31 protein-coding genes are annotated in these 45,457 nt (G+C 51.8%); 26 read left to right on the top strand and 5 right to left on the bottom strand.

The window, feature by feature from the left end; all coding sequences use genetic code 11:
- The first annotated feature begins 260 nt into the window (after positions 1-260).
- On the top strand, positions 261-2,420 hold the full coding sequence (locus LAT75_RS05350; RefSeq protein WP_291481600.1) for a glycosyltransferase: 2,160 nt from the start codon (positions 261-263) through the stop codon (positions 2,418-2,420).
- Between the two features lie 39 nt (positions 2,421-2,459).
- Here LAT75_RS05350 and tgt read toward each other — a convergent pair whose 3' ends face one another.
- Positions 2,460-3,587 (bottom strand): tRNA guanosine(34) transglycosylase Tgt, encoded by a 1,128-nt coding sequence (gene tgt, locus LAT75_RS05345; RefSeq protein ID WP_291481599.1) that lies wholly within the window; start codon positions 3,585-3,587, stop codon positions 2,460-2,462.
- Positions 3,588-3,758: 171 nt separating this feature from the next.
- Between tgt and LAT75_RS05340 the strand changes: the two genes are divergently transcribed.
- From LAT75_RS05340 to LAT75_RS05285, 12 genes are all read left to right on the top strand, one after another.
- Positions 3,759-4,022: a hypothetical protein gene (locus LAT75_RS05340; RefSeq protein ID WP_291481598.1), complete on the top strand. Its 264-nt coding sequence runs from the start codon at positions 3,759-3,761 to the stop codon at positions 4,020-4,022.
- A complete protein-coding gene (locus tag LAT75_RS05335; RefSeq protein WP_291481597.1) occupies positions 4,023-5,441 on the top strand; it encodes a sugar transferase in 1,419 nt (472 codons plus the stop codon). It begins immediately after the preceding gene.
- 1 nt (position 5,442) lies between these two features.
- Positions 5,443-6,174 (top strand): polyprenol monophosphomannose synthase, encoded by a 732-nt coding sequence (locus LAT75_RS05330; protein ID WP_291481596.1) that lies wholly within the window; start codon positions 5,443-5,445, stop codon positions 6,172-6,174.
- A gap of 88 nt (positions 6,175-6,262) precedes the next feature.
- Positions 6,263-7,222, top strand: coding sequence for an acetyl-CoA carboxylase carboxyltransferase subunit alpha (locus LAT75_RS05325; RefSeq protein WP_291481595.1), 960 nt, complete (start codon positions 6,263-6,265; stop codon positions 7,220-7,222).
- Positions 7,223-7,228: 6 nt separating this feature from the next.
- Entirely contained in the window at positions 7,229-7,690 is a 462-nt protein-coding gene (locus LAT75_RS05320) for a thioesterase family protein (RefSeq protein WP_291481594.1), read from the top strand.
- 1 nt (position 7,691) lies between these two features.
- Positions 7,692-8,531, top strand: coding sequence for a carboxylating nicotinate-nucleotide diphosphorylase (gene nadC / locus LAT75_RS05315; protein ID WP_291481593.1), 840 nt, complete (start codon positions 7,692-7,694; stop codon positions 8,529-8,531).
- 29 nt (positions 8,532-8,560) lie between these two features.
- Positions 8,561-9,010, top strand: a complete 450-nt coding sequence (locus LAT75_RS05310; protein WP_291481592.1) for a DUF2085 domain-containing protein — start codon at positions 8,561-8,563, stop codon at positions 9,008-9,010.
- Positions 9,011-9,023: 13 nt separating this feature from the next.
- Complete coding sequence (locus LAT75_RS05305) at positions 9,024-9,551, top strand: hypothetical protein (protein ID WP_291481591.1); 528 nt, start codon at positions 9,024-9,026, stop codon at positions 9,549-9,551.
- Positions 9,552-10,511: a type II CAAX endopeptidase family protein gene (locus tag LAT75_RS05300; RefSeq protein ID WP_291481590.1), complete on the top strand. Its 960-nt coding sequence runs from the start codon at positions 9,552-9,554 to the stop codon at positions 10,509-10,511.
- Complete coding sequence (locus tag LAT75_RS05295) at positions 10,498-10,779, top strand: DUF2007 domain-containing protein (RefSeq protein ID WP_291481589.1); 282 nt, start codon at positions 10,498-10,500, stop codon at positions 10,777-10,779. The genes LAT75_RS05300 and LAT75_RS05295 overlap by 14 nt, the downstream gene beginning before the upstream one ends.
- 53 nt (positions 10,780-10,832) lie before the next feature.
- Positions 10,833-11,654, top strand: coding sequence for a phosphatidate cytidylyltransferase (locus LAT75_RS05290; protein WP_291481588.1), 822 nt, complete (start codon positions 10,833-10,835; stop codon positions 11,652-11,654).
- 13 nt (positions 11,655-11,667) lie between these two features.
- Positions 11,668-12,564 carry a TIGR01777 family oxidoreductase gene (locus LAT75_RS05285; protein ID WP_291481587.1) on the top strand — a complete coding sequence of 299 codons (897 nt, stop codon included), beginning with the start codon at positions 11,668-11,670 and terminating at the stop codon, positions 12,562-12,564.
- Between the two features lie 111 nt (positions 12,565-12,675).
- Here LAT75_RS05285 and LAT75_RS05280 read toward each other — a convergent pair whose 3' ends face one another.
- A complete protein-coding gene (locus tag LAT75_RS05280) occupies positions 12,676-15,258 on the bottom strand; it encodes a hypothetical protein (protein ID WP_291481586.1) in 2,583 nt (860 codons plus the stop codon).
- A 310-nt stretch (positions 15,259-15,568) separates the two neighbouring features.
- On the opposite strand from LAT75_RS05280, the gene LAT75_RS05275 reads away from it, so the two are divergent.
- The 10 genes from LAT75_RS05275 (at position 15,569) to LAT75_RS05230 (ending at position 29,881) form a co-directional block, all read left to right on the top strand.
- Complete coding sequence (locus LAT75_RS05275) at positions 15,569-17,695, top strand: BatA domain-containing protein (protein WP_291481585.1); 2,127 nt, start codon at positions 15,569-15,571, stop codon at positions 17,693-17,695.
- 37 nt (positions 17,696-17,732) lie between these two features.
- Positions 17,733-18,290, top strand: coding sequence for a hypothetical protein (locus LAT75_RS05270; protein WP_291481584.1), 558 nt, complete (start codon positions 17,733-17,735; stop codon positions 18,288-18,290).
- 46 nt (positions 18,291-18,336) lie between these two features.
- On the top strand, positions 18,337-19,635 hold the full coding sequence (gene hflX, locus LAT75_RS05265) for a GTPase HflX (protein ID WP_291481583.1): 1,299 nt from the start codon (positions 18,337-18,339) through the stop codon (positions 19,633-19,635).
- 42 nt (positions 19,636-19,677) lie between these two features.
- A complete protein-coding gene (locus LAT75_RS05260) occupies positions 19,678-20,346 on the top strand; it encodes a CBS domain-containing protein (RefSeq protein WP_291481582.1) in 669 nt (222 codons plus the stop codon).
- A 170-nt stretch (positions 20,347-20,516) separates the two neighbouring features.
- Positions 20,517-23,507: a tetratricopeptide repeat protein gene (locus LAT75_RS05255; protein ID WP_291481581.1), complete on the top strand. Its 2,991-nt coding sequence runs from the start codon at positions 20,517-20,519 to the stop codon at positions 23,505-23,507.
- 11 nt (positions 23,508-23,518) lie between these two features.
- On the top strand, positions 23,519-24,337 hold the full coding sequence (locus LAT75_RS05250) for a class I SAM-dependent methyltransferase (protein ID WP_291481580.1): 819 nt from the start codon (positions 23,519-23,521) through the stop codon (positions 24,335-24,337).
- 162 nt (positions 24,338-24,499) lie between these two features.
- Entirely contained in the window at positions 24,500-25,807 is a 1,308-nt protein-coding gene (gene aroA / locus LAT75_RS05245) for a 3-phosphoshikimate 1-carboxyvinyltransferase (protein ID WP_291481579.1), read from the top strand.
- Positions 25,808-26,079: 272 nt separating this feature from the next.
- On the top strand, positions 26,080-26,511 hold the full coding sequence (locus LAT75_RS05240) for an Hsp20/alpha crystallin family protein (RefSeq protein WP_291481578.1): 432 nt from the start codon (positions 26,080-26,082) through the stop codon (positions 26,509-26,511).
- A 31-nt stretch (positions 26,512-26,542) separates the two neighbouring features.
- The gene (dnaK, locus tag LAT75_RS05235) at positions 26,543-28,465 is read left to right on the top strand and encodes a molecular chaperone DnaK (RefSeq protein WP_291481577.1); all 1,923 of its coding nucleotides are present in this window, start codon (positions 26,543-26,545) and stop codon (positions 28,463-28,465) included.
- Between the two features lie 192 nt (positions 28,466-28,657).
- Complete coding sequence (locus tag LAT75_RS05230) at positions 28,658-29,881, top strand: acetate kinase (protein WP_291481576.1); 1,224 nt, start codon at positions 28,658-28,660, stop codon at positions 29,879-29,881.
- Positions 29,882-29,931: 50 nt separating this feature from the next.
- On the opposite strand, the gene LAT75_RS05225 is transcribed toward LAT75_RS05230, so the two are convergent.
- Positions 29,932-30,768, bottom strand: coding sequence for an RNA methyltransferase (locus LAT75_RS05225; RefSeq protein WP_291481575.1), 837 nt, complete (start codon positions 30,766-30,768; stop codon positions 29,932-29,934).
- 262 nt (positions 30,769-31,030) lie between these two features.
- Between LAT75_RS05225 and LAT75_RS05220 the strand changes: the two genes are divergently transcribed.
- Positions 31,031-32,998, top strand: coding sequence for a hypothetical protein (locus tag LAT75_RS05220; RefSeq protein WP_291481574.1), 1,968 nt, complete (start codon positions 31,031-31,033; stop codon positions 32,996-32,998).
- 664 nt (positions 32,999-33,662) lie between these two features.
- Positions 33,663-39,611 carry a S8 family serine peptidase gene (locus LAT75_RS05215; RefSeq protein ID WP_291481573.1) on the top strand — a complete coding sequence of 1,983 codons (5,949 nt, stop codon included), beginning with the start codon at positions 33,663-33,665 and terminating at the stop codon, positions 39,609-39,611.
- 526 nt (positions 39,612-40,137) lie between these two features.
- Here LAT75_RS05215 and LAT75_RS05210 read toward each other — a convergent pair.
- On the bottom strand, positions 40,138-41,628 hold the full coding sequence (locus LAT75_RS05210; protein ID WP_291481572.1) for an MFS transporter: 1,491 nt from the start codon (positions 41,626-41,628) through the stop codon (positions 40,138-40,140).
- Positions 41,629-41,966: 338 nt separating this feature from the next.
- Here LAT75_RS05210 and LAT75_RS05205 point away from each other — a divergent pair, with 338 nt between their 5' ends.
- Positions 41,967-44,897 carry an outer membrane beta-barrel protein gene (locus LAT75_RS05205; RefSeq protein WP_291481571.1) on the top strand — a complete coding sequence of 977 codons (2,931 nt, stop codon included), beginning with the start codon at positions 41,967-41,969 and terminating at the stop codon, positions 44,895-44,897.
- Positions 44,898-44,995: 98 nt separating this feature from the next.
- Here LAT75_RS05205 and LAT75_RS05200 read toward each other — a convergent pair.
- A partial coding sequence (locus LAT75_RS05200; protein WP_291481570.1) for a J domain-containing protein occupies positions 44,996-45,457 on the bottom strand: 462 nt, incomplete at its 5' end.

The following is a 45,457-nucleotide window of genomic DNA, read 5'->3' as shown; positions in this document are numbered from 1 at the left end:
TAAGCTCCCCAGCGCCAATGGTACTGCATCCGCGGAAGAGTAGGTCGCCGCCTCATCATCCTTTCTCTATACAACAAAAAGCTCTGTCCCTAATATCCGGTACAGAGCTTTTTTTGTGAAAAGAAGTTATCATCACTCAGAATAATCCTGTATTCCTTCTTAACAAACGATACCTCGTTGGTAATTTGTTATCGCTTCCTTGTATCTTAAAGCCGCTCACACCTGAAACATGGTATATTAAGCACATACTGTTTTAATTTATGAATGCGCAGGATACTGCATCACCCGGTCTTGATTCTGTTGATATTTCTGTTGTCGTTGTTAACTACAATGTCAAAGAATATCTGTCAAATCTGCTGCATTCAGTTTATAAAGCACAGCATCAGTTCAGTCTGGAAATATTTGTTGTAGATAATTTCAGCAGCGATGGTTCAGTTGAATTTCTCAGAGAACGTTTTCCGCAGGTCGCTTATATCGAAAACCGGGAAAATAAGGGTTTTGGAAAAGCAAACAATCAGGCAATCAGGCAGGCCAAAGGCAAATACACCCTTTTAGTAAATCCGGATGTGCTGATTGGCGAAGATACGCTTCAGGTGCTTTATGATTTTATGGAATCCAGCCCTGAAACCGGAGCGAGCGGCTGTAAAATTCTGAATCCTGACGGTACATTTGCCCCGGAATCAAGGCGCTCCATCCCTACGCCTATGAACGCCATGTACAAAGTGCTTGGGCTTTCAAAGATATTCCCCAATCATCCGAGATTTGCATCCTATTACATGGGCGGGCGTGATGAGAATGAAGCTTCAGACATCGAAGTGTTGTCAGGGTCGTTTATGTTTTTTCGCACGGATGTACTGCAAAAGCTTGACGGTTTTGATGAACGCTTTTTTATGTACGGCGAAGACATTGATCTGTGCTACCGCACGATTAAAGAAGGCTACAGTATCCGTTATATCCCTGAAACGAGCATCATCCATTATAAAGGGGAAAGCACGAAGAAGGAGAATCTCCGGTATATTATCACCTTCAATAAAGTGCTGTATCAGTTTTTTGAAAAACACTACAGCTACGGCTATAGTATTTTTTTCAAATATTTCATCCTGATTGGGGTCATCTTCAAATCAGCAGCTTCCTATATTTTTTCGCTGTTCAACCGCACCTTAAGACCGGTGGCGGATCTGCTGACCCTGAATCTCGTTATGGTGGGGTTCTTCCTGTATCGGTATGATATCGCCCCGGTTGAAATCTTAGACGCTTACAAACCTGTCTTTCTGAGTGTAAACCTGCTTCATTCTTTGGTTTACCTGGGGTTTGCCAAATACTACGGACTCTACAGCCGCAACCAGCACTCCTGGAGTCATGTGATTAAAGCGCTGCTCTTTTCTTTGTTCACGGTAGCGAGCATCACCTTTTTCTTTCGGGATATTGCCTTTTCCAGGCTCATATTGCTTGCTACTACTTTGGTGTTGCTGTTATTACTTCCATCGTTCAGGCTGCTTGCCGCTCGCTTTTTTTATAAGGGTTCATCAGCCAAAGACCGTTTGCAGGCGGTGCGGGTGCTTGTTGCAGGAATGGGTGAACACACGGAGTCGGCCATCAGGAAAATCCGGGCTGAGGTGGACTGGAACTACAATATTATCGGGCTTGTAACCCAGCGTCAGGATGAGCCGCTTCAAACCATAGAAGATGTGCCTGTGCTCGGGCATATTTCGCAGCTACCCGAAATGGTAAAAAATTACCGTGCCGATCAGGTGATTTTCATGCTGGAAAAAATCACCCATCTGGATGTGCTGCGATCCCTGAGCCTGCTGCGCGATTCAGCGGTTGTGTGTAAGGTTGTGCCGGGTTCTCTTGATTACATCATCGGTAAATCAAATGTGGAGTATTTTGATGATGTTCCGGTGGTTGATCTCGAGCTGCCTTCCCTGAATGCATGGAACCGGCTGATCAAACGTGTCTTTGATTTTTCGCTTTCTGCGTTATTTCTGGCAGTTATGGCGCCTGTCTGGGTTTTTCTCAGGGTTCAGGCTTCCCTCAGCAAAACATCTCAGGAAACCGTCAATCTGTTTATCGATTCCTCTACTTCACAAAATGTCCGTTTTTTTACGCCCTATGAGAATAACCGGCTGCTCAATACCATTGAATTTATGCGGAAGGTTTTTTCCGGTGAGTTCAGTTTGGTTGGGGCTCCGATTCTGAGGGAGAGGCAGGGCAGTTTTGTGTATTATAAGCCCGGACTTACCGGCCTCAGGCAGCTGAATGAAGACCGCCTTTTCCGCGATGACGAAAAGCAGCGTCAGGAGCTGCATTATCTGCAAAGCTATTCAATATGGAAGGATTTTGAGATCCTGTTCAAATATCTCACAGGGAAGCACAAACATTTCAGTGCCTATCTGTCGGGCAGTTCCGAAGGATCCTGAATGAATAAGTTCACTCAGGATCCTTCAGGCCGGGATCATTTATAAGCGCGTTGTTACACGTTCGATCATGGGTTTGTACCAGCTGTGAAAGGTTCCGGCAGCAAGCTGTTCCCTGATTTCTGCCATCAGCCAGAGGTAGAAGGTCAGGTTTTGGAGGGATGCAAGGGTCATGCCTAAAATCTCGTTGCAGCGAACCAAATGATGCAGATAGGCCATGGTGTACTTGCTGCTGAAGTCTGTCGGGAAGCTCTCATCCAAAACCTCGTGATGGTTTTTCCATTTTGCGTTGCGCAGGTTCACAATGCCGTTGCGGGTAAAAACGGTGCCGTTTCGGGCGTTGCGGGTAGGCATCACACAGTCAAACATGTCAACCCCACGGGCAACACCGTGAATAAGATCAGCCGGGGTACCTACGCCCATCAGGTAGCGGGCTTTTTCGGCGGGAAGAAAGTCTGTGATGTGATCCGTCATTTCATACATCAGTTCGTTGGGTTCGCCTACGCTGAGGCCGCCGATGGCATTTCCGTCAAAATCCAGTTCAGCGATGGCTTCAGCTGATGCCTGCCGCAGATCTTTATAGGTGCTGCCCTGCGCGATGCCAAATAAAAACTGCCGGTGACCGTACAGGGGCTCGCTCTCGTCGAAGGCTTTTTTGCAGCGCGCCGCCCAGCGGTGTGTGAGTTTCATGGAGTTGAGGGCGTACTCGTAAGTTGACGGATAGGGGGGGCACTCATCAAGCACCATCATAATATCCGAGCCCAGAACGCGCTCGGTTTCAACCACACTTTCCGGGGTGAACTGATGCTTTGAACCATCAAGGTGGCTTTTGAAGGTAACCCCTCTTTCCTCAAGTTTGCGGTTGCCGGAGAGTGAAAACACCTGATAGCCGCCCGAATCGGTAAGGATGGGTCTGTCCCATTTCATGAACTGATGCAGGCCGCCGGCTTCACGCATGATGCTGTTGCCGGGCCGCAGGTAGAGGTGATAGGTGTTGCCCAGAATAATCTGCGCCTTCACCTGATCAACAAGCTGCTGCTGCTCCACCGCTTTTACGGTTGCAAGCGTGCCGACCGGCATGAAAATGGGCGTCTCGATAATACCGTGATCGGTAGTAAGCCGGCCGAGCCGGGCTTTTGTTTTTGAGTCGTTGCTTAGAAGTTGAAACACTTTACTCTGTAATTCCTTATTTTCAGCGGTTCAAAAAAGGTCTAAGTTAAGCAAGATTCTGCGGAATGGCGGTCTGTTTTTCCATGAAGCCTAAATTTAGCCAAGCCGGAATTAAGGTTACCTGATCTTAATTCAGCGTTGCAGAGCATAATCCTGAAGTGATCTTTTTTGATGTTTTACCGTTTCACTACTCATTCCATAAAAACAACTATTCAGCTGGTGTACGAAAACACGCAATATCTGAATCAGATTGAGGTTAGCACCGAAGTGTTTCCGGCACGGTCGCAGCTGCTTTCTGCCTGCCTGTTGGGAGCAGGCACGGCTGAGGTCCTGTTTTCGGGTATTCAACCGCGCTGTGGCAGTTTCTCTGATTCCATGATCTGCCGTGAATCGGGTAACCGGCCAACATCACACATTAATAAATCGGATTGCTGATTGGAACGCCGTAAAGACGTACTGATAACCCTGCTTGGGGATGCTATTGCCGTTGCCCTGGCCTGGTTCTGTTTTTATTACCTTCGCTTTGAGCTTCAGTGGTTTGGTGAAAATCAGACCGTTGCTCCGGCACTGGTCATTTTGCCGGGTTTGATCATTACCCTGTATTGGATCGCCATGTTTGCGTTTTTTGGACTCTACAAACGCCTTTATCTGGCATCCCGGTTTGATGAAATTCTCAGGGTAGCCAAAATCAGCATCATCGGAATCCTCGTTTTCTTTTTCCTGCTGTTTACGGACGACCTCAACTGGAACCCTCAGAACATCTCACAGGCAAAAAACCTGACGCTGGTGTACTGGCTGCTCATTTTCGGGCTGGTATCCGTAAACCGGCTGCTTGTGCGCACCATTCAGAAGTATGCGGTTTCGAAGGGGTACGGGCTGCATAAGGCCGTCATTATTGGCGTAGGTGAAACGGCCAAAGAAGTGTATGCCGATATTATGCGCCATAAAACAACCGGGCTTGATGTGGCCGGTTTTATTGATGCTTCCCGCCAAACTAAAGACGAAGACATCAAAATTGACCGCAGCCTGCTGCTGGGTAAAGTGCAGCAGCTCAACAAAATCATCAGTGAGCATCAGATTGAAGACGTTATCGTGGCCGTTGAGCCCGTAAACCGGGATAAACTGATAACCATACTCGACCTGATTGATAAGCCCAGCATTTCCGTGAAGCTCATCCCCGATTTTTATCAGATTATAAGCGGGATGAACAAGACGAATCAGATTTTTGGCCTGCCGCTTATTGAAGTGATGCCCGACCCCATGCCTGCGTGGGAGAAGTCGGTGAAGCGCCTGATGGATATCGTGCTTTCAGTCGTAATTCTGGTTATCAGTGCGCCCGTCATGATGGTTGTTGCCCTGCTGATCCGCTTTACCGATCCCGGGCCGGTAATTTTTGCGCAGGAGCGGGTCGGTCTTTTCGGGCGTCCGTTTGTGATGTATAAATTCCGGAGCATGTTTGTAAATGCCGAAGCCAAAACCGGTCCGACCTGGGCAACGGAAAACGACCCCCGCATTACGCCGGTTGGCTACTGGCTGCGCAAACTCCGCCTCGATGAGCTGCCGCAGCTTTGGAATGTACTCAAGGGGGATATGTCCCTCGTAGGTCCGCGGCCCGAGCGCGAGCATTTCGTGAAGCAGTTCAAGGCGCAGATTCCGCTTTATGCGCGCCGGCTTCGGGTACGGCCCGGCATTACCGGGTGGGCACAGGTGAAGTGGAAGTACGATGAAACTTTTGATGATGTGAAGGAAAAGACCAAGTACGACTTGTTTTATGTGGAGAATATTTCTCTCAAGATGGACATCAAAATCCTCATAAATACCATCGCAACCATGCTTGCCGGGAAGGGACAGTGAGATGAGCACTTCCGACACCATAGTCGTAATTCCGACTTACGAAGAGGCCGAAAATGTGAGCCGGCTTATCCCCCGCATGATGAAGCTGCCGCGGGCGGTGCATCTTTTATTTGTGGATGACAACTCCCCCGACGACACCCGCCGCATTATCCGGGAAGAAGCAGCCAAATACCCCGGGCGTATTCACCTGCTTGAGCGGGAGTACAAGCAGGGGCTGGGCTCGGCTTATGTGGCCGGCTTTCAGTTTGCGCTGGCCCGTAACTATAGCTTTATCTGTGAGATGGATGCCGACCTCTCCCACGATCCAGACGATGTGCCCCGCCTGGTTGAAGCCGTCGAAAGCGGACTGGGGGATGTCGTTATCGGTTCCCGCTATCACAACGGCATCAGCATCATCAACTGGCCGCTGAGCCGGCTCATTTTGTCGTACTCGGCCAACGTGTACGCCCGCTGGGTTACGGGGCTGCCCGTGCAGGATACCACAGCAGGCTTCAAATGCTTCCATCGCTGCGTTCTCGAAGCCATTTCGCTCGAGCGCATCAAATCAAACGGCTACTCTTTTCAGATTGAGCTGCACTACCGCGCCTGGAAAGCCGGATTTAAAGTGAGCGAACTTTCCATTATATTTCGTGACCGTGCCTTCGGGCAGTCAAAAATTTCCAAATCTATAATTTTTGAGGCTGTCTGGATGGTTTGGGCGCTCAAACTCCGCCATCTCATTAACAGGCTCTGAAGCGGCCCTTTCAGCACGAACCGTTTATACCGTGAAGAAAAGCCATTGCGCAACCATGCAACTATCTTCCCTTAAAACAGAATTTTTTATGAATTACCTTGATTTTGAAAAACCCATTGCTGACCTCGAAAAGAAAATCGAAGAGCTGAACGCCATCCGCATTCCGGAAAACGACGTGCTTCGTCCGGAAATCGAACGGTTGCAGCAGCGGGTTCATGAGCTGCGCGTTTCTATTTTTTCGAACCTCACACCCTGGCAAAAGGTGCAGCTCGCGCGCCATCCCGAGCGGCCCTACACGCTGGATTACATCTATAAAATTTGTGAGCATTTCACCGAACTTCACGGCGACCGCAAAATGAGCGACGACAAAGCCGTAGTTGGCGGTTTCGCAACTATCGACGGGATTTCGGTGATGATTATCGGTCAGCAGAAAGGCCGGGATACCAAAAGCCGGCAGTACCGCAATTTCGGGATGTCGAACCCGGAAGGCTACCGCAAGGCGCTCCGGCTGATGAAACTGGCCGAGAAATTCGACATTCCCGTAATCACCCTGCTCGATACGCCCGGCGCATTCCCCGGGCTTGAGGCAGAGGAGCGGGGGCAGGCTGAGGCTATTGCCGAAAACCTGCGTGAAATGGCCGTGCTTAAAGTGCCTATCGTTACAGTTGTAATTGGTGAAGGCGCAAGCGGCGGGGCACTGGGCATCGGTATGGGCAATGAAGTGTACATGATGGAAAACACCTGGTACTCGGTAATTTCGCCGGAGTCATGCTCTTCCATCCTCTGGAAGACCTGGGAATACAAAGAGCAGGCCGCTGAAGCCCTCAAGCTCACGGCAACAGACCTGATGAATCTCAAAATTATTGACGGCATTATTCCCGAGCCGGTTGGCGGCGCACACCGCGACTACGACGGAGCCGCTGCGGCACTTAAAAAGCAGTTGCTCGAAAGCCTTCGCCGCCTCAAAAAAATGTCAGCTCAGGAGCTTGTGGATCAGCGGATCGACAAGTACTCCAACATGGGCGTTGTTGATGAAACCGGAGCATAGCACCGCATGAAGTCAGATCCGTTTACAGAAAAAAAAGAACCTCTGTATGTTTATGAGCTGAAACTGCGCAGCCGCTATGCCGAAACCGACAAAATGGGCTATGTGTACCATGGCCGGTTTTTGGAGTACTTCGAGCAGGCCCGCACCGAAATGATCCGTGAGGCGGGCATTTCGTATCTCAATCTGGAAGAGATGGGGGTGATGCTGCCCGTAGCGCATGTTTCAATCGATTACAAAAGGCCGGTTTTTTATGACGAGCTTATCACCATCCGCGTGCTGATTTTCGAAGAACCATCAACACGGCTCAATACCTGGTACGAAGTTGTTGGTGAAGACGGCAAAACGCGGCTTACCGCCCATGTGGTGCTCGTGTTTGTAAGTGAGGAAAACCGCCGCCCGTGTCCGCCACCGGCCGCTTTCACTGAAGGGATGCTGTCGCTCATGCAAGAATACGCCAAACAGCACTGACATGAATGCACTTGTAGAAGCCATCGTTGACCTTGCCCTCCGCGAAGATATCGGAAAGGGCGATGTTACGACTCAGGCCGTATTTACGGGCAATGAGCAGGCGGAGGCTTATTTTGTTGCCAAAGAAGGGGGCGTGCTTGCCGGCAACGAGCTGGCCGCATTTATCGCCGGTCGCGTTGATCCGGCTATACAGTTCCGCATCCTTGTGGAAGACGGCACGGAAGTAAACCGCGGAGACTTGCTCGCTGAAATTAAAGGTCCGGCGGGCTCTGTGCTCACCGCTGAACGCACCTGCCTTAACTTCATGCAGCGGATGAGCGGCATTGCCACCAAAACCCGCCGTTTTGCCGCTGCCCTTGAAGGCACCCAAACCCGGCTGCTCGATACCCGCAAAACCATGCCGGGGCAGCGCTGGCTCGATAAATGGGCCGTGCGCTTAGGCGGCGGCACCAATCACCGTTTCTGCCTTGATGATATGTACCTCATTAAGGAGAACCATATCACCGTGGCAGGCGGTGTACGGGAGGCGCTCGAAGCCTGTGCGCGGCATCGTGCGCACAACGGCGGCAGCCAGAAAATTGAAATCGAAGTAGTGGAGCAATCCCAGATTGAAACGGCACTTGCAACGGGGCTTGCAGACATCATCCTGCTCGACAACATGAACCTCGAAGAACTCCGGGATGCAGTGAAACTCATCAGCGGCGCGGCCCAAACAGAGGCCTCCGGAAACATGACGCTCGAACGCCTGCCGGCTGTTGCAGCAACCGGGGTCGATTTCATCTCGGTCGGCAGCATCACACATTCCGTGCACGCCCTCGATATTTCCCTGCTTTTCGAATAAATCTGCCGGCGACAATCGCTGAACTGCCTATGCCAAGCCTCAATCAGACGCAAAGCCTGCTACTGCTGCTCTTCGCATCCGGTTTTTTATTGCTTACGGCAACCGGCTTTGTGTTTGCCGATGCCGGCTGGCTTCATCAGCTGAGCCATGAGGCCTTCCGAAACCTTTGCCATCAGCAGGCTGATCGAAGCTTTGCTATCGACGGAAAGATTACTGCCGTCTGCACAAGATGTCTCGGAATTTATGCCGGCTTTTTTTCTGCAGCGCTGATGGGTACATTGGCACCTAAAACGTTTCGCATCACCCTTAAAGCCTCGCTTCTGGTTGCCGGCCTTGCTTTTTTTCTGAACACAGCCGATGTAACCGGTAACTTTTTAGGATGGTGGACGAATACCGGCCCGAGCCGATTTGCAGCCGGTCTGTTTGCCGGAGCAAGCCTCATCCTCATAATTTTTACTGCGGTTAAACCGAAATCTTAGTTTAATTTTTTATATGGAAATACGTGAACCCAATCCTTTTTTTGAATCTGCGGCCCTGAATGGTGCAGGCCTTGCCCTTGCGGCTTCACTCGTTTTGTACGGATCGATGCTGATTCTGCCCGGCTTTAGCGGCATCATCTTCGGCTGCCTGGGGTGCTGCGGCCTGCTGTTTGCACCGGGTCTGGTAACCGTGCGGCAGCACATCGCTGCTTATGGTGAAAATATCGAGCTGGGCCGCGGTTCCGTAATCGGATTTACAGCCGGGCTTGTTTTCGGTATCGTATTCAATTTTATGGAAGTAGTCTGGGGCTTCTTCGGCATCAACACAGCGGCTCTGTTTCTGGATACAATTACCGCATTTATTGAAGAACACGGCGATCCTGAGGCGCTTGACAACATCGAAGAAATGCGCAGACAGCAGGAAGAATCCGGATTCTCTGTTTTTGGCCTGCTGTTTAGTGTGGTGATAATGGGCACGGTAAACCTGATCAGCGGTATGGCCGGTACCGCCATTTTTAAGAAAAAAGAAGGAGCTCTCTAAATGGAGCCATCAAAGGAAACCAAGCCGGAGTTTAATCCCTACATCGTACAGGTGCGTCAGCCCTGGTTTAAGCGCAACGGCTTCCCGGACTGGCTGGTTGCTTTCATGTGGATTTTTGTTGCCTTTCTGATCTTTCAGGTGGTTGGCGGTGTTGTTGCAATTGTGGGTATCGTACTTACGCAGGGCCTTGATGGCTTTGATATGGAAGCCCTCGGCGAAAACATGGGGCTGCTGATAGCCGGAAACTCGGCGGGACAGGTGGTGGGGCTGCTGCTTGCAACGCTGCTCGTCGCCCGGCTTTCCTTTTCCAAATCGAAATACCGCGATGCCATGCGGCTCAAAATGCCTGCCAATGCCGGTTTCACCTTCCTGGTTGCAACCCTGCTGGTAGTGGCCGTTCAGCCGTTCATCTGGTTTCTGGGATGGGCCAATCAGCTGGTACCGCTGCCTGATTTCATCGTTCAGATGGAAGACGCGCAGGTGCAGATGATTGAAGGGCTGCTTACCGGGTCATTCGCGCTCTGGTTTTTGGTGCTCAATATTGGTCTGGTACCGGCGGTTTGTGAAGAGGTGATGTTCCGCTCCTACCTGCACCGCCTGTTCGAAAACGCCTACGGCATCCTGGGTGCACTTCTGGTAACCGGCCTCGTTTTCGGACTCTTCCACCTCAGGCTTTCACAGCTCATCCCTCTTACATTTATCGGGATCATGCTGGGCTGGATGACCGTTAAAAGCGGCTCCGTTTACCCGGCTATGCTCATGCACTTCATCCACAATTCGGGTACGGTAACAGCAGTTCACAGCAACCCTGAACTGCTGGAAGTTGCCGAAGCGAGTATGCTTCCACCCCTGTGGCTCGTTGCTTCAAGTTTGATTCTTACCGTTTATTTGGTTTATTTGTATGGTAAGCGATCAGAATTTTCCATCTTTCAAAAGGAGCAACCCTATGTTCGGCAATGATCCAAAACCATCAGAGATTAAAGACTGGACCTGTGTTTTTGATACCAACCAGGAGTTTGAAGCAGAAATGATGAAAAACTTCCTCGACGACAGGGGTTTTGAGGCGCAGATTCTTTCCAAAAAAGATTCTGCGTATTCTGTAAATCACTCACAGCTTTCACTGCTGTATGTATATGTGCCTGACGATAAAGCTGATGATGCCCGTGCCGCAATCCGTGAATTTGAAGACGGTGAACTCATTGATGAATTTCCCGACGGGGAAGATTAATCAGCATTGTTTTTCTTCATAACTTTAGGTGTAACTGAAACAGGGGGTTAGGCTTGTCTGAGTTAACAAAACGAATAATACTGGCTTTGGTGGCTGCCCCCTTGTTTATGGGCGTTGTTTGGCTGGGCGGCTGGTCTTTTAAAGCCATGATGATTGCCATCGCCATTATTATTCAATGGGAAATGGCAGGCATGTTCAACGAGGGCGGCACCCGGCCAAGCAGGCCGTTTATGTACGCTATAGGTCTGTGGGTGATGCTCATTCCGTATGTGCCCAATGCGTATCTGGCAGGTCTTGCCCTCTTTTTACTGCTTATTCTTTCCGAAATTGTAAGAGGCCCTGACCGTTCATACAGTTCATTGGTTCACACCATTTTTTGCGGGCTTTATGCGCCCTTAGGCATTATGACCCTGCTTCTCTTGCGGGACCGCATCTTTCCGGAAGAGCCTGTGGCTGGGTTTGTAATTACAGCCTCTGTCGTGATGATGGTTTGGGGAAATGATGTTTTTGCATACTTTACCGGCAAGAATTTTGGCAAACACCTGCTGGCACCTAAAATAAGCCCTAAAAAGACCTGGGAAGGGTTCGCCGGAGGTTTTGTCGGTGCTTTGGCCGGTGTAGCATTCGTATTTGCACTGGCAAAACCGGAGTTTATTTCTTTTGTTTTAATGATTCCTGCCGTAATTCTGGTTTCGGTTTTCGGGCCGGTTGGGGATCTTGCTGCAAGTAAGCTCAAAAGGATGTACGATACCAAAGATTCCTCCAATATTTTACCCGGGCACGGGGGATTTTTTGACCGTTTTGATGCGTTACTGTTAGCGGCGCCAGCCGTTTTTTTCTATCTGGAAATACTTCGTATTTCCGGCATCATCTGAATCGGGGTAAACAATGCATATTTCTATAACCGGCGGTACCGGTCTCGTAGGTACAGCCTTAGTCAGTTTTTTGCTGGAACAGGGGCATGAGGTTACCATTTTCACCCGGAATCCTGGCAAACACAGCAAAAATCATCAAAAAGCGCATCTTGCTTCTTATGAAAATCTGCCCGCTGTAATCGAAGAGTCTGACGCGGTGGTAAATCTGGCAGGTGAAAACTTATTTGACCAGCGTTGGAATGAAGTCGTGAAATCCCGCATCCTCAAAAGCCGCGTTAAAACAACGCGCGCTGTTGTATGTGCGATTGGTGAGGCCTCAAGAAAACCGCAGGTTCTGATTTCGGCCTCAGCTGTAGGCTACTATGGCTCAAGAGGCGATACCGTGCTCGACGAAAGCAGTTCTGCCGGAGACGACTTCCTTGCCCGCGTTTGCCTTCAGTGGGAGGAAGAGGCTGATGAAGTACGAAAACATGGCGTACGGCTTGCCATACCAAGAATCGGAATTGTACTCGATAAATCTGGCGGTGCGCTGGAGAAAATGAAACAGCCTTTCAGCATGTTTATAGGCGGTCCTCTTGGTAACGGAAGTCAGTTTTTCCCGTGGGTCCATGTTGAGGATGTGTGTCGTGCCATTTATTTCGCCATTTCAGACGAACAGCTGCACGGGGCATTTAACTTATCAGCCCCGGATCCCATTACCATGAAAGAATTCGCCCAGCAGCTTGGCAGTGTGATGGGCCGGCCTTCATTGTTCCCCGTTCCGGAATTTGCCCTCCGGCTTGTAGTAGGCGATGCTGCCGAAGCACTGGTCGCAAGCCAGCGTACTGTACCCCGAAAGCTGCACGACGCCGGTTTCCAGTTTACTTACCCCAACGTGTATAAAGCCTTAAACCAGCTTTTGGAGTCCTGATATCAGTGCTGTTTATATAAAAAAAAGGGGGTGACGGATTTATGACCGTCACCCCTTTTTTTATCGCGAAATAGATCTGCTGCCAGATATGAGCAGCTTTTTTTTGAAGCTTTAGTTACGTATAGCCCAGCTGCTTACGCCATTGCTTGTACCTGCGATGATGTTAGTGAGGCCGTCTGAGCCAAGTCTCGCTGTTGAAGGGTGCCTCACAGAAGTAGCAGGCAGCCCCTGATAAGCAGCCCCGGTTTCGATGGTCCACGCAAACATGCGGCCAAACTGGGCAGTAACAATAATTTCAGGGCGGCCGTCACGGTTCAGGTCTTCAATAGTTACTGGTGAGGAGGTATCAATAGGCCGGCCTACCGATCGGTTGAAGCGAAGCCTCCCCTGAAGATCATAGAGGAAAACAGAGCTCCCGCTCTGAATGCTAATAAGCTGCTGCATCTCTGTTTGCGGATTTGAGGATGAGCTCTGATTGCCGCCGTTTTCTTCGGGAGTTTCCAGTACAGGCACCCGAAGGTTACGGATAATTCCGGCACTCACATTACCTGATGCAACTTCAATGGATCGTACCTGATACACGGCATCTGAAGGGGTACTGCTGCCGTCGCCGGGCTGACTCAGCTCAGCCAGGAATGATTCTCCTTTCGAGATAGCGTATAACCGCCCGTTTTGTCCGCCGGTAAACAGCTGGTTCTGATGCAGTACCGGTGAACCATAGAGGGGGGCATCTGTAAAAACCGGGAATCCTTCCCGCAGGTTGCCGTCCTGATTCCAGGCAAAAACAGCATTTCCGGCCTGTGCAATGAGGGCGTGACGCCCGTCCAGCTGGGCAAAAACAGGCTGATGCCCGATAGTAGTGTTGGTGGTTTGCGGCCAGCCGCTGATGTTAATGCCGCGCCCGCTGAGCACGTGCAGCTTGCGGTCGCGTGTAGCAACGACGGCTTCAGGAAGCCCGCTCCGGCTGATGTCTTCAATCAGCAGAGGGCTCGTAATTTCCTCTTCCAGCTCGAAAGGGAAGTTGGGGAGCAGCTGCCCGCGGTTGTTCCATCCGTATATTTTGTTACCGGCAGCAATGAGCACTGCGGTCTGATTGTTAGCGTACCAGTCGTAGAGTACAGGAGAGCCTATCGGGCGGTCATCGTTGGTAGATGCTGTAAAGATCTCGGTGCCGTCTGCGGCAAGAGCTACAACACGGTTGGCTGTAGTGGCAAAAACAATGTCGTTACGACTGCTCTGCTGCAGTTTTCCAACGGTTACAGGTCCGGTAAGTTCACCCCGGGTAACAGGGAAGAACCAGCGGTCCACAAACGGCAGAGATTGCCGCTCAACCTGCTGCAGGCGCGTTTCGAGTCGTATTTCATCCCGTTCCTGAACTACGGAGAGGCTGAGCAGGTCGAAGTAATTCAGGTAGGTAAGCGCGTTCGAAACCGGATCGGTATAGGGCTCAATAAAGGAGCGGAAATTGCTGTTATCGGCGTAAAAATAAGCACTCATCCGCTCGGGGTGATCCCTTTTCCGGCTCAGGTAGTCATCATCAAAAAACAAAACCCTGCGGCGGTTAATGTCGGTAGAAATGCGCTGAATTAGCCCGGTTCGTGGTGCCAGAACGATCACATCATTCAGAATTCCGACCGAAAACGCCTCATAAGGAGTGAGAGGGCCGCCAAGCAGCTGTGCCAGTTTGCGGCTTCGGAAGGAGTAAAAGTTTCCGGCCCGCACACCCAGACCGTCGGTTACGAGGCGGTCGAATTCATTGCGCAGCGAACTGCGGTCGCTGATCAGGCGCAGCCAGGCCGTTTCTTCAAGAGGAGAAAAGCCCAGGGTATAAAATCCTGCAAATGCAGCCTGCTCCCCGAGGGTGGAAGAAATGGCGGAAACGAGCTGCGGGCGGGCAGTAAGATGGCGGTCGAGATCAGTATCGTCAGTTTGCTCAGCTGATTCACTGAAACGACCGATACGTTCTGCCTGAAACATGCCGAAAACGGCAGCATCACGCGGTATGTAGCGGTCCATACGCAGGGTGACAGGCGGGGTGGCCAGGGTTTGTACAAACGCAGAACGGGGCGTGCTAAGCGGTATGCGCGACGTCAGCTCAATAGTTAGCCTGCCACCGCCGGAGTTTTGTACACGTAGGGCGGCGGGCTGCAGCCCCTGAAATCCGCCTTCAATAAGCGGCCTGAAAATGGGCCGCCCGAGTTGCATGGCAAAAGCATCCGATGCGGGAAAGTTCACATACACGGATGCCGACTGAGCCGGAGGCTGCCCGCCGTCGAAAACCATTGCTGACAGCCTGCCTGTGTAGCTTTTTACAGATTCCTCCAGTGCCCGGCTGTTGGGTGATACAATAATGGTGCTGCCGAGTTGTGATAAAAACCAGACATCACCGTTGGCAAGAAACAGACGGTACACGCGGGTACCGTTGAAACGGTAGCTGTTTTGGGTGAATGGCCTGCTGAAGTAAGAGGCCAGGTTCGGGCCCGATATGCCGCCCTGCATCAGCCATACCGGTGCCTGCGAACTTGCTGCAGCCGGACTCAGAATGAGTGCCTTAACCTGCAGCGCTGCGCCGGCAGCGGCGTTGAGTTCATCGAAACTGGTGAGATTTGGCAGCGCAGTTTCCCTCAGAAAACCTGCTGCATCACCGTTCAGCGCATCCTGAGGGCTGGTATTTTCATCAAAAACATAAACCATCACAGCAGTTTCCGGAACCGCAGCTGACCAATGCTGATCAGAAAGCCTGCCGCACGAATTTAGTACAGTTAACAGAATTACGAGCAAAAAAAGGAATGGAACGGGTGATGAGACCGGTGGATTAACCAACATGTTAAAAGGATGAATTAATTTTGATAATGAAGCGGATGAAATTTGGCTGTTCGTTGTTTTTAGTATCTTCAAAACGTGTTCCCGTTCGTTCTGTTCTGTAATTACAGGGTTGAACCCTGCCTGGTTTTCAGGGTTTTTCCGGTTTCTCTGGTTGCTGCCTAAATTAATATTTTTCTGCATGAGTTTTCTTACCCCTCTTTATTTACTTGGCCTGCTGGCAATTGCCATACCGCTTATTCTGCACCTGATAAATTTCCGGAAACCGAAGAAGCAGGTTTTTTCGACGCTTGTTTTTTTTAAGCGGCTGCAGAAAAGCTCAATTAAACAGCTTAAGCTCAAGAAACGCATTTTACTGGCTATTCGTATCGCGGCCATTATGCTTCTTGCAGCTGCCCTTGCCCGCCCTATGCTCTCACCCGGATCTGTGCTGAGTTTCAGCAGCGGTTCTGTGCTGTACCTCATTTTGCTTGAAAACGGCCCGGGAATGACACAAATTGACGAGCGGGGCCCGCTCATGGAAACGGCAGCAGCAGCAGCAGGCCGCCTGATTGACGCTGCATCAGCTGAAGACCGCTTTCTCATCTACAATACCCACGGCGAGCTGCTCATGGCTGAAGAAATGAGTCAGGCGCAGGCACGCCGGCTGCTGGAACAGCTCGAACCGGTGAATGCCGGCAATTTTACGGGTCAGCGCCTGGAGCAGCTCATCCGGCGGGCCGGCATTACCGACCGTGAAAACCGAAGTGCCTATTACATCGGCCGGGGGGCAGACGATCTGGCCACGCAGCTTCAGGAGCTGAGCATTGAGCCGCAGTTCAGTCTTAATCTGATGCCCTTTAACACTATTCTCACCGGTGAGCAGCCCGCCGCCAATGCGGGCATTACGGGCATTAGCAGCCGCAGTCAGATTGCCGCAGGCGGGCGCCCGCTTACTATTGATGTGGAAGTTACTAATTACGCAGAACGGCCTGTTATCAACTATTTTTTATCGCTTGAAAGCATGGGGGAAATCGCCGGGCAGTATCAGATCAACCTCGAGCCCATGCAAACGGGTATGTGGTCGTTTGAGGTTATCCCGCCCGAATCGGGTTCCTTTTCGGGCCGGGCCGTTTTGGAAGGCGATCCGATCGGCTTCGATAACACCCGCTACTTTGCTTTCGAACTGCCGAAAACCCGTTCCGTTCTCATTGTTAACGAGTCCCGGCCGGGAAGTCAGGCAGTATCCTGGCTGAAGCCTGTTTTCGAAGCAGCACAGCGTACTGCTGGCCGTGTTGAGGTGCAGCGTACGGGCTGGGACGGCTTCACACAGGCCATGCAGAATACACCTGATGCCATCATGCTTGAAGGAGTATCAGATATCCCCGAGTTTACCTGGCCTGATCTGCTCACCTTTGTACAGCAGGGGGGCGGGCTCATCATTTTTCCGGGTGAAGCGGGCAGTCCGGAGCGCATCAACCGTTTTCTGGAACGTGTAAATGCAGGTCGTTTCACCGGCATTTTGGGAGACCCGGGCCGTTTTCGCAGCGTAGCACAGCTCGGTATGATTGTAAGGGGACACCCTGTACTCGATGATATTTTTGACGTCACCGATGAAGAAGATGTGCGTATTGAGCTTCCCAATATATTCCATTACTGGCGCTATAGCGTAGCCGGAGGGAGTGCGGCTCAGCAAATACTGCGCACAAGTTTAGGCGATCCGCTTTTGGTGCAGCACAATCTGGGAGAAGGAAGGCTGTTCGTATCGGCAATAAACACAAGCCCCGAATGGTCAGCTTTTTCGGTGAATCCGCTTTTTGCACCGTTTTTTTACCGGCTCGGGCTGTATGCCGCTTCAGGTGAGCGGGGCGGGCTTAATACCTTCCGGCTTGGAGAAACTTTTGAATGGCACACCCGAAGTGAGTTTAATCAGGCTTCCATCACCATAGGAGATCAGGTACTTGTGCCTGAAATTGCAACGCAGGGCAGAGGGGTACGCCTGATAGCCGAAACAGACAGCTGGAAGCCGGGGATTGCGCGCATAGCGTCCGGAAACGACACGCTTGAGGTAGCAGTAAACCAGCGTACAACAGAGTCAGACCTCAGAACGTTAGGCAGGGAAGCTGTTAACAGTTTGTTTTCGGCACACTTTCCGAATGTTCGTGTAACTGAACTCAGAAGCGGCGATACAAACCTTGCCGGACAAATCGGAACTGCCAGAACAGGCCGCGAAATTTGGAATTGGTTTGTTTTAATAGGATTTATTTTATTACTATCAGAAAGTCTGGTAACGAAAAAGTTTTCGGGAGAACCCTCCGATGCCGTTTAGCGAATATTCAGCTCAGCTGTATTTTTTACTCACATCCGTGCTGATTTTTTTCAGCATAGCTTCTTTTTTTCTGTCTGCGTTTACACTCAGCAATGCATGGCGGCTCAGAAACGTGCGCCTGAGCTGGAATACCGGCCGTTTTTTCGGATTCCCTCTCTTTGCCACGCTTTTTATGTGCCTTTCTCTGGCGCTGGGTGCTATTGCATGGTATAATGGCATGAGCGATCATTACTTTGTGGCAGGCCTGTACACCTTTCTGGCATTTAACTGGATGGTAGCAAGCTATTTTATGTCAAGAAGGTACATTACCGATCACGGAATTATGAAAAATATCAATGATCCGTCTCAGACGGTTGCCTGGCATGAAGTACACGATTTTGCTGAGAATGAAGTACAGGATGGCATGGCTTTTGTGTTCATCTATAAACGAACATCAGAATACTTCGAGCTTGCTCAGTTTAACCGGCTTGAAGTTACGGTACCTGCTGAAAAAGCCGGTGAGCTGCGGAAAATTCTGAATCATAAGCTGGGCCGCCGGTTCAGATACACCCTCACTGATGAAAGTATTCTCAATAAAATCAACATCAAACCCTGATCTGTTCCGGGCCCGGGTTTAGCCAAACATTCTTAATACCACTTATTTGAGCTTTACAGAAGACCAAAAAAAAGGCAGTCAACCTGAAAAAGTTCTGATTGCCGGGCTTTACGGAGCCCACGTGCCGCAGCAAAAAGCCGAAGAATATCTTGAAGAACTGCAAATGCTCGTTAACACAGCAGGGGGAGATGTTGTGCATAAAGTGCTGCAAAACCGGGATAAGCCGGATGTTGGTACCTATGTAGGCCGGGGCAAGCTTCAGGAAATCGCATCTGTTGCGAACGAAAAGCAGGCCAATATGATCATTTTTGATGATGATCTTTCCCCTACCCAAGCCCGGAATATCGAAAGGGAAACCAAGCTCAAAATTCTCGACCGAAGCGGGCTTATTCTCGATATTTTTGCTTCGCGGGCACAAACTGCGGCGGCCAAAACACAGGTAGAACTGGCACAGCTTCAGTACATCCTGCCAAGGCTTACCCGGTTCTGGACACACCTTTCCAGGCAATCAGGCGGAATCGGTACCAAAGGCCCCGGCGAAACACAGATTGAAACTGACCGCCGGATTATCGGCAAGCGGATTTCCGTACTCAAAGAAAAGCTCGGGAAACTCGATCAGCAGCGTAAAACGCAGCGAAAAGGCCGTGAAAGTATTATGCGCATTGCGCTGGTAGGCTATACAAACGTGGGAAAATCATCGCTGCTGAATGCCCTTACAAATACCTCCGTGCTGGCAGAAAACAAGCTGTTTGCCACCCTCGATTCTACCGTCAGGCGGTTTGAAACCGGCAGTACTGCTGTGCTGCTCTCCGATACTGTAGGCTTCATCCGGAAGCTTCCCCACCACCTTGTGGATAGTTTCAAATCAACTCTTGATGAAATCAGAGAGGCGGATGTGTTGCTTCACGTAATGGACGCTTCCTCGCCCTCCGTACTTGAGTACAAAGCTGTAGTAGATGAAACCCTTAAGGGCATAGAAAGCGACCATAAACCGACCCTGCTCGTATTCAATAAAACCGATGCGGTTAAAGATGCAGAGGTTCTGGCTGGTTTGCGCAGGGAATACCCGGATGCCGTTTTTATCTCTGCGAGTCGCGGAATCGGGCTTTCTGATCTGCAGCAAATCATCGAACAGCAGGCTTTGACTGACTATGTGAAAGCAGAGATGAACATCTCCCTTCAAAATTTTAAGGCCATCAGTTTTATTTTTGATGCTGCAGAAGTGTTTTTTAAGAAGTATCATGATGAGTACATTGAAATCAGCTTCCGCATCCGAAAGGACAAACTTGCAAGGCTTGAAGAAATGCTGGAACCGAACGATTTGATTTCTCCCGAGTTTGTATAGTTGAACCGCTTCTTTTAAGGCTCATTTTTTATTTCCGGTATTATGTTTATCCATGAAATTTTAAATCCCCTGTACGAACCGCTCAGGGCTTCCAACTCCGTGGAAGACGGCCTCATGGCCATGGGGGTACAGCACTGCGACGTGCTGCCCGTAGTGGATTACACCACCGGAAAACTGCTCGGAACCGTTGAGCGTGCAGATATCCTGAGCGAGAAAGACCGCCATCAAACCATTTTTCCGAAAATCAGACGCAAACCCTGCACGCTTTATCCCAATACGCACATCTCGGATGCCTGCCGGCAGATGTCTGAAGCCAATAGCCGGGCGGCCGTAGTGTCTGATGATCAGGAGTCATATCTGGGGTTTGTGCTCCGAAACGAGATTGACGCTGCACTTATCAGGCTGCTTAACCCTGATTTTAAAGGGGCAACCATTATGGTTGAAATGGAACCGGCTGATTATTGCCTCACCGACCTTGTGCGCCTTACAGAGCTTGAAGGAGGGAAAATTCTGAGCATTGGCGTTGAGCCCGCTGCTTCCGGAACGGATCGATTCAGGGTTTCCATAAAGCTGAATACCGATGATATTGATCCCATTTTAAGAGTGCTGAACCGCTATGGATTCATCATCACCTCCAAATCAAAAGAAACTGAAACCGATGATGACCTGCACGACCGGGCGGATCAGTTTATGAGGTTTCTCAGCATTTAAGGTCTTCACAGAAGTAGCCTTCGTTTTTTTACCTGCCCGCATATGAGGCAACGCCTGCAAACGTTTAGCTGAAGGGCGAAGCAAGTTAGTTGTACCGCTGTTTTGCAAAGCCGCTGCAACAAACGTTATATTTGCCCATTCACCTCATTCAACCTTTAGTAAGGCAGATTTTGGATTCTCTGAATCGCGTTTTTTTGGTCACTTTATTGGGCTGTGCCGTATTCTTTGCTCCGGTTTGGGTAAGTGCACAGCATCATCAGCTTCCTGCTCAGGAAGCACTCTCAACAGGCATCACCCTCTACGAAAACGGTCAGTTTGAGCAGGCTATTTCCTTTTTTGACCGCTTCATAGCTCATCCTGATACCGATCAGCAGTTCAAAACGGCCCGATATTACACGGCCCTGGCTCAGGCGGCGCTCGATCCTGACCGCACGCTGCTTTTTTTCGACAGTTTTATAACAGACTTTCCTAACAGTGCCGAAGCGGGGAACCTGTACGCTGACCTCGGACACCGGAATTTTCAGGACGGAAGTTTTCGGCAGGCTTCGGTTTTTTATGAGCGCGCACTCGCTCTGAACCTGCCCGCTCCTTTTGAACGGCAGGTGCTCTACTGGAATGCGCAGACCCACGTTGAGCTCTCTGACTTTGAGCGTGCGCACTATTTCCTTGAGCAAATCCACACAAAGCATCAGAATACAGAAAGTGCCGCGGAGGCTCTGTTCACCCGCGGCCGGCTGTATCTCGACAGCGAAGAATATGAGCTTGCTGCCGAAATGTTCGAACTGCTTAGGCGCGGTTATCCGCTTGCTGCTGTTACCGAAGGTGTTGGAACGGCACTTGGTGAAGCCTATTACCGGCAGGGGCGTTTCGAAGAAGCCGTAAACTCCTTGCGTACTGCCTACCCGAGGTTAAACCGCGAGCAGCAGTCAAAAGCAGCTATGATTATGGCTGAAAGCTTCAGCTATCTGGGTGATCTTGAAAGCGCTTCAACCTGGTACCGTACGTACATACGCCTGAATGAAGGGGGGGATGTGCGCCTTGCTCATTACGGGCTGGGCTGGGTATTTCACCGGCAGCAGGTTTTTCACTGGGCAGCAGATTCTTTCAACCGGGCCGTTTCAACTGCTGACGACGACCTTTCCCGGCGTGCTCTTTACTATAAGGCCGTTAACCACAAACTCAGCGGCCGGTACGATCTGGCTGTCCAAACCTTTGAAACCTTCGCAAACCGCTTCAGCACAGGGCCCTGGGTTGAGCAGGCTTATTTCGAGTGGGCACTCATCCTTGCAGAAATTGGAGATCATGTGTCTGCCATTGAGCGCTTGCTGTATGTAGTGCGTAACCTGCAGCCGCTTCAAAAACCAGGCGAGGTTTACAGCCTGCTCGGTGAAGCCTACTTTGCCAACGCCGAATACCGCCGCGCAATCGAAGCCTTTCAGCAGGCTGAAGCGGCAGGTACCGTAACCCCGGAAGTGCAGCTTCAGGCAAGGTTTCAGAGGGGGTGGGTGCTGTTCCGCAACCGCGCCTGGGATGAAGCACAGCCTGTTTTTGAAAGCGTCTTTCAGGCTACCCCAACTTCCGACCTCGGCAGCGAAGCATTGTTCTGGAGCGCCGACAGCTATTTCAATATGGAAGAGTTCGGCCCCGCAGCGATTCGCTTTGCCCGTTACATCAGGGAGTTCCCCAACGGTGAATTTGCCGCCGCCGCCCGCTACTCTCTGGGCTGGAGTTATTTTATGATGGGTGATTTTGAGCAGGCCATTCCGCCCCTGATGGCTTTTCTGGATAATTTTAGTCAGCCCGATATTGCCGTTTTCCCATACGATATTGATGCTCAGCTCCGGATTGCTGACGCCAAGTTTGCCCTCCGCCGCTTTGATGATGCCATCGCATTTTATGAAAGATCACTCGCATTCGATCGAAGTGCCGATTATGCGACGTATCAGATTGCAACAAGCTTCTACCGGGATGAGCGCACTTTCGAAGCCGTGCGCACCTTTCGGGAACTCATCGAAGATTTCCCGCAAAGTCCGTTCCGTGAGCAGGCGCAGTACAGTATAGGCTACATCTACCTGCTTTCCGGAAACTACACACAGGCCGCTGAGGAATTCGGGCATGTGATACGCCGCTTTCCTCGCTCCCAATGGGCACCGCGGGCACAGTTCAATATTGGAAATGCTTACTTTAACGCGCAGGAATTTGAGCAGGCTATTGCAGCCTATCAGCGGGTTCTTGAGCGTTTCCCCCAAAGCGATCTGATTATTGAAGCGGTAAACGGCATTCAGTTTGCGCAACAGTCAGCCGGTATGCCTGATACGAGCAACGATATTCTGGAAGCATTTCTGGCCGGAAATCCGCAGGCAGGCACTGCTGATCAGCTGCGCTTCCGGCAGGCGCTTTCATTACTGGAAACGGCTGACTACGAAGAAGCCATCACCTCTTTCCGTCAGTACATCCGCATTACCAACAACGAGCGGCGTATACCCGAGGCGCTTCTCCGCATAGCCGAAGCGCACCGGGCTTTGGGACAGACCGAAAAGGCTAAGGAAGCCTACCGGACCATCACCGACGAGTACACCAATGCCCGTGAAAGTGATGTAGCCCTGCTCGAGCTTGGAAACCTCTACCTGGAAGGCGGGGAATTCAACAGTGCGCGCCAGACTTTCAGCATGCTGCTGGAGGGAAGCAGAAGAATGCAGTTTGAAGCCAACGTAGGCCTTGGCAAGGCTGCACTCGGCCTTGGGCAGGTATCGGAGGCGCAGGCCCGTTTTGAAGCCGCATCGCGGCTCAGCGGCAATCAGGCACTGGTTAAACTTGGTCTTGGCAGGGTAGCCTATGCGCAGCAGGATTTCCGCAAGGCAGCCGAAATTTTTAAAGAGGTATCTGACAGCAATACGGGGGAAGCCGGTGCGGAAGCACAGTTCAGGCATGCGCTCTCGTTGCAGCGGCAGAACCTGCACACCGATGCCCTGCGGGAATTCGGGAATGTGCGCATCTTCTTTGGCGCCTACACCAGCTGGGTAGCTGAAGCCATGCTCGGTGCCATCACCTCAAACCTGGCAGTTGGAAACAGAACCGAAGCCGAACAGATCGGCCGAATCATCCGGGAAGAGTACCCCGGAAGCAGCTATGCACAGCGCGCACAAACCCTGCTGCGCTGAGCGGCGTCTGAGTGAATACTTTACCCGACCCGGATTCACACTCGGCATTAAAACCCGATGTAGCTGCACATAACCGCATGGTCTGGGATCGGTATGTGGCTGAACAGAACCGCTGGACTGTGCCCGTTAGCGGTGAGCAAATAAGGCAAGCCCGTACAGACCTTCCGAAGGTGCTGCTCACGCCGGTTAAGTTTGCGCCGCACAACTGGTTTCCGGAACTGAATGGTTGCCGTGTTCTGGGGCTTGCCGCCGCCGGCGGACAGCAGGGGCCGCTGCTTGCGGCCGCGGGCGCAGCAGTCACCATTTTTGATAATTCCGAAAATCAGCTGCGTCAGGATCGCAGGCTGAGCGACAAGTACGGGCTTGGCATCAAAACCATTCAGGGTGATATGGCAGATCTCTCCGCACTCCCTGACGCATGGTTTGATCTTATTTTTAACCCCTGTTCGGTGGTTTTTACTGAGGATGTGAACAAGGTTTGGCAGCAGTGCTTTCGGGTGCTGAAACCCGGCGGTGTTCTCATGGCCGGCATGGTAAATCCGGTAATTTTCCAGTTTGAGCCGGAAGGGCCGCCGTTTAAACTGACGTACCCGCAGCCGTATTCTGATTTGAAAAGCCTTTCACATGAAAAGCTGAACGCCTTGCTTTTGGCTCAGGAGACGCTCGAATTCGGGCACAGCCTCACAGATCAGATTGGCGGACAGCTGAAAGCGGGGTTTGTGATTACTGATTTTTATGAGGATGACAGGGGAGGGGAGAAAGCCCTTGATACATACCTGCCTTCTTTTTTTGCAACAAGAGCTGTCAGGAAAATGGCTGCAGGCATTTAAGACGGGTATTTTGGTATGATGGTTAAGCGGCTTAAATTCAGACGGGCGGCAATACACGCTCTGCCCCTTGTTTTTTATGCAGCTGAAACAAGCAAATCATAGCTTGATGTTCTCATACAGAAACTGACGCTCAGCGATTTTGAAAATGTAAACTCAATACCCATGAACAAAACTGTAGAACCGGCAAAATGCCTGAGGGGCGAAATAACGGACCTTCCCGCGGATAAATCTATCGCACACCGGGCCGCTTTGTTTGCTACCCTTGCCAGGGGGGAATCCGTTATCCGCAATTTTTCCGAAGCTGCCGACCCGCAAAGTACGCTTCAGTGCCTGCGCGATCTTGGGGTGCCGGTCGAAACAGACGGAAACACCATTGTGATCCGTGCCAAAGGCCGTAAGACCTTCTCCCCGATAAAATCTGAAATCGATTGCGGTAATTCCGGCACAACCATGCGGCTGCTTAGCGGGATGGTTGCCGGCGCAGGCCTGCCGGTAACGCTCACTGGCGATGCGTCGCTCTCCTCACGACCCATGAAGCGGATCACAGAGCCTTTGGGGCTCATGGGGGCCGAAATTGAAACCGCTGAAGGCAACCGCGCGCCCATTCTTTTCCGCCCGCACAAAGGCCTGCATGCTATCGATTATCCGCTGCCGATGCCCAGCGCTCAGGTGAAATCCTGTGTGCTGCTTGCCGGGCTGTTTGCCGACGGCGAGACCCGCGTTACGGAAAAACTTCCAAGTCGGGACCATACCGAACGCATGCTCGGCCTTGAGATGGATTTCAATGCTGATGGTACCCGTGTGTTAAAATCATCGCGGGAATTTGAAGTTCGGCCTCAGCACCTTACCGTTCCCAACGATATCTCGGCAGCTGCCTTTTGGATGGTAGCAGCATCCGTTATTCCCGGCTCTGAAATTGTGCTGCGCGGCGTAGGTGTAAATCCTTCCAGAAGTGCCGTAATCAGCATATTACAACGAATGGGTGCCGATATTCGCGTAACGCTTCCTCCAAATATGCAGGCCTCGCAAGCTGTGGGTGAGCCGGTAGCAGACATCACTATAAAAAGTGCACAGCTGCGGCCGGTAAGTTTGCTGGAAACTGAAATTCCGAATGCAATCGACGAAATTCCCGTGCTCGCTGTAGCGATGGGTTTTGCCAGGGGGAAATCGGAGGTGCGCAATGCTTCTGAACTCCGGGCTAAGGAATGCGACCGCATAGCTGCCGTCGCAGAAATGCTTCGCAAAGCAGGTATTAAAGTTGTTGAGTACAAAGACGGCTTTGAGGTGATCGGGGGCGGAGCCGGACCATGTGAACCGGCCGAGCACGCATCGTTTCACGATCATCGTATCGCAATGGCATCATCCATACTTGCTCTGAAAGGCAGCGGCCCTTCCGTAATCACCGGAGCTGACTGTACAGCCATTTCTTACCCTCACTTTTACCGCGACCTGAGCCTGCTTGCCGACTGACACCGGTATCCCGACACCCTTGGGAAAAGCCCTGTGCAGCTTGCCGGGGCTTTTTTTACGGGCAGTATTTGCGGATAAATGGCAGAAACGGCAGGCTAATTTACCCAGCCTCTGCGATCTGGCCGCAGCATTGTCACCTTCGTTTTGATTTGGAGGCAAAAGTGACAGGCTCAAAAAAACATTTGACAATACGACAGCCCGCCCGTTGAGCCTGTTTTTTGGCACTATGTTTGTTGAATGAGCACAAACTTCAACCTAAATGAGGATGCAAAGTGTCTCAGTTTAACTTTAAAGAGCTGGAAAAGCGGCTTCATGAGCTTGGCAAAGACGTTCATGATTTTGCCGGCAGCATCGGGCTAACTTCTGCTGCTCAGGATCGTGGCTTCAAACCACGGCTTGATGCCGTAGCGGACCCCAATACGCTCACTTTATATGTGGATCTGCCCGGCATGGAGAAGGAAGATGTGAAAGTTTCACTTGCGGGCAATGCGCTCACCATATCCGGTTCGCGACAGATTTCCTATAGCACCAATCAGGAAGTGCTCAGGCAGGAACGCAGTACCGGATCTTTCACCCGTTCCTTTTCAATGCCCGGCAATGCAAAGCCCTCAGGCATTAAAGCCGCTTTTAGAAACGGAGTGCTCACGGTTACGGTGCCGCTCGAAGCTGAAACACCTGAATCCGATACGATTATCATTGAATAAACAAACCACCTAAACTCACGAATTAAACATCATGGGAAAAATTATAGGAATTGACCTCGGTACCACTAACTCGTGCGTATCGGTTATGGAAGGGAACGACCCCGTCGTAATCCCCAATGCAGAGGGAGGAAGAACAACCCCGTCGGTTGTGGCTTTCACCAAAGACGGTGAGCGCCTTGTGGGTGCCCCGGCCAAGCGTCAGGCCATCACAAACCCGACCAAAACGATCGCTTCCATCAAGCGCTTCATGGGGCGTAAGTATGATGAAGTAAGCAACGAAATCGCCGACAGCCCTTACGATGTAGTGCGCGGCGACGACGGCACTGCCCGTGTAAATATCGACGACCGCAAATACGCCCCGCAGGAAATTTCCGCGATGGTGCTTCAGAAAATGAAGCAGACCGCTGAAGAATACCTGGGCGAGAAAGTTACCGAAGCTGTAATCACAGTTCCGGCTTACTTTAACGATGCGCAGCGTAAAGCCACACAGGAAGCCGGTGCGATCGCCGGACTTGAAGTGAAGCGCATCATCAACGAGCCAACGGCTGCGGCCCTTGCCTACGGTCTTGATAAAAAAGACAAAAACCAGACCATCGCGGTGTATGACCTTGGCGGCGGTACTTTCGATATCTCCATCCTTGAGCTCGGCGACGGCGTTTTCGAAGTGAAATCAACCAGCGGTGATACGCACCTCGGTGGCGACGACTTCGACTCACGCATCATCAAGTTCCTGGTTCAGGAATTCAAGAACAGCGACGGCATCGACCTCAGCAACGATGCCATGGCGATGCAGCGTCTCAAAGATGCAGCGGAGAAAGCCAAAATCGAGCTTTCCAGCTCATCCAAAACCAACATCAATCTGCCGTTCATCACCGCTGACCAAAGCGGCCCGAAACACCTTAACATCGACCTCTCCCGCTCCAAGTTTGAGCAGCTTGTTGATGATCTGGTGAAGCGCACCCTCGAGCCCTGCGAAAAAGCCATCCGCGACGCGAAAATCTCCAAGAGCCAGATCGATCAGGTTATCCTCGTTGGGGGTTCCACCCGTATTCCGAGAATTCAGGAATCAGTGAAGGAGTTCTTCGGCAAGGAGCCAAGCAAGGGCGTTAACCCTGATGAAGTGGTTGCCGTTGGCGCTGCGATTCAGGGCGGTGTACTCACCGGTGATGTGAAGGATGTGGTACTGCTCGACGTTACCCCGCTGTCGCTCGGAATCGAGACCCTCGGCGGCGTGATGACCAAGCTGATCGATGCCAACACCACCATCCCCACAAGCAAGAAAGAAGTGTTCTCAACCGCCGCTGATAGTCAGACCTCGGTTGAAATCCACATTTTGCAGGGTGAGCGTACCCGCGCAGTCGATAACCGCACGCTCGGCAAGTTTCACCTCGACGGTATTCCGCCGGCACCGCGCGGCATGCCTCAAATCGAAGTAACTTTCGATATCGACGCCAACGGCGTGCTTAACGTGAGCGCCAAAGACAAGGCGACCGGCAAAGAGCAGAAAATCCGCATTGAATCCAGCTCCGGACTCTCTGATGCTGAAATCGAGAAGATGCGTCAGGCCGCTCAGGAACATGCCGACGAGGATAAGAAAATCCGCGAGCGTATCGACAAGCTGAATCAGGCTGATTCCCTCATCTTTTCTACCGAGAAGCAGCTGGGTGAATTTGGCGACAAGCTCTCAGAAGGCACCAAGGCGAAAATCAACGATGCCCTCACTGAGCTGAAAGAAGCCCACAAATCAGAAAACGTGGACGCCATCGATGCGAAAGTGGAAGCCCTCAACAAAGCCTGGGCCGACGCAACGCAGGAGATGCAGGCCGCAGCCGGCGCACAGCCGGGCGCAGGTGCCGATATGGGCGCTGATGCCGGGCAGCAGCAGGCCTCTGACGACGGAGCCGTTGATGCCGACTACGAAGTCGTTGACGACGAAGAAAAGAAGAAAGATTAAAGCCGGCCTGTCCCGCTAAATCTTCTGAATTATTGCAGAAAAGCCTTTTCTCTTCGGAGGGAAGGCTTTTCGCTTTTCGGCCCGAAGGGGTCGTATATTTAGGCAGCAGCTATGAGTTTTTTTAACAGAATATAGGGTGCAGGCAGTTACTCAGAATAAAGACATGCCTCACCCTCCCAATAAATAAATATTATGCTTGTTTTGGTAATTAACTGCGGAAGTTCTTCCGTGAAATACGACCTCATCCACACAGAAACAAGAGAAGGCGTTTGCCGCGGACTCGTAGAGCGCATTGGTGCGGTTACGGCTATTGTGAAGCATGAACCGGCTGACGGCAAAAAGACAAGGGAAACCAAAATCATCCAGAACCATACCGAAGCCCTGAAGGAAATTCTGGATTACCTGCTTAGCCCCGAGAATAAAATTATTGAGGCGGCTTCCGACATCAAGGCCGTCGGGCACCGGGTTGTGCATGGCAGCGATATGTTTAAGGATTCGGTTCTGATTGATGAGGATGTGATGGAAGCCATCGAGCAGGCTTTCGACCTGGCGCCGCTTCACAATCCGCCCAACCTGAAAGGTATTCAGGCAGCAAAAGAAGCCCTGCCCGATATTCCGCATGTGGCCGTTTTTGATACGGCATTTCATCACTCGCTTCCGGCACATGCCTACCTGTACGGCATCCCCAACCGGCTTTACCGCCGCTATAAAATCCGGAAATACGGATTCCACGGCACCTCACATTATTTCGTGAGCCGTCAGTATTACAAGCTGATCCTCAAAGATGTGAAAGAAACCAAGGTGATCAGCTGCCATCTCGGCAACGGCGCTTCCATTTGCGCCATCGATGGCGGAAAATCGGTTGATACCTCCATGGGCTTTACGCCGCTCTCAGGTTTGGTGATGGGCACCCGCAGCGGTGACCTCGATCCGAGTATTCTGTTTTATCTGGTAGAGAAGGAAGAGCTGCCGCTCAGCAGTGTTCATGCGCTGCTGAACAGACACAGCGGCCTGCTCGGGCTCAGCGGCTATGCTGCCGACATGCGGGATCTCGTTGATGAAGCCCAAAAAGGAGACCGCCGCTGTCAGCAGGCGATTGATGTTTTTTGCTATAAAATAAAGCAGTACATCGGCTCCTACATGGCTTCGATGAACGGATGCGATGCCATTCTGTTTACCGCCGGTATTGGTGAAAACTCAGCCCTGATTCGCAAGAAAGCGGTCGAAGGCATGGATTTTCTCGGGGTGAAGCTTGATGAAGACCGCAACGAAGCCGTGAAGCCGGGCGAGCTTACCCGCATCAGCACTGACGACTCGAAAGTCGCCATCTACGTAGTGCCGACCAACGAAGAGCTCGTGATTGCTATCGACGCAGCCAAGATTGCCCGCGCCTCGGCTCAGTCCCCGTGGATTTGAGTTTGCCCGGCCCGGAGTTCTGATCCGACTCAGGTCGCCATCCCCCGAAACTAACGCATTCTGCTGAGTGCGTACAGTGCGATGGCTGTGCTCGTAGCGGCATTGAGGCTTTCGACATCTCCGTCCATGCCCGGAATATAAATCGCCGGATACCTGCCCCGCAGATCCGGGCTTATACCGTGAGCTTCATTGCCGGTCACCAGTACAAGTGGTGGCCGGCTTTCTTTTTTTTGGAGAGCCTGTTCAGCTGCCACTTCCTGCAGGGTCCGGGCATCTTTGCTGAGGTCGAGGAGGAGAATTTGACAGCCGTTTGTGCTGAGTTTTTCAAGCATCGCCGACAAGTCTGTTTCCCAGGCGGGCAGGCTTCCGGTCGCCCCGGCTGTGCTGCGCGTTACCTTCGGATTGTACAGGTCGGCACAGCCCTTGCCCAAAAGCAGGCCGCTGATACCAAACCAGGCTGCTGTGCGGTAAATGGTGCCGAGATTTCCGGGGTCACGCAAATCATCGAGGGCCAGGTAAACACTTCCGCCCTGAAGCTGCTTTTCATCAAATTCGCCGAAATCAGCTTGTTTGCACACGGCGAGTATGCCCTGCGGTTGTTTGGTGTCACTGAGTTCGGCAAATTCACCCGCGGTGCAGGAAAAAACGGAAATGCCTTTCATCCCGCAAAGCTTCAGCAGCTGCGGTTCGGCTTCGTACTCAGGTGAAATCAGCAGCGATTCGATGCCCGGCTGCGTCCGGTGCAGAAACTGACGCACGGTTCGGTCGCCCTCTGCTATAAACAGGCGGTACTTACTTCTGAACTTCTTCTGGTGAAGGCTTCTGTATTTTTTGAGGAGCGCCTTGCTGAGCGGCAGCGACCCCGTGCTTGCTTTGGTATCGGTCATGGGCGGATGATAGTCAGTTCGGCGGCATAAATCCAAAATGAATCTGAGTCGGGCCGTGTGTAGTTTTGTTTTTATGAAGGATGCATCTGAGTTTAATAGTCCGGCTGATTTGCCATGCGCCGGCCTTTGGGTTAACTTGGCGTCACTAATTATCAGCAAGATGCCCATCCCCCTTACATCAAAATCTGAGTGTAATCCGCTGCTTCACCGCTGCCGGCCTTTTTGGCTGACGGCTGTGTTGTGGCTGGTTTTATCATTGGGGATGAAGGATGCCGGGGCTGTTCTCGCGCAGTCGCCTCAGCCGGGTTTTGTGCCGGGCAGCGCTTCAGGGCCGGGGCTTGGGCTGAGCGGCGAAGCCCGTTTCCGCCGGCAGCTGGATTCTTTTTTCTGGACCTATAGCGGGGCTTTTGAGCAAACCACCGAATCCTTTTCGTTTGAGCTGGGCAACGTTTTTAATTCGCGTTTTTACCTGCTTAGAGGCGAGCCTCAGAATATTCAGGATGAAAATATTGCCCGCCTCAACGGCGCCTTCCGGGTTCATGAGCAGGGGGCATTGCTGCTTGAGTCGCGCTCGGTGCGCATCACAAGTACCAACCTCCGGCAGGACTGGGCCATGGCCGGTGCGGCCTGGATGCCGCTTGAGGGTTACGAAATTGCCGGGCTCGCCGGCTTCATGCAGGATGAACGCAGCGGCATCCGCGATGAGGGTCTGTTGCTGGGGCTGCGGGCCTCAAGCGCACCCTTTGAAGCGGGAGATTTCCTGCTACAGGCCCGGCTGCATGCCGACTACGCCGACATCAGTCCGAGAACCTTCCAAAACTGGCGGCTGGGCACAAGTTCGCTTCTTGATATCGAAAACTTCCGCCTCGAAGCCGAAGTCGGTCTGGCCCGGAACATCCGGGACAGTTATCAGGCGAGCAGTTTCTTTAACCGGGAGCAGACCGATTTCATCGAGTCGGTTCGCAACGACACCACCGATGTAGTGGCGACTGCTTTTTTTCCGATATCGGAGCTCATTCAGGCAAGAGTAGATTTCAGCACTCTTCTGAATGTGCGCACGGTCCGCAATCAGGCGCTTGTGGATGGCATTGAGGATGAACTCTTCGATACCCAAATAAACCGGCAGCTGTACACCATCCGGTTTGAAGGCCGGTATAATGAAGGCCCGGCCGATGTACGGGCCGGATTTTTGTACAGCATCGGCAGCCGACAGGCGAGGCTGCTTAGCAGGGGGGAGAGCCTTGCAAGCGTTGAAACGGAGCGGCAGCGCACGGACATCCTCATAAATTCAAACTTTGAACAGCAGCGCTTCGAGCTGTTTGGTACGGCCTTTTTGCAGGCAGGCCGTGCTAACACCACGCAGCTCAGCGGCCGGGTAAGCATCTTCAATTACGATACGCCCGAAATTAACCGCGATGACCGCGATGAGCTTTTCTGGCAGCTGCTGCTCTCCAACCGGCACCGGTTTTCGGATCAGTTCAGCCTGAGCATGCTTTTGGCCGGTGAGGCCACACACACAGTTTATCTGTTTTCGGAACGCAGTATCGAAAACAACTGGCGGCGGTCTCTTAGGTTTGCACCTGCTGTAGAATGGGCGCCAGCCCCCTGGCTGCGCACCCGGCATCAGTTTCTGGTTCGAGCCAATTATACGGTCGATGATTTTCAGCTGCCCGGAAGACCCAACAACGATCAGGCATCGCGGGAGTTCAGGGTACAGAGCGAAGCAGAGGTTCGCCTCGACCGGGAGTGGGAAGCCTCGCTTTCCGTGAGCCGATCAGAGCTTCGTATCGGCCGCCTGCTTTGGAGCGAGTTCCGGGAAATTCCCACCGATACCCTCATCACCTGGGACAGCCGCGCCGTACTCACGCATCAGTCAGGCGCGCTTCGCACATCCGTGGGACTCCGCTATTTCGTGAAATTCGATTACCTGCCGCGGGCAACCGTTAATGCAGAAACTTTTGGGCCTGATGATGCAGCACCGGTAAACAGAAGCCGCACAGCACCCGGCCGGCAGACTACAATACAATGGGGTCCGGTAGTGGAAATGAGGCTGCCGCTCTATGCCAGGAACGAGCTGTATGTGAACGGCTGGTATCAGCTGCAGTCGGTTCGGCAGCGGCTTTACACGGAGTATCCGGAAGAGTTCAGGGAGGCCTTCAGGGCAGCTGAAAGCCGCGCAAGGCGAACGACCTATCCTAATGTTGAAATCATTGCCCGTTTCAGGTTTTAGCCCCGATTTCTGTAAATCAGCCATGTATATTTGTTCAAAATTGAAACAGAGCCCGGTAACATAATACCGGACAGTGCCGGCTTTACAGGCTTTGGTTAGGTAAAATATCTATTAATGGTCGTATAGCTGTAAGTATTTGATTGTATAAATTATGTGCAGATAGGTTTATTGAGTGTGTTAAAAAAAGTGTGGTTAATGCTGTTATTTATATACTAAAATTAATATCAGTGATTTGTTTGGCCAGGTGTAATTTACAACTTCCCTGTGCATATTCGCTCAGCACCAACCCTAAAGTTTAAACGGGTATTAAGGCCTTAAATGCTTCCTGTAAAATTAAACCTTAATTTTCCGGGATGATCTCCGTGTCTTAAAATGGTGTTGTAGAATGGAAAACCCCCGACTGAGCTTGTAACTCAGGATAAAAGGGGGGTTAGCAGGTTTTGAGGGCCCCTGCTCAAAAACTGGTAAGGTACCCGGCTGAGAAGTAGCATAGTAACAGATAGTTCTGATTTACCGCGCAATATCTAACGGTTTAAAAGAATGAACATAGGTTATGCCTGTTAAGTACAGGTGAGAACCGGACTGCTGTTACAAAAGCACCATCAAAGGGTATGGAAATTTGTGTGCAATAAACAGATTCATGTATCTTAAAATCAATCAATTCATGCAACTAACTAAGTTTACAATGTGCAGGATGCTGGTGTTGTGCCTTGCAGTGATTATGCTGGCCTTACCAGCATCAGTAACCGCGCAGGATCAGATCGAATGGCATAAAGGTTATCTGAAGATCAAGTTTGCGCCTGATGCTACCGGTTTACTGAACCGGTCGGCACTTGCTGACAACCCCCGGCTATCGGGTCTTTCGGCAGTTGATATGCTCAGCGAACAGTTTAATGTTCTGACGATGGAGCAGGTATTTGTAACCGACCCGCGGTTTGCTGAAAGGCACCGCCGTCATGGTCTGGACCGCTGGTTTAAGCTGTATTATGAATCAGATGTTGAAGAAGCTGAGCTTGCAAACCTGTATAGCAGCCTGCCGGAAATTGAGGTAGCTGAAAGGGTGTATGTGCGGTATCACATGGGTGAAGCACTCAGCCTTGATGAGATCTTAAACTTCAATGACCCCCTGCTGCCTCAGCAGTGGCACTACAACAATACCGGGCAGACCGGAGGAACACCGGGCGCTCACATCAATCTGTTTCCGGCCTGGAATTTCACTACCGGAAGTCAGGATGTGATTGTAAAGGTGGTTGACTCAGGTATCGATCTCGCACACCCGGATCTTGTTGAAAGCCTCTGGGTTAATCCGTTTCCGGGTCCGGAAAACGGATTCGACGGTGATATTCATGGCTGGAACTTTGTCAATAATAACAGCGACATACAAGACGCCAACGATCACGGTACACACGTTTCTGGTACAATTGCTGCCCGCAGCGGTAATGGTATCGGGGTTGCGGGTGTAGCAGGAGGTAACGAAAGCGGCCCCGGGGTGCAGATTATGACAGCCCGAACCTTTGGCAACAACAACAGCACCGGTGGTTTCCCCCAAAGCTTTGTTTATGGCGCAGATAACGGTGCCGTTATCTCGAACAACAGCTGGGGTGGTGGTGCGGCTTCACAGGCACTTCGCGACGCTATTCTCTATTTTATTCAAAATGCCGGTTTTGACGCTGAAGGGAATGCAGTAGGTCCGGTACAGGGTGGGGTTGTATTTTTCGCAGCAGGAAACAGTACCTGTGCTACCCCAACACAGCCGATCGCATCAAACCCTGAAGTTATTGCTATCGCTTCTACAGACCAGAACGACCGGAAATCAAATTTTAGCTGCTACGGTCCCTGGATTGATATGTCAGCGCCGGGTTCGGCTGTTCTTAGCACCGTAAGGGGAGGCGGCTATTCTGCTTTCAGCGGTACCTCTATGGCATCGCCGCATGCTGCAGGTGTGGCTGCCTTGATTGCTTCCTATCAGCCGGGCCTCACCGCTCAGGAAATCTACGACCGTATGGTTTTCACCGGCGATAACATCGACGCACGCAACCCGAACTTTGTTGGTCAACTCGGAACCAGAATAAATGCCGGCGCTGCACTTGCTTCATTTGGCGGCGGCAGTTTTTCTGCCAACGTGAGTGAAATTGACTTCAGCTTTGTGGTTCAGGGCTTGACCTCCACAAAAAGCTTCCGTCTGATCAACTCCAATGATGATCCGGTTACCGTTAACTCCGTAACTTCTGATCATGGTACCTTCAGCGTAGATTTCTCTGACCCTGTAACACTGAATTTCGGACAGTCGCTGGCGGTAAATGTGACCTTCTCACCCGCATCGATTGGCGTTTTTGACGGAATAATCACTGTTGAAAGTGATGATGCTGATAATGGCATAATTACAATAGATGTAACAGGTGAAGGTATCAACGCCCCCGTTGTAAATCTTGGTTCCGGGTCTGTTACGGCATCCGGACTCAGCGGGCGCTTTATCGATGCCGCGTTCGACATCACCAACGTCGGCGACGGTCCGCTCCTGTACACCCTGCCCGGCTTTACTTCCTCCCGGATTTTTGACCCAAATGCTGCGGAGTTTGCTGAAATCCGTGAAGCACTTGCTGCCCGCTATTTTGAGGTAATGGCAGAAGATCAGGGCATCATGATTGCTACTATGCACAAAACGGTGATTGAGGCCTTCCTGAACGGAACCCTTACCGCTGAAACTGCAGAGCCATCAGAGCGTGATATCATGGCAGCTTTTGAAGGGTTTGTACTTCAGGATGAAGAACTTGAAAGCCTGAATTACCCCATAAGCTTTTCAGGGCTGTCCCTCGTATCGCTTGCCGGTGTATTGGTTGATTCAGATCTGATTGGTGAAGTCGTATCGGTTACACCAAACTTCAGCCGTGCAAGTACCTTTTTGGCAGCCCCGGCACGTGCCCTGGCACTTGTTTTTCATAGCGGCGCTGCGGTTAATGCTGGTACAGTTGTGCTTCAGGTAGGGGGCACTGTGAATATTGGCCCAAACCGGATTAACTGGCCGGGCGGCGGAAATTCGGTAACAACACCGGTTGCTATCCCCACCCCGCTGAATCTCGCCGGACTAAATATATCTTTGGTACATGCTGATCCCGGTGCCTTAGGTGTAATTCCGAGAACCCAAACCTGGAATGGTTCTATTACGCTAAGCCGTAATGCGCGGAATATTATGGCCGTATCTCCGGCAAGCGGTATCGTACAGCCAGGCAGTTCTGAAACCATAAACCTCACGCTTGATGCACGCCGGTATCCCGGAGGTTCATACTCCAATACCCTAACCGTGCTTTCAAACGACCCGGTAACACCTTCTGCTTCGGTTCAGGTAGTTCTTGATGTGGATGATGCTGCGGCATTTACCGCGAGCACAGAAGTGCTGAGCTTCCCTGAAATTTTTGTAGGTAACACAATTACCAGAAGTTTCTCTATCCGCAATATGGGCTCAATCCCGCTTGATGTGAACAGTATCACTTCCAACAGCGACGAGTTTGTGGTGAATGCTGAGCCGTTCAGCCTTGAAAGCGGTGTCCGCCGAACCATAGTTGTGGAGTTCGCACCCACAAGCGACGGCAGCAAAACGGCTCTGCTTAGCTTTGATACCAACGATGGTTCACATACGGTAAGCCTTAGCGCCAGTGCTGTGAATCCCGGTTTTCTCTCGCTCGACCCAACATCTGCTGTTGTGAACGTGCTTGTAGGAAACAATGGCTTATTCAGCTTCACCATTACCAACGACGGCGAGTCGGATATGGATTTCAGCGTTGGCGGTGATGCACTTGATGCTGAGGAGAGGATTTTAACCCCAAAGGGTGAAGTTACCGAAGTTGAGCTGCGGGCACGCAGCGAAAGCGATGACTATGCAATGGTTTCCGGCGAGTACAGCTTCACGCAGTCCGGGCTGAACGCAATAGAACGTACTGAAACACGAACCAATAATGGTCAGACTTTCTTTACGCGCGGCCTGCTGAGCAATGAAGTGATTCTCACCCATTCAAACTCCCAGGTGCCTTCCGGTTCAGGGGTGCGTTGCGGTGCTGATACCTCAACTGCTCTTAACCGCTTTTTGAGAACATACACCCTTACCGACTTTGATATTGAAGGTGGTATTGAGGTAACAGCTTTGCAATTTGGATTATTTCAGGCAACAGGAATCCCGCTGCAAAGTTTTGCGCGCGTTTATCTGCTTGATGGTGATTTTACCTATAGTAATATGACACTTGTAGGGGAGTCCTCATTCCCGATTGACAGCTCAAGCGACGGGTCGGTTATTACTATCCCCGTATCAGCTCAAATTCCTGCCGGTGCTACGATTGTTGCTGAAATCGAAGTTCCGGAATCACCCATCAGCGATATGTTCCCGGGTGCTAACGGTGCCGGAGAATCTGCTCCGTCATATCTCCAGGCCCCTGCATGTGGTATTGATGAACCGGCTTCCCTTGCATCTTTAGGATTCTCCGATGTTGCACATATTGTGAACGTAATCGGCCTCACCGAAGACGGGTTATTCAGCTTTGATGTCCGTACCGGAACCCTTGCGCCGGAGGAGTCTGTAACCGTTAATGTTACCGCTAACACGGAAGAAACCGCCGAAGGTGCTTATCCCGGCGAAATTCGTGTTACAACGAATTCGCCAGCTACACCGGTGGGCATTATTGACCTTATGGTTAATGTGTTTGATGCCCCGCTGATCAGCCTCGATAAATCAGAGATGTCTGAAGAGCTTGAACTGTATCCTGATTTCGCAGAAACAGCTGAGCAAACCTTCATGATCTTTAATACCGGTACCAAGGACCTCGAATTCACGATCACACCGTTCACAACCATCGACTTACGACCCGGCTTTGATGGTTCATTACCTGATGAAGAAGGGTTGCAGGAGAGTCCGGCGGTGTGGATTTCCGCTGATATCAGCAGCGGAACAGTTGCACCCGGTGAATCAGCACAGATTACCGTAACGTTCGACGCAGAAGGCCTCGATCCCGCTGAATACACAGGTGGATTGCACATCAGCAGCAATGCATTCAACGAGCCTGTCTTCACCCTTTCAGCCGAACTTACGGTATATAACTTCTTCGGAACCTGGACACAAACGTTTAGCGGAACCGAAGGATGGAGACTGGTTTCAACACCCGTGCGCGGCTCAACCTACGGTGAGTTGTTTTCAGACATCTGGACACAGGGTTACCCGGGCTCTGCATCGTCAAATCCGAATGCAGAACCTAACGTACTTTATTATGTTGAAGCCGACAAAGAATGGTACGCACCAAATAATGCAACCAATGTTGTTGGTTCAGGTTCAGATGTGAGTAGCTTCAACAATGCAGGCCGCAGCGTTCTTGTTTACATGTTTGACCGAAATGAAATCGGTGGCCCGGTAACATGGCCCAAAACACTTACGGTTGATGGTCGCAGAAATAACCGCAATGTACGGGTAGTTCTCAGCCGCACAGAAGGTGAAACAACTGCCGTTGAGCCGGTTAACGAAGCAGGCTGGAATATGGCCGCCAACCCGTATCCGTTCGATATCGATTGGAATGCGCTGGTGGCTGAAGGTGGTTTGAACCGCGTGTTCTCTACTATCTTCGTTTATGATAACGAAGCCAATCTCGGCAGCGGCACATTCCGTCCGAGCTTCGGTTTCCCGATGTCAGGCCTTGCAGGTATGATTGCGCATGATGGCGTTATTCGTGGCTTTGAAGGTTTTCAGGCGCGGGTAGTTGCCAACCGGGTAACTGGTTTCATTGATTTCCGTGAGACCTATGCTGTAACTGAAAGGGGCGCTGAGCTGCATAATGAGCAGCTGGTTCCATACCTTGCGCTTTCAGTAAGCAATGGAGAGCTCTCTGACCTTGCAGTAATTACGCTATTGGGAACGAATGATGAGGTTCAGACTTCAGTTGCGCGTCCGCAATCACTTACGGTGCCTGCACTCAGCTTTGGCATCAGAGGTGAAGGCAACAGCCTTGAAGTATTACAAAATCACGAGTTAGCCTACGGTGAGCAGTTAGCGATTCCGATTTCATTTGCATCAACCCATGCAGGTAGCTTTAGCCTCAATCTTGACGGTTTTGATGGGTGGGCAGCTGATTATTTCGTAAGCGTGCGCGATAACCTCACGGGCATCGTACACGAGCTTGCGGAAGGCCATCCGTACACCTTCATCAATACGCCGAGCCACTCAAACCTGCAACGCGTGCTTACCGCCCGCAGCATGGATGCTGTGAGCATTGCACAGAGCCCTGAGCTGGTTAACCTTGATCTGGAAGACCGCTTTGAGCTGATTATCAGCTATGGCGTTCCGACTTCTGTTGAGCCGGTTACTGAGCAGCCGCGCAGTTTCTCACTCATGCAGAACTACCCGAACCCGTTCAACCCGCTTACTCAAATAAGCTACTCGCTTCCGGTGAATACAGAAGTGCGCCTCGAAGTATTCAACATTCAGGGGCAGCGTGTTGCGGTACTTGTAAACGGCACCCAAAATGCCGGTTTCCACACCGTTCCTTTTGATGCCCGGCGTCTCTCAAGCGGTGTTTACATTTACCGCCTGCAGGCAGGCAGTTTCACCGATACCCGGAAAATGACACTCATCAAATAAACAACCCAATTTCACTTTAATAGTATAGATTTATGAAAAAGATAACCTATGAAAAGCCCGAAATTCGGGTCACCGATTTTGATAATGTTACTTCCGCTGTTTTAATGTCACTGCCACCAGGGCCGCTGGGGGATCCGGTATCCCTGCCGCCTCCGCCAACCCAAAGCTAAGCTATGCTTAAGCTGAGGGTTAACCGAAAGTCCGGGTCAGGAAACTGACCCGGCTTAACCTCTTTAAAAAAAGCCGATGCAGTCCTTCTTCAGGATTGCAGCGGCTTTGTTTGTTTTCAGGATGATGGGTGCCAGCCCTTATTCCAGGCAGTTAAGGCGGCATGGTATGGCACACCGTTTGCTCAGATGGGGCCGGTAATGTGAGTGGGGAAATTGCTTCTTCACCCAATAAAAACAAAAAAAGGCAGCTCCGGTCAGGGAGCTGCCTTTGAAACTATGTATATCATCTAACAATAATTGTTGAAAATGATACTACATCGAACTATTTATCAACCTATCAATCAATCAATCAAAAATCAGTCTTTAAGCACGGGGTTATCGGTCATCCGGTCTTCGGGCTCCTTCACGAAGGTCCATGAAACGGCAGAAGCCGCAACCGTGACGGCGCAGATAATGAGCAGGATGTTTTTTGCGTCAACCGCTTCCACGATTTCACCGATTGCAAAACTGGAAACGAGCTGCGGCAGTACTACAGAGAGGTTGAACAAACCCATGTAAAGCCCCATCTGATTTTGCGCTACCTTCTGACTCATAATTGCGAAGGAAAGGCTGATGATGGAGGCCCAGCCAATTCCGACCACCAGCATCAGGATGTAGATGCTCCACGGGGTTACGCCAAAGAAGGCGATCGCAGCGTAACCGCCGGCCATGATGAACAGGGCAGAGGTGTGCGTTTTTACCCGGCCGATTTTATTCGCGATGGGTTCAAGAAGCAGTACCGGAATCACCGCTGCAACGAGGTTCAGCGTAAAGAAGCTCCAGTTAACCACCGTTCCGATTTGATCACTCGTAAGGTCCGGGATCTGGAACTCCACAAAGGCAAAGAAGTAAATGAACATGCTCTGCACTCCAATCCATGAAAACGAGTGTGCAGCCAGAATTTTCTGGAAGCCGATTTTACTCGCTTCCTCAGCTGATTTGCCCTCTTCTTTTTTGACGAGGGCCTCCACAACCAGATAAACGGTGAGAACCAGTGCGAAAATCTCTACATAGAATCCCGGTACCTCGAAACCGGAAAGCCTTTTGATAATGGCGTAAATGCCGTAAAACAGGAAGCCCCACAGCGGACGAATATTGAAGAAGATTTCAGCAGGGGAGGCGTACTGCTTGGGTGTGGGGTCCTGATCGGCCATGGCACGGGTGATGTCGTCTTCATCCTCTCCGTAGCGGCCCAGGTATCTCGGCTCTTTGATGAAGAAGGGCGGGATGATGGAGAACAGCAGCACCACCACCGCACCTGAGTAAATCAGGAACACGTTACCCATGGTTGCCCCGATGAAGTACGAGAGTACCCCAAAGCTGCCGGAGATGGTCTGCATCCAGGTGTAGCCTTTGGTGCGGGCCCGGCCCTCGGGGGTTACGTCGGCAATAAGAGAGCGGGTTGGGTTAAAGGATACGTTAATCGAAAGATCAAGAACCATCGAAATGACAATGGCAATCCCCAAAATGGCTTCAATGCCCAGCGATGCCTGTATGATGCCGATATTGGGCAGGGCTAAGAGCATAAGTGATGCCAGCACCCCGCCAACGAGGATGAAAACCCGCCGCCTTCCGTTCATAACCCAGACGTTGTCGCTGATAATGCCGATCACAACCTGACCAATAATACCGGCGATGGGTCCCGTTGCCCAAACCAAACCGATATCGCTGATGGAAAGCTCGTACTGATAGGTCAGCAGCCAGCTGAGCGCCGCTATCTGAATGGAAAGCCCAAGCCCCATAGCTGTTGCAGGCAGCGCCAGAAGCGCGTAAAAGGAATTTGAAAGACGTTTTTGAATGTCGAGCATGAAGGATATTCCTGTTGGGGGTTACCCGATAAGTTGATGGATACAGAACGAAAAGCTTCGGATGCCCTGCGCTGAGTTTTGCTGGCTAAGCGCGTAAACGGCAAAAAATTAGCGGATGCAGTAGATTTTCAGCCTAAATCCGCAAACTGTGCAAAATTAGTGAAAGCGCTTACATTTTCCAACATAAAATTTCTGCGGCCAAAAGGAACAAACATACAAAAATATTGCTTTCAGCATCGGTTGTGATGAACCGCAGGCGCCGCAGCTGCGTCTAATTTTCAGTGCCGTTTTATATACCGGCAACCCGCTTTTCTCACCCTCCAATTACTTATTCATCTATGATTCCAGTTACCAATCGTTTTGCATCAGGCACGCTCAGGGCCGCTTTGCTGCTGATGCTTATTGCCTGTTTTTTTGTTTCTTTTCCGGCGCACTCACAGGCGCAGTCCGTAGAGCAGCGCATGCAGGAAATGGCACAGCGCGCCCTCGTTGAAGGTGTTGTTACAGATGCCGAAACGCAGGAAACCCTAATCGGCGCTAACGTAGCGCTGTTTTCATTGCCGGATACCGTGCTCGTGCGCGGGGCAACTACCATGAACGACGGCACCTTTGCCCTTCGCATGGCCCGCCCGGGCAGCTACCTGCTGCAGGTTTCCTTCATCGGTTATTTCACGCAGATTGAATCGCTGGAATGGACCGGCCGCGAAGAGCTGCCGTTTACCCGTAATTTTGCGCTGGCTGTAAACCGGGAATCCCTCGACGAAGTCCGCATCACCGGGCGCATGCAGCGGGTGGAAGTGCGTGGTGATACCACTGCTTTTAATGCCGACGCCTTCACAACCGGCCGCGATGCAACCGTGGAAGACCTTATCGCCCGCATGCCGGGCATTACCGTTCAGGACGGCCGCGTTGAAGCACAGGGCGAACAGGTCCGCCGGGTTTTGGTTGACGGGAATGAGTTTTTCGGGGATGATGCGCTCCTCACCCTGCGCAACCTTCCGGCTGAAGCCGTCTCCCAGATTGAGGTTTTCGACCGCATGGGCGAACAGGCCCGGTTCACCGGTTTTGATGACGGCAGTCAGGAACGCACCATCAACATCGTGACCCGCATGGGCATCCGGAACGGACAGTTTGGCAGGTTTAACTCCGGTTACGGCTCCGATAACCGGTACTCCGCAGCCGGCAACTATAACTATTTCAGCGGTGCCCGCCGGATTTCGGTGCTTGGCCTCACCAATAATGTGAACCAGCAGAATTTTTCCGGTGATGACCTTTCCGGTGTGCAGGCTGCTGCCATGCGCCGGCCCGGTATGGGCGGTGGTATGGGCGGCGGCGGCTGGGGCGGCGGCGCAACCCGCGAGTTCATGGTGGGTCAGCAGGATGGCATCACAACTACTCACTCCTTCGGGTTCAACTACATCGACCGGCCTTCGCAGCGGCTGAATATCAACAGCAGCTATTTCTTTAATGCAGCTGACAACGACCGCGAGCGCGTGAGCGAGCGCCGCTACACCGGCGGTATTCTCGGCAATCAGCTCTACGACGAGTTTTCCGGCGGCGTTACCGATAACTTCAATCACCGGTTTAATGCCCGCGTGGAGTACAACCTGAACGAGCGTTCTTCCTTCATTTTTTCGCCCCGGCTGAATGTTCAGCAGAACAGCTCAACGAGCTTCCTCGATGCCATCACCAATACCCCGGAAGGCGACCCACTGAACGAAACATCAAATTTGGCGACCTCTGACCGCAATAACTTTGATTTCCGCGGTTCCCTGCTCTGGCGGCAGCGTTTTGCAACGCCCGGCCGTACGCTTTCCGTGAACCTGCAGGGGGATGCCAACAACCTCACCGGCGATCAGGGCCGTATCGGGGAAACCGTATTTTTTGATGCAGGCCGCAACGAAATTGTTGAAAATCAGCTCACCGATCTCAACGATAACGGCTATACCCTCGGCACTAACGTAACCTGGACCGAGAATGCCGGTGAGCGCACGCAGCTTCAGTTTACCTATAACCCCTCGTACAGCATAGACCGGGCCGACCGCCGGGCGTTCAGTTTTAACGACCTTACCGAGGCTTACGACATCCCCGATGCAAGCCTTTCCAACGAGTTCGAAAATCAGATCTGGCGGCAGCGGGTGAGCTCCGGCCTCAATTTTCGCCGCGATACTTTTCGCGTAAACCTCACGCTTGCCTATCAGAACACCCTGCTGCGCGGCGATCAGGTTTTCCCGATTGAAGCCTCAACGCGTCAGGTGTACAACAACCTGCTGCCGAGTGCGAATGTGAACTTCAACACCGGCGAAAACCAGAACATGTTTATCCGGTATAATACCAACACCCGCACGCCTTCGGCCAATCAGCTGCAAAACGTGATCGACAACAGCAACCCGGTGCAGCTGCGCGGAGGCAACCCCGACCTGAGGCAGCAGTACACGCACTCGCTCATGACCCGCTGGCGCAAGACCAACCCGCAGAGCGGCAGCTCGCTGGTGTTTTTTGTGATGGGGAACTACACACTTAACACCATCGGAAACGAAACTTTCGTGGCGCGGCGCGACAGCACCCTGCCGGGCGATATCTTCTTCGGAGCGGGCTCCCGCCTCACCCTGCCCGACAACGTGGGCGATTCCTGGTCGGTGCGGGCCTTTGCCGCCCGCGGTCTGGTCTGGGATCTGATCAGCAGTAACGTGAATTTCAACGCCGGTGCTACTTTCAACAGCACGCCATCGGCTATTAACGGTCAGCGTTTTACCTCTGAAACCTGGAGCCTGAACTCCGGCTTTATGGTGAGCAGCAACATCAGCCCGCAGGTCGATTTCCGGATTTCCTATCAGGCGAACTACAACATCGTTGATAATTCGGTGCCTACCGGCTTTGACTCCAACTACTATGTGGGCACCGCGGGCCTGCGCTTTAACGTGCAGCCGTGGCGCGGCCTGTTTCTGGAATCAGATACCCGCGTGAGGCACCTCAGCGGTCTGGATGATGACTTCAACAACGACGTCGTTTTCTGGAACCTCGGCCTTGGTTACCGCTTCCTGAACGACCGTGCTGCCGAGCTGAAGTTTACGGTGATTGATGTGCTCAACCAAAACGACAACATCAACCGGATCATCGAGGATACTTTTGTGGAAGATGTGCGCTCGAATGTGCTTTCCCGCTACGCGATGGTCACTTTTACCTACAACTTCCGTGCGATTCAGCAGGGAGGTCAGCCACAGCGTCCCGGGTTTGGCCCCGGCATGAGAGGCGACTGGCGACAGTAGCCGGAACTGCCCGGAAACACATCCCCCGAAAATAAAAAAGCCCTGATTCTGCCTCGGCAGGCGGAATCAGGGCTTTTTTTGTGTGAATACTTCGCCTGTCAGGACGGGAATGCCTGGCGGAGCAGCGCTTTCTGTTCTGCGGTGAGGTACTGCGGGATGTCCGCCTGGATGCGCACATAAAGCGGGCCCCTGGCCTCGGGCTTGCGGAACTCGGGGAAGCCCATCCCGGGGATTCGGTACAGTTTTCCGTTTGGGGTTGCTTCCTCAAGGTTCAGCCGGATCTGCTTGCCGGGCGTGTTCACGTTGATGGAGCCGCCGAGCATCATGGTAGCAACCGGCACAGGCTGATTGAGGTAGAGCTTGTCGTCGGTGAGCTCGAGCGTGGGATGCGTCTGATGGTCAACCTTCAGAATGAGGTCGCCCCGGGTGAAGCCGTCAGGCCCTGCCTGTCCCTTGCCTTTTACTTTGAGCTTGGTGCCCGGTCTGATGCCCGCCGGTATGCGCACCGTTACGGTCTCGCTGCCGATCCGCAGATCGCGGCTTGTGCCGCTGATGGCTTC

The organism is Cyclonatronum sp., from assembly GCF_022565315.1.
Taxonomy (GTDB): domain Bacteria; phylum Bacteroidota; class Rhodothermia; order Balneolales; family Cyclonatronaceae; genus Cyclonatronum.
The sequence above is the reverse complement of the archived record's forward strand: the minus strand, read 5'-3'. Positions and strand labels throughout refer to the sequence as shown.

Bases quoted from the DNA above. Each gene is read 5' to 3' on its own strand.
- LAT75_RS05350 (WP_291481600.1), top strand. From the start codon at position 261: ATGAATGCGCAGGATACTGCATCACCCGGTCTTGATTCTGTTGATATT.
- LAT75_RS05340 (WP_291481598.1), top strand. From the start codon at position 3,759: ATGTTTTACCGTTTCACTACTCATTCCATAAAAACAACTATTCAGCTG.
- LAT75_RS05330 (WP_291481596.1), top strand. From the start codon at position 5,443: ATGAGCACTTCCGACACCATAGTCGTAATTCCGACTTACGAAGAGGCC.
- LAT75_RS05325 (WP_291481595.1), top strand. From the start codon at position 6,263: ATGAATTACCTTGATTTTGAAAAACCCATTGCTGACCTCGAAAAGAAA.
- LAT75_RS05320 (WP_291481594.1), top strand. From the start codon at position 7,229: ATGAAGTCAGATCCGTTTACAGAAAAAAAAGAACCTCTGTATGTTTAT.
- nadC (WP_291481593.1), top strand. From the start codon at position 7,692: ATGAATGCACTTGTAGAAGCCATCGTTGACCTTGCCCTCCGCGAAGAT.
- LAT75_RS05310 (WP_291481592.1), top strand. From the start codon at position 8,561: ATGCCAAGCCTCAATCAGACGCAAAGCCTGCTACTGCTGCTCTTCGCA.
- LAT75_RS05305 (WP_291481591.1), top strand. From the start codon at position 9,024: ATGGAAATACGTGAACCCAATCCTTTTTTTGAATCTGCGGCCCTGAAT.
- LAT75_RS05300 (WP_291481590.1), top strand. From the start codon at position 9,552: ATGGAGCCATCAAAGGAAACCAAGCCGGAGTTTAATCCCTACATCGTA.
- LAT75_RS05295 (WP_291481589.1), top strand. From the start codon at position 10,498: ATGTTCGGCAATGATCCAAAACCATCAGAGATTAAAGACTGGACCTGT.
- LAT75_RS05285 (WP_291481587.1), top strand. From the start codon at position 11,668: ATGCATATTTCTATAACCGGCGGTACCGGTCTCGTAGGTACAGCCTTA.
- LAT75_RS05280 (WP_291481586.1), bottom strand. From the start codon at position 15,258: ATGGTTTATGTTTTTGATGAAAATACCAGCCCTCAGGATGCGCTGAAC.
- LAT75_RS05275 (WP_291481585.1), top strand. From the start codon at position 15,569: ATGAGTTTTCTTACCCCTCTTTATTTACTTGGCCTGCTGGCAATTGCC.
- LAT75_RS05260 (WP_291481582.1), top strand. From the start codon at position 19,678: ATGTTTATCCATGAAATTTTAAATCCCCTGTACGAACCGCTCAGGGCT.
- aroA (WP_291481579.1), top strand. From the start codon at position 24,500: ATGAACAAAACTGTAGAACCGGCAAAATGCCTGAGGGGCGAAATAACG.
- dnaK (WP_291481577.1), top strand. From the start codon at position 26,543: ATGGGAAAAATTATAGGAATTGACCTCGGTACCACTAACTCGTGCGTA.
- LAT75_RS05230 (WP_291481576.1), top strand. From the start codon at position 28,658: ATGCTTGTTTTGGTAATTAACTGCGGAAGTTCTTCCGTGAAATACGAC.
- LAT75_RS05225 (WP_291481575.1), bottom strand. From the start codon at position 30,768: ATGACCGATACCAAAGCAAGCACGGGGTCGCTGCCGCTCAGCAAGGCG.
- LAT75_RS05220 (WP_291481574.1), top strand. From the start codon at position 31,031: ATGAAGGATGCCGGGGCTGTTCTCGCGCAGTCGCCTCAGCCGGGTTTT.
- LAT75_RS05215 (WP_291481573.1), top strand. From the start codon at position 33,663: ATGCAACTAACTAAGTTTACAATGTGCAGGATGCTGGTGTTGTGCCTT.
- LAT75_RS05210 (WP_291481572.1), bottom strand. From the start codon at position 41,628: ATGCTCGACATTCAAAAACGTCTTTCAAATTCCTTTTACGCGCTTCTG.
- LAT75_RS05205 (WP_291481571.1), top strand. From the start codon at position 41,967: ATGATTCCAGTTACCAATCGTTTTGCATCAGGCACGCTCAGGGCCGCT.